General features: G+C 71.7%; 47 protein-coding genes and 2 pseudogenes (2 of these 49 running past the window's edge). 31 read left to right on the top strand and 18 right to left on the bottom strand.

All coding sequences use genetic code 11. From position 1 onward, the window contains the following. Window positions 1-49 carry the 3' end of a hypothetical protein gene (locus tag HEP85_RS17930; protein WP_168528648.1) on the top strand. 563 nt of this gene lie to the left of the window's left edge, so 49 of the gene's 612 nt are visible here — the last part of the coding sequence; the start codon falls outside the window, past its left edge; the stop codon is at window positions 47-49. A gap of 16 nt (window positions 50-65) precedes the next feature. Here HEP85_RS17930 and HEP85_RS17925 read toward each other — a convergent pair whose 3' ends face one another. Genes HEP85_RS17925 through HEP85_RS17915 form a run of 3 tightly spaced genes read right to left on the bottom strand, consistent with a single transcriptional unit; the run spans window position 66 to window position 2,463 of the window. Then, a complete protein-coding gene (locus HEP85_RS17925) occupies window positions 66-845 on the bottom strand; it encodes an enoyl-CoA hydratase/isomerase family protein (protein WP_248001972.1) in 780 nt (259 codons plus the stop codon). Beyond that, window positions 842-1,258, bottom strand: coding sequence for a Zn-ribbon domain-containing OB-fold protein (locus tag HEP85_RS17920; protein WP_168533736.1), 417 nt, complete (start codon window positions 1,256-1,258; stop codon window positions 842-844). The genes HEP85_RS17925 and HEP85_RS17920 overlap by 4 nt, the downstream gene beginning before the upstream one ends. A gap of 44 nt (window positions 1,259-1,302) precedes the next feature. Further along, a complete protein-coding gene (locus tag HEP85_RS17915) occupies window positions 1,303-2,463 on the bottom strand; it encodes a lipid-transfer protein (RefSeq protein ID WP_168528646.1) in 1,161 nt (386 codons plus the stop codon). Window positions 2,464-2,566: 103 nt separating this feature from the next. Between HEP85_RS17915 and HEP85_RS17910 the strand changes: the two genes are divergently transcribed. Then, window positions 2,567-4,165: a FadD3 family acyl-CoA ligase gene (locus HEP85_RS17910; protein ID WP_282189848.1), complete on the top strand. Its 1,599-nt coding sequence runs from the start codon at window positions 2,567-2,569 to the stop codon at window positions 4,163-4,165. 264 nt (window positions 4,166-4,429) lie between these two features. Here the strand turns inward: HEP85_RS17910 and HEP85_RS17905 are convergent, their stop codons facing one another. Next, window positions 4,430-4,600: a hypothetical protein gene (locus HEP85_RS17905; protein WP_168528644.1), complete on the bottom strand. Its 171-nt coding sequence runs from the start codon at window positions 4,598-4,600 to the stop codon at window positions 4,430-4,432. Between the two features lie 268 nt (window positions 4,601-4,868). After that, window positions 4,869-7,829, bottom strand: a complete 2,961-nt coding sequence (locus tag HEP85_RS17900) for a BTAD domain-containing putative transcriptional regulator (RefSeq protein ID WP_168528643.1) — start codon at window positions 7,827-7,829, stop codon at window positions 4,869-4,871. 223 nt (window positions 7,830-8,052) lie between these two features. Here HEP85_RS17900 and HEP85_RS17895 point away from each other — a divergent pair, with 223 nt between their 5' ends. The 9 genes from HEP85_RS17895 (at window position 8,053) to HEP85_RS17855 (ending at window position 18,318) form a co-directional block, all read left to right on the top strand. Continuing rightward, window positions 8,053-9,312 (top strand): amidohydrolase family protein, encoded by a 1,260-nt coding sequence (locus HEP85_RS17895; RefSeq protein ID WP_168533734.1) that lies wholly within the window; start codon window positions 8,053-8,055, stop codon window positions 9,310-9,312. Continuing rightward, window positions 9,309-10,271: an LLM class F420-dependent oxidoreductase gene (locus HEP85_RS17890; RefSeq protein ID WP_248001971.1), complete on the top strand. Its 963-nt coding sequence runs from the start codon at window positions 9,309-9,311 to the stop codon at window positions 10,269-10,271. Before HEP85_RS17895 ends, HEP85_RS17890 begins: the two co-directional genes overlap by 4 nt. 68 nt (window positions 10,272-10,339) lie before the next feature. Then, entirely contained in the window at window positions 10,340-11,125 is a 786-nt protein-coding gene (locus HEP85_RS17885) for an SDR family NAD(P)-dependent oxidoreductase (protein WP_168528642.1), read from the top strand. Window positions 11,126-11,225: 100 nt separating this feature from the next. After that, window positions 11,226-12,344, top strand: coding sequence for an LLM class flavin-dependent oxidoreductase (locus tag HEP85_RS17880; RefSeq protein WP_168528641.1), 1,119 nt, complete (start codon window positions 11,226-11,228; stop codon window positions 12,342-12,344). Between the two features lie 12 nt (window positions 12,345-12,356). Beyond that, complete coding sequence (locus HEP85_RS17875; RefSeq protein ID WP_168528640.1) at window positions 12,357-14,087, top strand: amidohydrolase family protein; 1,731 nt, start codon at window positions 12,357-12,359, stop codon at window positions 14,085-14,087. After that, a complete protein-coding gene (locus HEP85_RS17870) occupies window positions 14,084-15,562 on the top strand; it encodes an aldehyde dehydrogenase family protein (protein ID WP_168528639.1) in 1,479 nt (492 codons plus the stop codon). The genes HEP85_RS17875 and HEP85_RS17870 overlap by 4 nt, the downstream gene beginning before the upstream one ends. Window positions 15,563-15,725: 163 nt before the next feature. Further along, a complete protein-coding gene (locus HEP85_RS17865) occupies window positions 15,726-16,475 on the top strand; it encodes an SDR family oxidoreductase (protein WP_168528638.1) in 750 nt (249 codons plus the stop codon). Window positions 16,476-16,531: 56 nt separating this feature from the next. Further along, window positions 16,532-17,509: an SDR family NAD(P)-dependent oxidoreductase gene (locus HEP85_RS17860; protein ID WP_168528637.1), complete on the top strand. Its 978-nt coding sequence runs from the start codon at window positions 16,532-16,534 to the stop codon at window positions 17,507-17,509. A 20-nt stretch (window positions 17,510-17,529) separates the two neighbouring features. Beyond that, window positions 17,530-18,318, top strand: coding sequence for a TetR/AcrR family transcriptional regulator (locus HEP85_RS17855; RefSeq protein WP_168528636.1), 789 nt, complete (start codon window positions 17,530-17,532; stop codon window positions 18,316-18,318). Between the two features lie 76 nt (window positions 18,319-18,394). Here the strand turns inward: HEP85_RS17855 and HEP85_RS17850 are convergent, their stop codons facing one another. Continuing rightward, window positions 18,395-19,912, bottom strand: coding sequence for a CehA/McbA family metallohydrolase (locus tag HEP85_RS17850; RefSeq protein WP_168528635.1), 1,518 nt, complete (start codon window positions 19,910-19,912; stop codon window positions 18,395-18,397). A 311-nt stretch (window positions 19,913-20,223) separates the two neighbouring features. Between HEP85_RS17850 and HEP85_RS17845 the strand changes: the two genes are divergently transcribed. The 3 genes from HEP85_RS17845 (at window position 20,224) to HEP85_RS17835 (ending at window position 26,446) form a co-directional block, all read left to right on the top strand. Beyond that, window positions 20,224-22,809, top strand: a complete 2,586-nt coding sequence (locus HEP85_RS17845; protein WP_168528634.1) for a bifunctional FO biosynthesis protein CofGH — start codon at window positions 20,224-20,226, stop codon at window positions 22,807-22,809. Between the two features lie 205 nt (window positions 22,810-23,014). Then, window positions 23,015-23,587, top strand: coding sequence for a hypothetical protein (locus HEP85_RS17840; RefSeq protein WP_168528633.1), 573 nt, complete (start codon window positions 23,015-23,017; stop codon window positions 23,585-23,587). Between the two features lie 117 nt (window positions 23,588-23,704). Next, window positions 23,705-26,446 (top strand): tetratricopeptide repeat protein, encoded by a 2,742-nt coding sequence (locus HEP85_RS17835; RefSeq protein WP_369657749.1) that lies wholly within the window; start codon window positions 23,705-23,707, stop codon window positions 26,444-26,446. Here HEP85_RS17835 and HEP85_RS17830 read toward each other — a convergent pair. Beyond that, window positions 26,403-26,504: pseudogene (locus HEP85_RS17830) on the bottom strand (hypothetical protein); the annotation flags it as partial. The gene HEP85_RS17835 and the pseudogene HEP85_RS17830 overlap by 44 nt on opposite strands. Before the next feature lie 94 nt (window positions 26,505-26,598). On the opposite strand from HEP85_RS17830, the gene HEP85_RS17825 reads away from it, so the two are divergent. After that, window positions 26,599-27,714, top strand: a complete 1,116-nt coding sequence (locus tag HEP85_RS17825; RefSeq protein WP_329288441.1) for an ADP-ribosylglycohydrolase family protein — start codon at window positions 26,599-26,601, stop codon at window positions 27,712-27,714. Between the two features lie 80 nt (window positions 27,715-27,794). Here the strand turns inward: HEP85_RS17825 and HEP85_RS17820 are convergent, their stop codons facing one another. Further along, window positions 27,795-29,363, bottom strand: a complete 1,569-nt coding sequence (locus tag HEP85_RS17820) for a sodium:solute symporter family protein (protein ID WP_168528631.1) — start codon at window positions 29,361-29,363, stop codon at window positions 27,795-27,797. Between the two features lie 379 nt (window positions 29,364-29,742). After that, window positions 29,743-30,528: an SDR family oxidoreductase gene (locus HEP85_RS17815; RefSeq protein ID WP_168528630.1), complete on the bottom strand. Its 786-nt coding sequence runs from the start codon at window positions 30,526-30,528 to the stop codon at window positions 29,743-29,745. 147 nt (window positions 30,529-30,675) lie between these two features. On the opposite strand from HEP85_RS17815, the gene HEP85_RS17810 reads away from it, so the two are divergent. Beyond that, on the top strand, window positions 30,676-31,515 hold the full coding sequence (locus HEP85_RS17810) for a hypothetical protein (protein WP_168528629.1): 840 nt from the start codon (window positions 30,676-30,678) through the stop codon (window positions 31,513-31,515). 141 nt (window positions 31,516-31,656) lie between these two features. Here the strand turns inward: HEP85_RS17810 and HEP85_RS17805 are convergent, their stop codons facing one another. The 3 genes from HEP85_RS17805 to HEP85_RS17795 form a co-directional block, all read right to left on the bottom strand. Then, window positions 31,657-31,866 carry a DUF397 domain-containing protein gene (locus HEP85_RS17805; protein ID WP_148008907.1) on the bottom strand — a complete coding sequence of 70 codons (210 nt, stop codon included), beginning with the start codon at window positions 31,864-31,866 and terminating at the stop codon, window positions 31,657-31,659. Between the two features lie 250 nt (window positions 31,867-32,116). Beyond that, window positions 32,117-32,974, bottom strand: a complete 858-nt coding sequence (locus tag HEP85_RS17800; protein WP_148008906.1) for a helix-turn-helix transcriptional regulator — start codon at window positions 32,972-32,974, stop codon at window positions 32,117-32,119. Window positions 32,975-33,378: 404 nt separating this feature from the next. Further along, the gene (locus tag HEP85_RS17795) at window positions 33,379-34,134 is read right to left on the bottom strand and encodes a GPP34 family phosphoprotein (protein WP_168528628.1); all 756 of its coding nucleotides are present in this window, start codon (window positions 34,132-34,134) and stop codon (window positions 33,379-33,381) included. A gap of 231 nt (window positions 34,135-34,365) precedes the next feature. Here HEP85_RS17795 and HEP85_RS17790 point away from each other — a divergent pair, with 231 nt between their 5' ends. Beyond that, complete coding sequence (locus tag HEP85_RS17790) at window positions 34,366-37,083, top strand: D-alanyl-D-alanine carboxypeptidase family protein (RefSeq protein WP_168528627.1); 2,718 nt, start codon at window positions 34,366-34,368, stop codon at window positions 37,081-37,083. Window positions 37,084-37,319: 236 nt separating this feature from the next. Further along, window positions 37,320-39,203 carry an MFS transporter gene (locus tag HEP85_RS17785; protein ID WP_168528626.1) on the top strand — a complete coding sequence of 628 codons (1,884 nt, stop codon included), beginning with the start codon at window positions 37,320-37,322 and terminating at the stop codon, window positions 39,201-39,203. 244 nt (window positions 39,204-39,447) lie between these two features. On the opposite strand, the pseudogene HEP85_RS17780 reads toward HEP85_RS17785, so the two are convergent. The 3 genes and pseudogenes from HEP85_RS17780 to HEP85_RS17770 form a co-directional block, all read right to left on the bottom strand. Then, window positions 39,448-40,309 (bottom strand): annotated as a pseudogene (locus tag HEP85_RS17780) (MerR family transcriptional regulator). A 159-nt stretch (window positions 40,310-40,468) separates the two neighbouring features. Next, window positions 40,469-40,966, bottom strand: coding sequence for a glutathione peroxidase (locus tag HEP85_RS17775; RefSeq protein ID WP_168528624.1), 498 nt, complete (start codon window positions 40,964-40,966; stop codon window positions 40,469-40,471). Between the two features lie 37 nt (window positions 40,967-41,003). Further along, entirely contained in the window at window positions 41,004-41,969 is a 966-nt protein-coding gene (locus tag HEP85_RS17770; RefSeq protein WP_168528623.1) for a winged helix-turn-helix domain-containing protein, read from the bottom strand. A 286-nt stretch (window positions 41,970-42,255) separates the two neighbouring features. Here HEP85_RS17770 and HEP85_RS17765 point away from each other — a divergent pair, with 286 nt between their 5' ends. The 7 genes from HEP85_RS17765 (at window position 42,256) to HEP85_RS17735 (ending at window position 50,619) form a co-directional block, all read left to right on the top strand. Further along, window positions 42,256-43,533, top strand: a complete 1,278-nt coding sequence (locus tag HEP85_RS17765) for an MFS transporter (protein ID WP_248001970.1) — start codon at window positions 42,256-42,258, stop codon at window positions 43,531-43,533. 182 nt (window positions 43,534-43,715) lie between these two features. Then, on the top strand, window positions 43,716-44,453 hold the full coding sequence (locus tag HEP85_RS17760) for a rhomboid family intramembrane serine protease (protein ID WP_369657748.1): 738 nt from the start codon (window positions 43,716-43,718) through the stop codon (window positions 44,451-44,453). Window positions 44,454-44,758: 305 nt separating this feature from the next. After that, window positions 44,759-45,382 carry a DUF6230 family protein gene (locus tag HEP85_RS17755; RefSeq protein WP_168528621.1) on the top strand — a complete coding sequence of 208 codons (624 nt, stop codon included), beginning with the start codon at window positions 44,759-44,761 and terminating at the stop codon, window positions 45,380-45,382. A 116-nt stretch (window positions 45,383-45,498) separates the two neighbouring features. Then, window positions 45,499-45,966 carry a DUF6114 domain-containing protein gene (locus tag HEP85_RS17750; protein WP_369658124.1) on the top strand — a complete coding sequence of 156 codons (468 nt, stop codon included), beginning with the start codon at window positions 45,499-45,501 and terminating at the stop codon, window positions 45,964-45,966. Further along, a complete protein-coding gene (locus HEP85_RS17745; protein ID WP_168528619.1) occupies window positions 45,956-46,687 on the top strand; it encodes a hypothetical protein in 732 nt (243 codons plus the stop codon). The genes HEP85_RS17750 and HEP85_RS17745 overlap by 11 nt, the downstream gene beginning before the upstream one ends. 128 nt (window positions 46,688-46,815) lie before the next feature. Further along, on the top strand, window positions 46,816-49,122 hold the full coding sequence (locus tag HEP85_RS17740; RefSeq protein ID WP_168528618.1) for a hypothetical protein: 2,307 nt from the start codon (window positions 46,816-46,818) through the stop codon (window positions 49,120-49,122). Window positions 49,123-49,320: 198 nt separating this feature from the next. Further along, window positions 49,321-50,619, top strand: a complete 1,299-nt coding sequence (locus tag HEP85_RS17735; RefSeq protein WP_168528617.1) for a lanthionine synthetase LanC family protein — start codon at window positions 49,321-49,323, stop codon at window positions 50,617-50,619. A 120-nt stretch (window positions 50,620-50,739) separates the two neighbouring features. Here the strand turns inward: HEP85_RS17735 and HEP85_RS17730 are convergent, their stop codons facing one another. Continuing rightward, a complete protein-coding gene (locus HEP85_RS17730; protein ID WP_168528616.1) occupies window positions 50,740-51,006 on the bottom strand; it encodes a hypothetical protein in 267 nt (88 codons plus the stop codon). Between the two features lie 24 nt (window positions 51,007-51,030). On the opposite strand from HEP85_RS17730, the gene HEP85_RS17725 reads away from it, so the two are divergent. Both HEP85_RS17725 and HEP85_RS17720 read left to right on the top strand, forming a co-directional pair. Further along, window positions 51,031-51,249, top strand: a complete 219-nt coding sequence (locus HEP85_RS17725; protein ID WP_168528615.1) for a hypothetical protein — start codon at window positions 51,031-51,033, stop codon at window positions 51,247-51,249. A gap of 129 nt (window positions 51,250-51,378) precedes the next feature. Next, window positions 51,379-52,146, top strand: coding sequence for a class I SAM-dependent methyltransferase (locus HEP85_RS17720; protein ID WP_168528614.1), 768 nt, complete (start codon window positions 51,379-51,381; stop codon window positions 52,144-52,146). A 338-nt stretch (window positions 52,147-52,484) separates the two neighbouring features. On the opposite strand, the gene HEP85_RS17715 is transcribed toward HEP85_RS17720, so the two are convergent. Further along, window positions 52,485-52,961 (bottom strand): hypothetical protein, encoded by a 477-nt coding sequence (locus HEP85_RS17715; RefSeq protein WP_168528613.1) that lies wholly within the window; start codon window positions 52,959-52,961, stop codon window positions 52,485-52,487. 369 nt (window positions 52,962-53,330) lie between these two features. Here HEP85_RS17715 and HEP85_RS17710 point away from each other — a divergent pair, with 369 nt between their 5' ends. Further along, window positions 53,331-53,993, top strand: coding sequence for a DUF4328 domain-containing protein (locus tag HEP85_RS17710; RefSeq protein ID WP_168528612.1), 663 nt, complete (start codon window positions 53,331-53,333; stop codon window positions 53,991-53,993). Window positions 53,994-54,886: 893 nt separating this feature from the next. Here HEP85_RS17710 and HEP85_RS17705 read toward each other — a convergent pair. Further along, entirely contained in the window at window positions 54,887-55,648 is a 762-nt protein-coding gene (locus tag HEP85_RS17705) for a GntR family transcriptional regulator (RefSeq protein WP_168528611.1), read from the bottom strand. 197 nt (window positions 55,649-55,845) lie between these two features. Here HEP85_RS17705 and HEP85_RS17700 point away from each other — a divergent pair, with 197 nt between their 5' ends. The 3 genes in view from HEP85_RS17700 to repSA are tightly spaced (at most 26 nt apart) and all read left to right on the top strand, a layout consistent with a single transcriptional unit that may run on beyond the window. Beyond that, complete coding sequence (locus tag HEP85_RS17700; protein WP_168528610.1) at window positions 55,846-56,181, top strand: hypothetical protein; 336 nt, start codon at window positions 55,846-55,848, stop codon at window positions 56,179-56,181. Further along, window positions 56,178-56,387, top strand: a complete 210-nt coding sequence (locus HEP85_RS17695; protein ID WP_168528609.1) for a hypothetical protein — start codon at window positions 56,178-56,180, stop codon at window positions 56,385-56,387. Before HEP85_RS17700 ends, HEP85_RS17695 begins: the two co-directional genes overlap by 4 nt. Before the next feature lie 26 nt (window positions 56,388-56,413). Next, window positions 56,414-57,671: the 5' portion of a replication initiator protein RepSA gene (gene repSA / locus HEP85_RS17690; RefSeq protein ID WP_369657747.1), read on the top strand. It continues 137 nt past the right edge of the window; the window shows 1,258 of its 1,395 coding nt (coding positions 1-1,258); the start codon lies at window positions 56,414-56,416; the stop codon falls past the right edge of the window.

Here is a 57,671-nt window from a genome sequence, read left to right as displayed (position 1 = left end):
CGAGATCGATCACTGCGAGGTCGATCGACGGGCCGTCGCGGTGCGTTGACGGACAGCCCTTGGGTTCACCGCGTCCGGAAACCGCCAGGGCGCCGTGCGGCGAACAGCTCCGCCTGCCGCTCGCCCGGCAGGTTGCCGAGGGAGACGAGCTGCGGGGCGTGTGCGAGGGCTGCCGCGCGGGTCGCCTCCTGGGCCTGCCAGAGCGCCCGCACGGTGCCCTGGACGGCGTCGGACGGGTAGGACGCGATGACGGTCGCGCACGCCACGGCCGCCGCCAACGCTCCGCCCGGGGGCGTGAGTTCGGAAACCAGGCCGACCTCGTACGCCCGCCGGGCGGAGATCCGCTCGGCCGTCCCCATCAGCGCCATCCGGGCCACCTCCCCGAAGGGCATGCGCTGGGCGAGGTAGACCGACTCGTACGCGCTGACCATGCCGTACGTGGTGTGCGGGTCGAAGAAGGCCGCGGTCTCGTCGGCGACGACGAACTCCGCCTCCCCGAGCAGGTAGAAGGCGCCCCCGCAGGCCATGCCGCGCACGGCGGCCACGACCGGCTTCCACAGGTCGTTGGCCTTGGGGCCGATCCGCAGGAGCGGATCGTCCACCATGAAGGGCGAGTCCGGCTGCGGCACCTCGGCCGCACGGTCGAGCCCGGTGCAGAAGGCCCGCTCGCCGGCCCCGGTGACGACGACGGCCCGCACGGCGTCGTCGAACCGGAACGCCTGCCAGGCGGCGGCGAGTTCGCGGGCGGTCGCGACATCGATCGCGTTGAGCCGGGCGGGCCGGTCCAGGGTGAGGACGGCGACCCCGGTGTCCTTGGCGCGCGAGATCCGCAGCCCGCCGCTCACGACCGCTCCAGAACCCACTGCGGCAGCCCCTCGGCACCGAACACGATCCGCACCCGCGCCCCGATGCGGATCCGGTCGGGGGCGAGGGACCCCAGGGGGGCACCGGGTCCTGCGACCAGGTTGCCGACCAGGCGGATGCGCGGGGCGTCCGCGAGTTCGACGACGGCCGCGTTGTACGGCACCCGGGCCGCGTACGCGGGCAGCAGGGGCGGATGCGGGACGACGTACGACCAGACCCGGCCCAGCCCGCTCATCAGGCGCCAGCGGCTGTCGAAGGAATGGCAGTGGGGACAGCAGGGGCGGGGCGGGAAACGCGGTTCGCCGCAGTCGGCGCACGCCTGGATCCGCAGCTCGCCCCGGGCGGCGTACTCCCAGAAGGGCGCGCCGTCCTCGTCCACGACCGGCGAGAGCAGGGGGTGCGTGGTGTCCGGGGCGGGGGTCGTGTCATCTCGGCTCCTCAGGTTCGCAGCAGGACCGCGGAGGTGGGGACCCCTTCCCCGGCCGTGACCAGACAGGTGGCGGCTCCCGGCACCTGCGCGGTGCTCGTCCCGCGCAGCTGCTTCACGCCCTCGTTGATGAGGTTGAAGCCGTGGACGTACGCCTCGCTGAGCCCGCCCCCGCCCGTGTTGAGGGGCAGCCGCCCGCCGATCTCCAGCGCGCCGCCCTCCGTGAAGGCGGCGCCCTCGCCCCGGCCGCAGAAGCCGTAGCCCTCCAGGGAGAGCGGTATGAGGGGCGTGAAGGCGTCGTAGATCTGGGCCACGTCGACGTCGTCCGGGGTGAGGTCGGCGTTCTTCCACAGGTGCCGGGCGGCGGTCCAGGCGGGGCCGGTGAGCGGGTCGTCGTTCCAGTAGTTGACCATGCCGTGGTGCTGGGCGGGCAGGCCCTGGGCGACGGAGTGGACGTACACGGGCCGCCGCCGGCAGTCCCGCGCGCGCTCGGCCGACACCACCACGCATGCCAACGCCCCGTCCGTCTCCAGGCAGTTGTCGTAGAGGCAGAGGGGTTCGCTGATCCACCGCGAGGTCATGTACATCTCGCGGGTGAGCGGACGGTCGTACATCATCGCGGCGGGGTTCTGGTTGGCCCGGTTGCGGCAGGCGAGCGCCACGTTGAAGAGGTGGTCGCGGGTGGCGCCGTACTCGTGCATGTAGCGCCGCGCCAGCATGCCGATCTCGTCGGCGGGTCTGAGCAGCCCGAAGGGGCGGGTCCACTGCGCCGGGGTGGGGAGCTGGGCGACCGTGTTCCGCCAGGGCCGGGGGCCGCTGCCGCGTTTGCGCGACCGCCAGGCGACCCCGACCGTCGCCTGCCCGGTCGTGACGGCGGCGGCGAGATGAGCGATGGTCGCGCACGAACCGCCGCCCCCGTAACCGACCTTGCTGAAGAAGGTGAGGTCGCCGAAGCCGAGGGCCTTGGCGACCTCGACCTCGTCGGTCTCCTCCATCGTGTAAGAGGCCAGCCCGTCGACCTCCGCGGGGGCGATCCCGGCGTCGTCGAGGGCGGCGAGAATCGCACGACAGGCCAAGGTCTTCTCGGACTCGGGGAGTTGCTTGGCGAAGGGGGTCTGACCGATGCCGACGACGGCCGTGGCGTCCTTGATCCCCGCCGTGCTCCGTGCCATGGGCGCGCGCCTCCCTGCGAACCGGGGCTGCTGACAGTGCGTCAGGCTACAGCTAATCTGACGGGTAGTCAGCTAGCTGTCGTCGGTCATGGGGAGGCCCGCTGTGCGCGGTGACTTGGAGTGGGGCAGCGTCCCGGGTCTGGTCCGGTCGGCGGCCCGGCGGTTCGCGGACCGGGAGGCCGTCGTCGAGGGCCGGACGCGCGTCACGTACGCGGAGCTGGGCGCCCGCGTGGAACGCGCCGCGGCGGCCTGCCTGGCCGAGGGCGTGCGCACGGGCGACCGGGTGGCCGTCTGGGCGCCGAACACCCTGGACTGGATCGTCTGCGCGCTCGGCGCGGTCTCGGCGGGCGCCGTGCTGGTCCCGCTCAACACCCGCTTCAAGGGCGCCGAGGCGGCGTACGTGCTGGCCCGGAGCCGGGCGAGACTGCTCTTCGTGACGGGGACGTTCCTGGGCACCTCGTACGTGGCGTCACTGCGCCGGGCGGCCGGCGAGGGGGAGGGTCCCGGCCCGCTGCCCGGACTCCCGCACCTGGAACAGGTGGTGGTGCTGTCGGACGACGCCCCCGCCGACTTCCGCACCTGGAAGGACTTCCTGGCGGACGGGGAGGGCGTCGGGGCGGCGGAGGTACGGGAACGGGCGGCGTCCGTGGCGGGAACCGCCCCGTCCGACATCGTCTTCACGTCGGGGACGACGGGACGGCCCAAGGGCGCGGTGATCACGCACGCGCAGAGCCTGCGGGGCTACGCGATCTGGAGCGAGCTGGCCGGGCTGCGGGCGGGCGACCGCTATCTGATCGTGAACCCGTTCTTCCACACCTTCGGCTACAAGGCGGGGGTGCTGGCCTGTCTGATGCGCGGCGCGACGATGGTCCCGCAGCCCGTGTTCGACGTGGACACGGTGCTGGCGAACGTGGCGGCGGAGCGCATCTCGGTCCTCCCCGGCCCGCCCACGCTCCACCAGTCCCTGCTGGACCACCCGAACCGGGACGCGTACGACCTGTCCGCGCTGAGACTGGTGGTGACGGGGGCGGCCGTGGTTCCCCTGCGACTGGTGGAGCGGCTGAGGTCCGAGCTGAGGATCGGCACCGTACTCACCGCGTACGGGCTCTCCGAGGCGAGCGGGATCGTCACCATGTGCCGCCGGGGCGACGCGCCCGCCGTGATCGCCTCCACGTCGGGCCGCGCGATCCCGGACACGGAGGTCCGGGTGGTGGACGCGCACGGGACGCCCCTCGCCCCCGGCACCCCCGGCGAGGTGCTGGTCCGCGGCTTCCACGTGATGCGGGGCTACTTCGAGGACCCGGCGGCCACGGCGGCGGTGCTGGCCCCGGACGGCTGGCTGCGCACCGGTGACGTGGGCGTCCTAGACGCGGCGGGCAACCTCCGCATCACCGACCGGATCAAGGACATGTTCATCGTCGGTGGCTTCAACGCCTATCCCGCCGAGATAGAGCAGCTCCTCGGCCTCCACCCGGACGTCGCGGACGTGGCGGTGATCGGCGTGCCCGACGGGCGGCTGGGAGAGGTCGGCAGGGCCTACGTCGTACGGCGCCCCGGAGCGGCTCTGACCGGCGACGACCTGATCGCCTGGTCGCGCCGAGAGATGGCCAACTACAAGGTCCCCCGGACGGTCGAGTTCGTGACCGGACTCCCGCGGAACGCGAGCGGGAAGGTGGTGAAGGGGGACCTTCGGCGGCGCTGAGGGCGCCGCGAGCGCCGCGGGCGGTATCGCAGGTCGGCGTGGTGAGCGCGGGGCGCCCCGTGACCGCGTCCGGCCCCGGACACACGTCAGCCGCGGCGGCTCCCCCTCCACGCCGCCGCGGCCGATCCCCGTGTGGTGGAGGACCGCTGATCCCCCGTTGGACCCGTTTCCCCGTGATCCCCCGTTGGACCCGTTTCCCCGTGGGCCCCCCGTTTCCCCCGTTGGTCCCCCGTGGTCCCGCCGGTCCCCCGTGCGATCCCGGTGTTAGGCGGGCTCGTCCGTGGCGTGGACGTTGTCCGTGGTGGCGTCACCGGTCTCGCCCGGGGCGATCGGGTTCTTGCCCTTGAGCGGCTCGGTGGTCGCGTGGACGTTGTCCGTCGTGTTCGTCGGCTCGTCGGTGGCGTGGACGTTGTCGGTGCTGTTGGTGTCACTCATGACTGGCTCCCCTGCAGTTCTTCGATGCGTTAGGCGGAAAGCGCCCGTCCGGCAACTCCCCCGAGGACCGCCGGACGGGCACTTCGTGGCCGGTTCACCCTAGAGGCCCGGCCTGTTGTCATCCCGCCTGCCCCCCGACGCGACGGATCGACTCGTTGAGAGTGACGTGTGGCGATAAACGAATGATGAACGCCCAGGCGCACGGTCACGGGAGACAGGCATGGGTGTGCCGATACGGGGGACGGGCGCGGGCCGGCGCCCCGCGCCCTCAGGCGACGGCGAGCGGCTTGAGAAGCGACTGCACCTCGGCGGCCTCCGGCGCTCCCATCGCCTCGAACAGGTCCAGCGCCTCCCGGTAGCAGACCTGCGCGCGGCCGGACTGCCCGATCGCGCTCAGGCCACGGCCGAGCACGGTCAGGACGTTGCCGCGTCGCCAGTCGCCGCCGATGCCGCGCAGCACGGTCAGCGCCAGCTCGGCGTTGGCCGCGGCCTGCGCGGGCCGCCGGGCGGCGAGGTCGGCCTCGGCCAGCCGGAAGAGGGTCATGCCCTCCCAGAGCCGCTGGCGGCTGTCCCGGAACACCGCGAGGGCTTCCTGGAAGCGGTCCACGGCCTGCGAGAGCTGCCCGCTGTGGGTGAGCGCCAGGCCCAGCGCGTACCGGCCGTTGGCGCCCTTCAGCGCGTGGTCCATGTCGTCGTACATGGCCGTGCCCTGCTGTGCCAGGGCCACCGCGCTCGCGGTCCGTCCGGTGGCGAGGTGGATACGGGACAGGTTGCACAGGGCGCTCGCCTCGCCGGGCCGGTCCTCGCAGGCGCGGAAGTTCTCGATGGCGCGTGTCAGGTGCGCCTCTCCGTCCTCGTGCCGGTTCTGGTAGATCGCGATCACGCCGAGGATGTTCGACGACCAGCAGCTGGTCAGCGGGTCGCCGGAGGCCAGCGCCAGTTTCAGGGCGCGGGTGGCGGCCCGGTCCGCCGGGTCGAAGCGGCCGGTGATGTGGTGCACGAAGGCCAGCGTCGTCAGGGCCCTGCCCTGCGCCCGCGACGCGCCCGCCCCCTGCGCGGCGGCGTCCGCGGCTCCGGCGACGGCCTCGTACTCCTTGGAGTTCGCGCCCGACTCGGCCAGGTCGCAGGCGGCCCACAGCAGGTCGACGGCGCGTGCCAGCGTCCCCGGGCCCATCGACTGCCGTGCGCAGGCGAGTGTGCAGACCGCCTCCGCGTACAGCCAGTCCTGGGCCTGGTGCCGGTCCTCGAACACCAGGCCCGGATACTCCGTGGCCTCCAGGTGCTCCACCAGCCGGTCCCCGGGCCGGTCGATCGCGTACACCCCCGCGGTCGTCGCCAGATAGAAGTCCAGCAGCCGCGACAGCGCCGCGTCCCGCTCGCTCGGCGGCTGTTCGTCGCGTTCGGCGCAGGCGCGCGCGTAGAGGCGGACCAGGTCGTGGTAGCGGTAGCGGCCGGGGGCGGCGGACTCCAGGAGGGAGGTGTCGACGAGGGACTCCAGGAGGTCCTCGGTGTCGTCGACCGGCAGGTCCAGGACGGCGGCAGCGGCGGCCAGCGAGATGTCCGGGCCGTCCGCGAGGCCCAGCAGACGGAAGGCGCGGGCCTGGGCGGGCTCCAGCTGGCCGTAGCCGAGTTCGAAGGTGGCCTTGACGGCGAGGTCGCCGGCCTGGAGTTCGTCGAGGCGGCGCCGCTCGTCGCCGAGCTTCGCCGCCAGCACCGAGACCGTCCAGGTGCGGCGGGCGGCCAGCCGGGAGGCGGCGATGCGGATCGCGAGGGGGAGGAAGCCGCAGGCCGCGACGACGTCCAGGGCCGCCTCGCGCTCGGACGCCACCCGCTCCTGCCCGACGATCTTCGTGAAGAGCTGGAGGGCCTCCTCGGGGGACATCACGTCGAGGTCCACCAGATGGGCGCCGGCCAGGTCCACCATCCGCACCCGGGACGTCACCAGGGCCGCGCAGCCCTCCATGCCGGGGAGCAGGGGGCGCACCTGGGCGGCGTCCCGGGCGTTGTCCAGCAGCACCAGGACCCGGCGGCCGTCGAGGACCGAGCGGTAGAGCGCCGCGCGTTCCTCCAGCGAGTCGGGGATGGAGGAGGCCGGGTGGCCCAGGGCGCGCAGGAACGCGCCGAGCACCGTCTCCGGCTCCGCCGCCCGCTGCCCGGCGCCCTGGAGGTCGACGTAGAGCTGTCCGTCGGGGAAGGCCGCCCGCGCCTGGTGGGCGACGTGCACGGCGAGGGTCGTCTTGCCCACGCCGCCGATGCCGGCGAGCGCCGAGACGGCCATGACCTGTCCCTCGCCCTCGGCGGAGGAGGCGGAGGCCAGGACGTCGCTGAGTTCCTGGACGAAGGAGGCGCGGCCCGTGAAGTCCGTGACGGTGGCCGGGAGCTGGGCCGGGCGGACCGGCGCGGCCGCGGGTTCCGCCGCCGGGGCGGACGGCTCGGCGAGGCCCGGGTCCGCCTGCAGGATGCGCTGCTGGAGTTCCTTCAGGCCCGCGCGCGGGTCGACGCCCAGTTCGTCGGCGAGCAGCCGGCGGGTGTCGGCGTAGACGGCGAGGGCCTCGGCCTGCCGCCCGCTGCGGTACAGCGCCAGCATGAGCAGCTCGCGCAGCCGCTCCCGGAGGGGGTGCGCCGCCGTCAGCGCGGTGAGCTCGGAGACCGCCTCGGCGTGGCAGCCCTGCTCCAGGTCCATGTCGAGCCTGGACTCCAGGAGTTGGAGGCGCCATTCCTCCAGGCGCGCCCGCTGGGTGTCCGCGTACGGTCCCGGCACGCTCGCCAGGGGTTCCCCGTCCCACAGGGCCAGCGCCCGGTTCAGCAGCTCGCGGGCGAGGCACAGGTCTCCTGAGTGCTTCGCCTTCTCCGCGTCGGCGGAGATCTCCTGGGCCTCGGCGAGGTCGAGCGTGCCCGCGCCCTCGGACAGCCGGATCGCGTAGCCGCCCGACTCGCTGATCAGCACGCCGGGGTCGAGGGCCTTGCGGAGCCGGGAGGCGTACGTGCGGACGGCGGCGAGTGCCTGCGAGGGGGGTTCCTCGCCCCACAGGGCGTCGATCAGCTCGCCGGAGGTGGCGGTGCGGCCCTCCCGCAGCAACAGCGCTGCCAGCAGGGCGCGTTGCTGCGGGGACCCGGTGGGAAGCGATTCCTCGCCGCGCCAGGCGCGCACCGGTCCGAGCACGCTGAAGCGCAACGCCGCCGATTCCTCGGGGCGCCGCTGCTCCGGCACTCGCGGTACACCGTCCATCGCTGTCCCCCTGCCGAACCGTCAGTGCAACGAGGCCAGTTTGCCTTGTTCATGGCGGATGCGTCAGCCGTGGGAGACGGCGATCACAGCCGCGCGCACGGGCCGGACGCGGAAGATCACATGTCCTTCACGCCGTCTCCGCACACGTTCGCACAGAGTCGTGGGTTTCCGGGAGCGCTCCAGGGAGCTGACGGGTCGTCAGATCAGCGCTACCGTGGGCCGTATGGAGACCACCCAGACCCCTTCGACCGCCTCCGACTTTCCCAGGATCATCTCGGTGGACGACCACACCGTGGAGCCCCCGGGCGTCTGGCGGGACCGCCTCCCGTCGAGGTACCGGGACACCGGGCCCCGCATAGTCCGCGCGCCGCTGAAGGAGATGACCTTCCTCGGCGGCAGGTTCGCCCCGGTGATGGGCGGGCCGGGCGACGACGGGCCGATCGGGGACTGGTGGGTGTACGAGGACCTCCACCGGCCTCTCACCCGCCTCGACACCGCCGTCGGATACGACAGGGACGAGATACGCCTGGAGGTCATCACGTACGAGCAGATGCGGCCCGGCTCGTACGACGTCCCGCAGCGGCTCGCCGACATGGACGTCAACCACGTCCAGTCCGCGCTGTGCTTCCCCACCTTCCCGCGCTTTTGCGGGCAGACGTTCACCGAGGCCAAGGACCGTGAGCTGGGACTGCTCTCGGTGCGGGCCTACAACGACTGGATGGTGGAGGAGTGGTGCGGTCCGGCGGCCGCCGGCCGTCTCGTCCCGCTCACCCTCATCCCCCTGTGGGACCCCGCGCTCGCGGCGGACGAGGTGCGCCGCAACGCCGCCCGCGGCGTACGCGCGGTCGCCTTCTCCGAGATCCCGCCCCACCTGGGGCTGCCCTCCGTGCACACCGACGACTGGGACCCCTTCCTCGCGGCCTGCGACGAGACCGGCACGGTCATCGCCATGCACATCGGCTCCAGCAGCAGGATGCCGTCGACCTCGGCCGACGCCCCGCCGGCCGTCGGTTCCACCATCACCTTCGCCAACTGCTGCTTCTCGATGGTGGACTGGCTGATGAGCGGCAAGTTCGAGCGCTTCCCGAACCTGCGGGTGATGTACGCCGAGGGCCAGATCGGCTGGATCCCCTACATCCTCGAACGCGCCGACGTGGTCTGGGAGGAGAACCGCGGCTGGGGCGGCGTCGCCGACAAGGTCCACCGCCCGCCGTCCGAGCTCTTCGCCGGCCATGTGTACGGCTGCTTCTTCGACGACGCCTTCGGGCTCAGGAACCTCGACTCCATCGGCGTCGCGAACGTCCTGTACGAGACCGACTACCCGCACTCCGACTCGACCTGGCCGAAGTCCCGCGAGGTCGGCGAGGCCCAGATGGGCCACCTGGACCCGGACGTGGTCGAGCGGATCGTACGGGGCAACGCGATCGAACTGCTGGGGCTGACGGAGGACGGGCTGTGGGCGGGTCCGGGCGGTGCCCGTTGAGCGGGGACGGGCCCGGGGCGCACGGCGCCGCGGACCGGCCGCTGCGCTACGGCATCCAGCTCCCGGTGCAGTCGCAGAGCACCCTCTACGCCGAGGGGTGGGAGGCCGGCGCCGGTCCCGCGGAGCTCGCCGAGATCGCCCGTGCCGCCGACCGCTCCGGCTTCGCGTACGTCGCGTGCTGCGACCACGTCGCCGTCCCGCGCCGGCTCGCGGACGCCATGAGCACCGTCTGGTACGACCCGGTGGCCACGCTCGCCTTCCTGGCGGGCGTGACCGAGCGGGTACGGCTGCTCAGTCATGTCGCGGTCGTCGGGCTGCGGCACCCGCTGATCACGGCCAAGCAGTACGCCACCCTCGACCACCTCAGCGGCGGCCGGCTGATCCTCGGGGTCGGCGCGGGGCACGTGCGCGAGGAGTTCGACGCGGTGGGGGCCGACTTCCGGCACCGGGGCGCCGTGCTGGACGAGTCGATCGACGCGCTGCGGGCGGCGCTGGGGCAGGACGAGTTCCCCGAGCACCACGGGAAGCTGTACGACTTCTCGGGGCTCGGCCAGCGGCCCCGGCCGGCGCAGGCGAGGGTGCCCCTGTGGGTCGGCGGCTCCTCGCCCGCCGCCGTGCGCAGGGCCGCGCTGAAGGCGGACGGCTGGCTGCCGCAGGGCGACCCGCGGGAACGGCTGCCCGGGCAGATCGCCACGCTGAGGCGGCTGCGCGAGGAGGCGGGCGTCCGCGACCCGCTCACCGTCGGCGCCATCACCGAGCCCCTGTACGTGGGCGAGCCCGGCTGGGCGACCGGTCGCCGCACCCTCAGCGGGCCGCCCGAGGCCCTCGCCGAGTCGCTGCGGGCGTACCGCGCGATGGGGGTGGACCAGATCCAGGTGCGGTTCCGGTCGCGCGGGAGCGGTGAACTCGTCGACCAGATGGCCGCGTTCGGCGCCGGCGTGGCGCCCCTTCTCGGCTGAACGGCCGGGGCTGCCCCTCCGGTCGGGCGGGCGGCGCGGATTGTCGGACACGACCCAGGGAGACGGACATGGGCAAACTGGACGGACGCGTCGTCCTCATCACCGGTGCGGCGCGCGGGCAGGGCGAGCAGGAGGCGCGGCTCTTCGCGCGGGAGGGCGCCGCGGTCGTCGTCGCGGACGTGCTCGACGACCAGGGGGAGGCGCTGGCCAAGGAGATCGGCGCGCGCTATGTCCACCTCGACGTGCGCGAGGAGGACGACTGGCGTGCGGCGGTCGCCCGCGCCAAGGAGGCGTACGGGCGGATCGACGGGCTGGTCAACAACGCCGGCATCCTGCGCTTCAACGAGCTGGTCGACACCCCGCTGGAAGAGTTCCAGCAGGTCGTGCAGGTCAACCAGGTGGGGGTCTTCCTCGGGATCAGGACCGTCGCGCCGGAGATCGCGCGCGCGGGCGGCGGCACGATCGTCAACACCGCCTCCTACGCGGGCCTCACCGGGATGGCGTGCGTGGGCGCCTACGCCGCGACCAAGCACGCCATCGTGGGTCTGACGCGGGTGGCCGCCCTGGAGCTGGCGGCCAAGAGGATCCGGGTCAACGCGGTCTGCCCGGGTGCCATCGACACGGCGATGAGCAACCCCGCCCAGCTCGACCCGGACGCCGACCCCGCCGTCAGCGCGGCGACCTCCCGGGCGCTGGACGAGCTGTACCGCAAACTCGTGCCGCTCGGCCGGATCGGGCGGCCGGAGGAGGTGGCCCGCCTCGCCCTCTTCCTCACCGGCGAGGACTCCTCGTACATCACGGGCCAGCCGTTCGTGATCGACGGCGGCTGGCTGGCGGGCGTCAGCATCATCTGACGGGCCGTCAGCTATTGACGCCTCGGGGACCCGGTGCGACAGTCGGCGGACAATAGATCTGACGGAATGTCAGATACGGATGTGGGGACGGTGAACCTCCTTGGAATTCGGGCTCTTCGTACAGGGATACGTGGGCAAGCGCGCCGAGACCGACCCGCTCGCGGAGCACAAGGCGCTGATGGAGGAGACCGAGTACGTCATCCAGGCGGACAAGTCCGGCTTCAAGTACGCCTGGGCGTCCGAGCACCACTTCCTGGAGGAGTACTCGCACCTCTCGGCCAACGACGTCTACCTCGGCTACCTGGCGCACGCCACCGAGCGGATCCACCTCGGGTCGGGCATCTTCAACCCGCTCGCCCAGGTCAACCACCCGGTGAAGGTCGCCGAGAAGGTCGCCATGCTCGACCACCTCACCGGCAACCGCTTCGAGTTCGGCAGCGGCCGGGGCGCCGGGAGCCACGAGATCCTCGGCTTCATCCCCGGCGTCACCGACATGAACTACACCAAGGAGATCTGGGAGGAGACCATCGCCGAGTTCCCGAAGATGTGGCTCCAGGACGAGTACCCCGGATTCCAGGGCAAGCACTGGCAGCTCCCGCCGCGCAAGATCCTGCCCAAGCCGTACGGGAAGTCGCACCCCGCCATGTGGTACGCCGCCGGCTCGCCGCCCTCGTACGCGATGGCCGCCCGCAAGGGGCTCGGCGTGCTCGGCTTCAGCGTGCAGAAGGTCTCCGACATGGAATGGGTCCTGGAGCAGTACAAGACGGCCGTCGTCGAGGCGGAACCCGTCGGGGACTTCGTCAACGACAACGTGATGGTGACGACCACCGCGATCTGCGCGCCGACGCACGACGAGGCCATCCGGATCGCGGTCAGCGGCGGCCTGCACTACCTGCCCTCCCTCGTCTTCCGCTACCACGACACCTTCCCGCGCCCCGAGGGCTTCCCCGTCTGGCCCGAGACCCTCCCCGAGTACAACGAGGAGTTCATCGAGCTGCTCATCGCCGAGGAACTGCTGATCTGCGGCGACCCGGACGAGGTCCTCACCCAGTGCAAGCGGTGGGAGCAGGCGGGCGCCGACCAGCTCTCCTTCGGCCTGCCGGTCGGGGTCTCGCGCGAGTACACGCTCCAGACCATCGAGCTGATCGGCCGGCACGTGATTCCGAAGATCGACACGGACCCGGTGCACCGGACCACCCGGTTCCGCCAGGCTTCCTGAAGGGGGTCGGCCATGCTCGACCACGTCATCAGGGACGCGACCGTCGTGGACGGCACGGGCGCGCCCGGCCGCCGGGCCGACGTCGGCATCCGGGACGGCCGGATCGCCGTGATCGGCACGGTGAGCGAGCCGTCGCGGACGAGCGAGGACGCCACGGGTCTCGTCCTCGCCCCCGGCTTCGTCGACCCGCACACGCACTACGACGCCCAGCTCTTCTGGGACCCGTACGCGACCCCGTCCCTGAACCACGGCGTCACCACGGTCGCGGGCGGCAACTGCGGCTTCACGCTCGCCCCGCTCAACCCCGAACGGCCCGAGGACGCCGACTACACACGGCGGATGATGTCCAGGGTCGAGGGCATGTCCCTGGTCGCCCTGGAGGAGGGCGCGCCCTGGAACTGGCACACCTTCGGCGAGTACCTGGACGCCCTGGAGGGGCGGATCGCCGTCAACGCCGGTTTCATGGTGGGCCACTGCGCGCTGCGCCGGTACGTGATGGGCGCGGACGCGGTGGGCGGGAAGCCGACCGGGGAGCAACTCGCGCGGATGCTCACGCTGTTCCACGAGGCGATGGACGGCGGCGCCTGGGGCCTGTCCACCACCCAGTCCTCCACCCACTCCGACGGCGACGGGCGGCCGGTCGCCTCACGGCACGCGGGACCCGACGAACTGCTGGCGCTCAGCCGGGCGGTGGGGGAGCACGAGGGTACCCAGATCGAGGCGATCGTGGCCGGATGCCTCGACCAGTTCAGCGACGCGGAGATCGACCTCTTCGCCGAGATGAGCGCGGCGGCCGGCCGTCCCCTGAACTGGAACGTGCTGACGATCGACGCCGCCGTGCCGGAACGGGTGCCTAGACAACTGCTGGCGAGCGAACGGGCACGGAAGGCGGGCGGCCGGGTGGTGGCCCTCACCATGCCGATCCTCACCCCCATGAACATGTCGCTGGGCACCTTCTGCGCGCTGAACCTGATCCCCGGCTGGGGACCGGTCCTCGCGCTGCCCGTGCCGGAGCGCATCGCGCGGCTGCGCGACGCGGACGTACGGGCCGAGATGCTGCGCCGGGCCGGCTCGAAGGAGGCCGGTGTCTTCCGGCGGCTCGCGCACTTCGGGCGGTACGTCATCGGCGACACCTACAGCGCGGCCAACGAGGGGCTCACCGGACGGGTGGTCGGGGACATCGCGGCCGAGCGCGGCCAGGAGCCCTTCGAGTGCCTGGTCGAGATCTGCGCCGCCGACGAGCTGCGGACCGTGCTGTGGCCCATGCCCTCCGACAACGATCCCGACTCCTGGTCGCTGCGCGCCGAGACCTGGCAGCACCCGGACGTGCTGCTCGGCGGCTCGGACGCGGGCGCCCATCTGGACCGCATGTGCGGGGCCCCGTACACGACCCGGTTCCTCGGGGACTGTCTGCGCGGGCGGAAGCTGGTGACGCTGGAGCGGGCCGTGCGGATGCTCACGGACGACCCGGCGCGCCTCTTCGGGCTGCGCGGACGCGGGCGGGTCGCGGAGGGCTTCCACGCGGACCTCGTGCTCTTCGACCCCGAGCGGATCGACGCGGGCAAGGCCACCCTGGTGCACGACCTGCCGGGCGACAGCCCGCGGCTGGACTCGAAGGCGATCGGCGTGCGGGCGGTGTGGGTCAACGGGGTCGAGGTGATCCGCGACGACACGGTGACCGGCGCCGTCCCCGGGAAGGTGCTCCGCTCCGGGCGGGACACGAGGACGGTGAGCACACGGTGAGCGGTGCCATCGGCAGCGGTCCGGCGGCCGAGGGGCAGCGGCTGTTCATCGGCGGCTCGTGGGTCGCGCCCGACGACGGGCACTACGCGGTGACCGACCCGGCGACCGAGGGGCTCGTCGGGTGGGCGCCGGAGGCCTCCCGGGACCAGGTGCGGGCGGCGGCGGCCGCCGCCCGCGAGGCCTTCGGGCCCTGGTCCCGGACGCCCCCGCAGGAGCGCGCCGCGGTGCTCGGCCGGGCGGCCGACGTCATCCAGCGCCGTTTCCTCCCGTACGCCGAACTCGCCGCGGCCGAGAGCGGTGCCACGACGGCGACCGCGCGCGGGATGCAGGTGGGAGTGGGCGCCGCCCGCTTCCGGCGCTACGCCCGGGTCGAGCCCGCCGAGCAGCCGCTGCCGCCGCAGATCAACGAGGCGGGGCCGTTCGGGCGGGCGGCCGTGATGGGCGCCCTGGCCGTGCGCCAGCCCGTCGGCGTGGTCACCTGCATCACCTCGTACAACAACCCCTGGGCCAATCCGGCGGGCAAGATCGCCCCCGCGCTCGCCATGGGGAACACGGTGGTCGTGAAGCCCGCCCCGCAGGATCCGCTGTCCGTGTACCGGATGGCGGAGGCGCTGGAGGAGGCGGGCGTGCCACCGGGTGTCCTCAACGTGGTGAGCGGTTCGCGGGCGGAGGCCGGGGAGGCCGCCGTGGACTGCGAGGACGTGGACATGGTCAGTTTCACCGGCTCGACCGCCGTCGGCCGGCGTATCGCCGAGGTGTGCGGACGCGGGATGAAGCGGCAGCTGATGGAACTGGGCGGGAAGGGTGCGGCGGTCGTCTTCGACGACGCCGACCTGGATTCGGCGGTGTCCGGGATCGGCACCACCTACTCGTTCTACAGCGGACAGATCTGTACGGCCCCCACCCGGGTGCTCGCGCAGCGCGGTGTGTACGACCGGCTGGTCGGTGAACTCGCCGCGTTCGCGGGCCGGTTGACGGTCGGGGATCCGCGGGAGCCGGGGACGGTGGTCGGGCCGGTCATCTCGGCGGCCCACCGGGACCGGGTCGAGGCGTACGTCGAACTCGGCCGGAAGGAGGGCGCGCGGGTGGTCGCGGGGGGCGAACGGCCGCCGTGCGACCGGGGTTTCTACGTCGCCCCCACGCTGCTCGCGGACTGCACCGCGGACATGCGGGTGGTGCGCGAGGAGATCTTCGGGCCCGTCGTCGTGGTCGTGCCCTTCGACGACGAGGAGGAGGGGATCGCGCTCGCCAACGACAGCGACTACGGGCTGATCGACTACGTCTGGTCGGGCGACGTGGCCCGCGCCTTCCGGGTCGCCCGGCGGCTCAGGGCGGGCGGGGTCGGGATCAACACCGTCGGCCGCAACATGGAGGCGCCCTTCGGCGGGTTCAAGAAGAGCGGTGTCGGGCGGGACGTGGGCTCCTACGCCCTGCACGCCTACAGCGAGGTGCAGGCCCTCGTGTGGCCTGGGTGACCCTCGTGCGGCGGAGGTGGCGGCCGGGCTCCGTGACCCCGCTCCGTAACCCTGCTCCGTAACGCCGCTACCCCGGAAAGGTAGCGTTGCTATCGAATAAGTGTTAGCGTTGCTCTCGTCGGGTTGCGAACACCGCCACCCCCGAAGGTCGAGGAGCAACGTCATGACCGAACGGACCGGCACCTCCCCGCGCGTCGCGGTCGTCACCGGCGGATCGCGTGGGATCGGCCGCGAGACCGCCGAACGGCTGGCCGCCGACGGATACACCGTCGTGGTCAACTACGCGGGCAACGAGGCGGAGGCCGGCAAGGCTGTCGCCGCGATCACCGACGCGGGCGGCGAGGCCCTCGCCCTGCGCGCGGACGTCGCCGACGAGACCGCGATGGCGGCCCTCTTCGACGCGGTGGAGGCACGCTTCGGCGGTGTCGACGTCGTCGTCCACGCCGCCGGGATCATGACCCTGGCCCCGCTGGCCGACCTCGACCTCGACGACCTGGACCGGATGCACCGCACCAACGTCCGCGGCACGTTCGTCGTCGGACAGCAGGCGGTGCGCCGGCTGCGTACGGGCGGCGCCCTCATCAACTTCTCCAGCTCCGTGCTGGCGCTGGCCATCCCCGGGTACAGCGGTTACGCCGCCACCAAGGGCGCCGTCGAGGCCATGACCCTGATCGTCGCCCGCGAGATGCGCGGCCGGGACGTCACCGTCAACGTGGTGGCCCCCGGCCCCACCGCCACCGCGCTGTACCTGGACGGCAAGGACGAGGAGACCATCGCTCGGGCGGCCGCCCAGCCCCCGCTGGAGCGCCTCGGCACCCCCCAGGACATCGCCGGGGTCGTGTCCTTCCTCGCGGGCCCGGACGGCCGCTGGGTCAACGGACAGGTGCTCCGCGCCAACGGCGGCATCATCTGATCCCCCTCGGCCCACCCCGTCCGACCCACCCCCCTCGACTTCGAAGGAGTTGCGCCATGGACGCCGATCCGCGTTCCGTCCCCGCCCCCCGCAGGACGATCCTCATCACCGGCGCCGGTTCGGGCTTCGGCGCACTGTCCGCCCGCGCCCTCGCCCGCGCCGGTCACACGGTGTACGCGGCGATGCGCGACACCGCCGGCCGCAACGCCGTGCGGGTCGCCGTCGCCGAGGAGTACGCCGCCGCGCACGGGGTGGACCTCCGTACGGTCGAACTCGACGTCCTCTCCCAGGAGTCGGCCGACGCGGCGATCGCCGAGGTGCTGGCGCGGACCGGCACCCTGGACGTGCTGGTGCACAACGCCGGGCACATGGTGACCGGACCGGCGGAGGCCTTCACGCCCGAAGAACTGGCGGCGGTCTACGACACGAACGTGCTCGGCACCCAGCGGGTCAACCGGGCCGCGCTGCCGCACCTGCGCGCCCAGGGGCACGGCCTGCTGGTGTGGGTCGGCTCGACCTCCTCGCGCGGCGGCACCCCGCCCTACCTGGCGCCGTACTTCGCCGCCAAGGCCGCGATGGACGCGCTCGCCGTGTCGTACGCCGCCGAACTGGCCCGCTTCGGCATCGAGACCAGCATCGTGGTGCCGGGCGCCTTCACCTCCGGCACCGACCACTTCGCGAACGGCGGCCATCCGGCCGGGGCCACGGTGATCCGGGCGTACGAGGAGCACTACGCGGGTCTGACGGACCAGGTCGCCCGGCGCCTCGCGGCCCTCGCGCCCGCCGGCGCGGACGCGTCCCTCGTCGCCGACGCCGTCGTCGAGGTCGTCGGCGCCCCGGACGGCAAGCGGCCCTTCCGGGTGCACGTGGACCCCGCCGACGACGGCTCGGAGGAGGTCAGCCGGGTCGCGGACCGCGTCCGGGCCGAGTTCCTGACCCGGATCGGCCTGGAGGACCTGCTGACGCCGCGCCCGGTCCCGCGTCCGGCCACGGGCCCGGCCCCGCGTCCGGCCCTGCGCGAGGTGGCCGCGTGACCTCCGCTACCGTCGGCCCCGTGAGTACGAAGGCGCGGATCCTCGAGGTGGCGGCCGCCCTGGTCGCCCAGTCCCCGGACGGTGACGTCTCGACCCGGGCGGTGTGCGAGGCCGCCGGGGTCGGCGCCCCGGCGCTCTACCGCCACTTCGGGGACAAGGAGGGACTGCTGTCGGCCGTCGTCGACCACGGCTTCGACCAGTACCTGGCGGCCAAGCGCGAGCGCACCCCCGGCACGGACCCGGTGCGGGACCTGCGCGACGGCTGGGACACCCACACGGACTTCGCCCTGCGCAACCCCAACCTCTACCGGCTCATGAACTCACCGGCGATGCGCACCCCGCCCGCCGCGGCCCTGGAGTCCCACCGCATCCTCACCGAGGACCTCCGGCGGGCGGCCGAGCAGGGGAAACTGCGCCTGGCCCCCGAACTGGCCGCACAGATGATCATGTCCGCCAACGTGGGTGTCTGCCTGATGCTGGTCTCCCGCCCGGCCACCTTCGACGACAGGACCCTGTCGCGCCGGGTACGGGACGCCGTGCACACCGCGGTCTTCGTACCGGAGGTGATGGCGGACACCGCCCCCGGCACCGGGACGGCAGGCAGCGGGAGTGCCGGTACCGCGACGTCCGGCGCCGCGACGTCCGGCAAGTCGACGGCCGGTACCGGCGAGGCACCGGTCCCCGCCACCGCCACCCGCCTCGGCGCGCTCCTCCGGCAGACCCCCAGCCCGGCCTTCACCCCCGCCGAGTCCGCCCTGCTGGGGGAGTGGCTCGACCGGCTCTCCAACACGGCGCCGGAACAGCGGTAGCGACGCTGCTCAGAGCCCGGGGCCGGCGGTCCTCCTGGTCGTCCGGCGGCCCTGGGCCAGGTGTGAGGCGCGCTGGTCAGGTGCCCAGGAAGATGGGGTTGGTGAACGCGGCCAACGCGCCCGGGACCGGACCCGCCGCCGTCTCGTGCCGCAGTTCGGCCCGTACGTAGGCCGCGTACTGCGCGGTCGTCCGCCACTCCACCGTGCCCGAGCCGGAGACCGGCAGGACGTCACTGGTGAACAGGACCCCCTCGTCGGTGACGAAGCGGGCCGTGCAGCGCGGGGCGCCGGTGACCTCCAGGCGGACCGTGACCGGAGCGTCCGCCGCCGCCTTCAACCGGCCGCCGATACCCGCGTGTTCACCGCTCGGGCCGGACACGGTGAACGCCAGCACCACCGACTTGGACTCCGCCACGTACGAGCGGCCCGCGCGGATGCCCTCCTGGACGGCCTCCCGGGTCAGGTCGTCGGCGAGGACGACCGTCTGGGGTGTGCCGACCGCGTCCGGGTCGCGATGGGCGTCGCTGTTGCCCATCGCCGGGAGCCAGGCCCGCGACTCCGAACGGACGGACGCGACCAGCGTGTTGTCCCATTCCGCGAGGGCCACCTCGTCGTCCGGCGTGTACGGGCCGTTCCACACCTCGACCGCGTCCGCCTCCCCGAACCCGAACTTCCAGCCGCAGCCGATGCAGGTGGCGTGCGGATGCGCCGGGACGACCAGGCCGCCCGCGCGGCGGATCCGGCGCGCGAAACGGCCGAACCGGTTGTCGCGGGCGCGGTAGCGCCAGTCGACGAACGTGCCCGGGTCCGTGCCGAGCGCCACCACATGGCCGTTGCGCGTGGTGACCTCCTCACCGAGCATGATCAGCAGGTCGTCGCCCGCCTGGTCCGCCCAGTGCGGATGCGAGGAGTGCGTGTTGTGGTCCGAGCTGTTGATGAAGTCCAGGCCCGCCGCCCGGGCCAGTGCCGCGATCTCCGCCGGGGTGCGGCGGCCGTCCGAGTACCAGGAGTGCAGATGACAGTCGCCCCGGTACCAGGCACGCCCGCGGCCCTTCGCACGTGACGGGGGGTACACCGGGGCCGGCGTCGCGGCCTGCTCCCCGTACGTGAGCGTGAGGGTGACCTCGTACGACAGGCCCTGCGGTGCCACCGTGTACGGGCCGAGCGCGAGGTGCCAGGTGCCGGGGCGGATCCGGCCGGGGACGTATCCCGGGGTCGCGTCGTCCGCCCGGACGAAGAACTCCGTACGCGCCCCGCCCGACCAGCCGCGGAAGCCCTCGCCGCCCAGTTCCGTACCGCGCTCGTCGAAGAGGCCGATGTCGAGCGCGTTGCCCGCCGTGCCCGCCGGGACCGACGGCCTCTCATAGGCGTACGCGACATGGATCTCCCGCACCCCGGGCGGGATCTCGACCGGGAGGTACACGAAGTCCGGCGCACCGACGGGCAGGGTGCCCGACACCGTCCGGGTCTCGGTACGGCCGGCCGCTCCGGCCCCGCTCGCGAAGGTCACGCCTCCCAACGTAAGCGCCGCGGCCGCTCCCGTCACGAACAGCGCGCGCCTGGCCATGCCGTTGTCCCGCTCGTCCTCGCACATGCTGCCGCTCCCAGGGTGTCGTCGCTGACATGGGTGGTGCAGGGGTGGTGCGGGCGTATCCCGTACAACCCTCGTAGTCGGCAGTGAACGGTGGTGCAAGGGAAGGGGATCGACAGCTTTCGGCGAAGCGGCGCGCGAACCGGGAACCCGACAGGCGGCGGTGAACCGCGAACCGGGAACCGTCCGGTGGCCGGGAACCGCGGACCGGGAACCGTCCGGTGGCCGGTGGCCGCCCCCGTACCGGCCCGCCCGGCCGGAGGAATCCGCCCGCGCCCTCCAGTGCCTGATCACGGCGATCGTATGCTCGAAGGATGACGACTTCCGCGACTCCCGGGACCGGGCCGACGGCGAACTCCATGCGGCGGGCGCTCAGGCGCGCGCGGGACGGCGTCGCGCTCGACGTCACCGAGGCGGCCGTACTGCTCCAGGCGCGCGGCGAGGATCTCGACGACCTCGCCGCGTCCGCCGCGCGGGTGCGTGACGCGGGCCTCGACGCCGCGGGCCGCCCCGGCGTCATCACGTACTCCAAGAGCGTGTTCGTCCCGCTCACCCGGCTGTGCCGGGACAAGTGCCACTACTGCACCTTCGTGACCGTCCCGGGCAAGCTGCGCCGGGCCGGGCACGGGATGTTCATGTCCCCGGACGAGGTCCTCGACATCGCCCGGCGCGGTGCCGAACTCGGCTGCAAGGAAGCCCTCATCACCCTCGGCGACAAGCCCGAGGACCGCTGGCCCGAGGCGCGGGAGTGGCTGGACGCGCACGGGTACGACGACACGATCGCCTATGTGCGGGCCATCTCCATCCGCATCCTGGAGGAGACGGGACTGCTCCCGCACCTCAACCCGGGCGTCATGTCCTGGACCGACTTCCAGCGGCTCAAGCCCGTCGCACCCAGCATGGGCATGATGCTGGAGACGACGGCCACCCGGCTGTGGAGCGAGCCCGGCGGACCTCACCACGGCTCCCCGGACAAGGAACCCGCCGTACGGCTGCGGGTCCTGGAGGACGCGGGCCGCTCCTCGGTCCCCTTCACCAGCGGGCTGCTGATCGGCATCGGCGAGACGTACGAGGAGCGCGCCGATTCCCTCTTCGCGCTCCGCCGCGTCTCCCGCGCCTACCACGGCATCCAGGAACTCATCATCCAGAACTTCCGCGCCAAGCCGGACACCGCGATGCGCGGGATGCCGGACGCGGAACTGGACGAGCTGGTCGCCACGGTCGCCGTGGCCCGGCACATCATGGGACCGGCGGCCTGCCTCCAGGCACCGCCCAACCTGGTGGACTCCGAGTACGGGCGGCTGATCGGCGCGGGGATCGACGACTGGGGCGGGGTGTCCCCGCTGACCATCGACCACGTCAACCCCGAGCGGCCGTGGCCGCGGATCGACCAGCTGGCCGAGCAGTCCCGCGCGGCCGGCTTCGAACTGCGCGAACGGCTCTGCGTCTACCCGGAGTTCGTGCAGCGCGGCGAGCCCTGGCTGGACCCGCGGCTGCTGCCGCACGTACGGGCCCTGGCGGACCCTCGGACGGGCCTGGCCCTGCCGGACGCCGTCGTCGAGGGGCACCCCTGGCAGGAGCCCGAGGAGGCGTTCACGGCGTCGGGGCGTACGGACCTGCACGCGTCGATCGACACCGAGGGCCGCACCGGCGACCGCCGCGAGGACTTCGACCTCGTCTACGGCGACTGGGAGGCGCTGCGGGAGGCGGCGGCCCCCGGCATGGTGCCGTCCCGCATCGACACCGACGTCCGGGCCGCGCTGGCGACGGCCGCCGACGACCCGACGCGGCTGACGGACGACGAGGCGCTCGCGCTGCTGCACGCGGACGGGCCGGCGCTGGACGCCCTGTGCCGCATCGCCGACGACGTCCGCAGGTCCGCCGTCGGCGACGACGTCACGTACATCGTCACCAGGAACATCAACTTCACCAACGTCTGCTACACCGGCTGCCGCTTCTGCGCCTTCGCCCAGCGCCGTACGGACGCCGACGCCTACACCCTGTCCCTGGACCAGGTGGCCGACCGCGCCGCCCAGGCCTGGGACGTCGGGGCGGTCGAGGTCTGCATGCAGGGCGGCATCCATCCCGACCTGCCCGGCACCGCGTACTTCGACATCGCGAAGGCGGTCAAGGAGCGGGTCCCCGGCATGCATGTGCACGCCTTCTCGCCCATGGAGGTGGTGAACGGCGCGACCCGCACCGGGATGTCGGTGCGCGAATGGCTGACCGCGGCCAAGGAGGCGGGCCTCGACACCATCCCCGGCACCGCCGCGGAGATCCTGGACGACGAGGTCCGCTGGATCCTGACCAAGGGGAAGCTGCCCGCGGCGACCTGGATCGAGGTCGTCACGACCGCGCACGAGCTGGGCATCCGCTCGTCCTCGACGATGATGTACGGCCATGTGGACCAGCCCCGGCACTGGCTCGGCCACTTCCGCACCCTGTCCCGCATCCAGCAGCGGACCGGCGGCTTCACGGAGTTCGTGACGCTCCCCTTCATCCACACCAACGCGCCGGTGTACCTGGCGGGCATCTCCCGGCCGGGCCCGACCGTCCGCGACAACCGCGCGGTGACCGCCATGGCCCGCCTCCTGCTCCACCCGCACATCCCCAACATCCAGACCAGCTGGGTGAAGCTGGGCGCCGAGGGCGCGGCGGAGATGCTCCGCTCCGGCGCCAACGACCTGGGCGGCACGCTGATGGAGGAGACCATCTCCCGGATGGCGGGCTCCTCGTACGGCTCCTACAAGTCCGTCAAGGACCTCGTCGCGGTCGCGGAGGCGGCGGGGCGCCCGGCGAAGCCGCGGACGACCCTGTACGGCGAGGTGCCCGAGGAGCGGCAGCGCGCGGCGGCGGCGTCGGACGGCCACCTGCCGGAACTGCTTCCCGTGCTGGAGTGAGGGACCCGGCGGTGGCGGTGAGCGGCCCCCGGGACCGGTGTACCGGGGTCGGGCCTCCGGGGGCCGGGACTTCCGGGGGCCGGGGCTTCCGGGGTCGGCGTCCGGGGTCGGCGTTCGAGGTCCACGTCTCGCAGTACGATGATCCGACCCTCGGCCGAGGGTCGGAAGCTTCGTCAGCCGGAAGCTTCATGAGCTGAGGAGTTGCGTGTCCGTGCCTGCCCGACGGCTTCCCTCCTGGGTCTGGGTCACCGGTCTGACCGCGGCGGCGCTCGTCGGCGTCACGGCCCTGGCCGCGCAGGCCGACCAGGGGGCACACCCGCTCGCCGCCGCGCGGAAGGCGAAGCCCTCGGCGTCGGCGAGCCCGCACCCCTCCGCCTCGCCCAGGAAGAGCGCACCGGTCGCGGTCCCCGACGGCTCGGGCACCGGACGCCGCATCGTCTACTCCCTCGGCCTGCGCCGGGTATGGCTCGTCGACGCGGCCGGCGCCGCCCGCCGCAGCTTCACGGTGTGGCCGGGCACGGTGAGCCCCGCGCCGGGCCGGTACGCGGTGTCGTCCACCGTCGCCTCGACCACGGGCACCGACGGGACGAAGGTCGAGAACATCGTCTACTTCACCGTGCGGTCGGGCGTCTTCATCGCGTTCTCCAACGCCCAGGACGGCTCCTCGCCCAAGCCCTCGGCCGGGGCACGGACCGGGGCGATCCGGATGCACAGCGCCGACGGCGACGCGGTCTGGCAGTTCGGCACCAAGGGGACGGCCGTCTCGGTGGTCGAGTGACGGCGTCGCCCGTCAAGGCCGGACCCACGTCGATCCCGACGGCTTGCGCCAGACTGGAGCCCGGTCCGAGCGGGCGGTGACGGGGGGAACGGGCGGATGGTGCGGGGGCGGCCGTCGATGCAGGAGCTGATCCGGCAGCGCAGACGGCAGGGGTTCGTGGGGCGCGGTGCCGAACGGGCCGCGTTCCGGGAGAACCTCGAGCTGTCGCCGGAGGACGAGCGGCACCGGTTCCTGTTCCATGTGCACGGGAACGCCGGGGTCGGGAAGACCTTTCTGGTCCGGGAGCTGGAACAGCTCGCCCGGGAACGCGGGGCGCTGACCGCGTACGTCGACGAGGGCGCGGGCAGCGTGCCCGAGGCGATGGCGGCGGTCAGCGAGCGCTTCGCCCGGCAGGGGCACCGGTTCAAGGACCTCGACCGGCTGCTGGCCACCCATCGGGAGCGCCGTCTGGAAGCCGAGGCGGCAGCGCTGGAGACGCCCGAACCCCCGGCGTCCCCGCCGTCGCCCGCGAGTCTGGCCGCCGCCCGCGCGAGCCTCGTCGGGCTCGGCCTGCTGCCCGGTGTCGGCGCCTTCGCGGGAGCCCTCGACCCGAACCAACTCGCCCACGGAGCGGACTGGTTGAGGGCCGGGATCGGCGCCCGGCTGCGCAACCAGGAGGACGTACGGCTGGTCCAGTCACCGGAGCGGGTCCTCACCCCGGTCCTGCTCGACGAGCTGGCGTCCGTCGCGGCCGACGCCCCCTGGCTCGTCCTGCTCTTCGACACCTACGAGCGGACCGCGCCCTTCCTCGACGGCTGGCTGCACGAGGTGATGACGACCGACCGGCACGGCGCCCTGCCGGCGAACGTCGTGGTCGTCACCGCCGGACAGCGCCCCTTCGACACCGCCCGCTGGGGCGGCTTCGCCGACTTCGTGGCCGACGTACCGCTGGGGCCCTTCACGGAGGCCGAGGCGCGGTCCCTGCTCGCGGACAGGGGAGTGGTGGCCGAACCGGTCGTCGAGGAGGTGCTGCGGCTCACCGGCGGACTGCCGGTGCTGGTGTCCACCCTGGCCGCCGGACGGCCCACCGGGCCCGACGACGTGGGCGACCCCAGCGCGACGGCCGTGGAGCGCTTCCTGAAGTGGGAACAGGACCCCGTCCGCCGCGCCGCAGCCCTGGCCTGCGCCCTGCCGAGGAGGCTGGACGCCGATGTCTTCCGGGCCGCCGCGCACTGCCCCGAGGACGAGGCCGACGCGCTGTTCGGCTGGCTGCGCGGCCTCCCCTTCGTCAGCGACCGCGGGGACCGCGTCCAGTACCACGACGTCGTACGGGCCCCGATGCTGCGCCTGCAACGGCTGCGCTCGCCACGAGGGTGGGCGCGGCGGCACGCCCTGCTCGCGGAGACCTTCGGCCGGTGGCGGGCCGAGGCCGAGGCCGAGGACGACCGGGGCACCGGGGAGCTGTGGGCGGACGAGGGCTGGCGCGAGCTGCGGCTCGCGGAGACCTACCACCTGCTGTGCGCGAACGCCCGGACCGCGCTGCCCGCCGCGCTGCGGGACTTCGTGGACGCCTGCGACGGCGGTGACGTCTCCGCCAGGCGCTGGGCACGCGTCCTGGCGGAGGCGGGCGAGGACGCGGACGCGGAGCCCGTACGGACGTGGGGGCGGGCCCTGTCGGAGGCGTTCGCCGACGGCGGGGTGCCCGCCGCGCTCGGGGTGCTGCTGGACCGCGGCGGACTGGACGAACGCCGGCAGGCGCTCGCCCGGGTGGTCCGGGGCAGCGCGCTGCGGCACGACGGCGCGTACGAGGAGGCGCTGGCCGAGTACGACCGGGCCATCGCCCTCGATCCCGGTCTCGCGCGCGCCTATCGCGGCAGAGCCCTCGGCCGCAACGGCCTGGGCGACCACGAGAACGGCATCACCGACCTGGACCGGGCCGCCGCGCTCGCCCCGGACGACGCCGAGACCATCTCCGTACGCGGTGAGTACCACCGCATCCTCGGCCACGACGCCGACGCGATCGGTGATCTGGACCGGGCGATCGCACTCGACCCCTCGTACCACTTCGCCTGGGCGTCGAGGGGAGCGACCCGGCAGCGGCTCGGACAGCTCGCCGAGGCCCTCGCGGATCTGAACCGCGCGCTGGAACTCAAGCCCGACTACCCCTGGGCGCTGGGGCGCAGGGCCCGGGTGTGGCGGGGGCTGGGCGAGCCGGCCCGGCAACTGGCCGACCTCGACCGGGGCCTGCGCCTGCTGCCCGACTGGGGCTGGGGGCTGTGCGAGCGCGGCGACGCGCTCCGCTCGGCGGGCCGGCACGAGGAGGCGCTGGCCGACTACGACCGGGCCATCGACATCGACGGCGCGTACGCGTCGGCGTACGCGAGCCGGGGCGTCTGTCACGCCGGCCTCGGCCGGCCGGCCGAGGCACTCGCGGACCTGGACCGGGCCATCGCCCTGGTGCCGGAGTACCCCTGGGCACTGCGCCACCGGGCGGAGCTCCGTCTCGGGCTGGGCGATCTTGCCGCGGCCCTGTCCGACGCCGACCGGGCGAAGGCGCTGCGGCCCGACGAGGTACCGGTGCTGCTGTGCCGCGCCCGCGCCCTGATCGCCCTGCGACGCCACGACGAGGCCCGCCTCGACCTGGACCACGCGCTCGGGCCCCACGCCGGGGGCCCGCCGAACGGACCGGACCTCGACGACCTGTCCCGCGTGCTGGACGACCTGCTGCACGCGCCCGGCGCCGACCGTGACCGCCTCGCTCCGCTCGTCGAACGCGTCACCGCGGCGCGGGCGGCCGGGTCCGCCCCGCGCCCCGAAGGACCGCGCCCCGAAGGACCGCGCCCCGAAGGACCGCGCCCCGAAGGACCACGCCCCGAATGATCCGGGAGAAGCCGACCGAACGGTGTTCATAAGCGATCACTTGGCTTTCTCGGGTCACACTTCACATACCGTTCCGCGCCCTGAACGGACCGTTCACCGTCGATTACAGTGCTGAGCTGTCGGACGTGCGGACGGTGCCTGGGGAGGTCTCGGTGGGTGCGACAGCCGGTGCCGTCTGGGGCCGTGCCGAACAGCAGGACTTCCGCAGCCGGGTCCGTGGAACCCTGCTGGGCACGGCTGTCGGCGACGCCCTGGGCACACCGCTCGACGGGCTCACCCTGGAGGAGATCCGTCAGGAGTACGGCGCGGAGGGGCTGAACGACCTCGCCGTCGGCCACGACCGCCGCGGCACCGTCACCCACCTCACTCAGCTCACGCTCTTCACCCTCGACGGCCTCGTCCGCGCGCAGGTGCGCCGCGACACCGGCGCCTGGCATCCGCCCACCGACCTGCACCGCGCGTACCGCCGCTGGGCGGCGACCCAGAGCGACTGGGGTCCGGACGAGCGCCGCAAGGACGACGGCTGGCTGGCCCGCGAGGAGTGGCTGTACGCCCGGCGAGACCCCACCAGGGCCTGTCTGACCGGCTTCGGCGACGAGACCATGGGCACGCTGGACGCACCGAAGAACCCCGGCGAGCTGGGTCCCGAGGCCGCCGCGCGCTCCGCGCCCTTCGGACTGCTCGTCGGCTGGGAGCCGCAGTTGGTGGTGCAGCTCGCCGTCGAGTGCGCCGCGCAGACGCACGGGCACCCCACGGCGTATCTCGCGGCCGGCGCGTACGCGGTCATCGTGCACGCGCTGGCACGCGGCGAGAGCCTCGACGGCGCCGTGCAGCGGGCGCTCGCCATCCTGGCCGCGCGGCCGGGGCAGGAGCCCGTCAGTGACGCCCTGCAGCACGCGCTGGGGGCCGTACGGCAGGGGATGCCGTCGCCGGCCCGGGTGGAGGAGCTGGCGGGGGAGGGCACGGCGGAGCGGCTGCTCGCGGTCGCCGTGTACTGCGCACTGGTGGGGGAGGACATCCGGCACGGGCTGTGTCTGGCGGTGAACCACGGCGGGCGCTCCGCGGTGGCGGGGGCCCTGACCGGGGGTCTGCTGGGCGCTCTGCACGGCGAGACGGCCCTCCCGCCGGCCTGGCTGGCCGAGCTGGAGGGCCGTCCCACGATGCTGGTCCTCGCGGACGACTTCGCGATGGAGATGACGCAGGGGCCCGCGCTGCACGGGCCCGGAGCGTCGTCCCCCGGGTGGCTCGCCCGCTATCCGCGGGCCTGAGGGCCGTCCCCGGGGCCGTACTGGAACGCCGTCCCCGGGGTCGGTCATCGAGTAGCGCGCGGGCGCCGGACGGGGTGTCCTCAGACGCCCGACGGGCTGGTCGACGCCCCGTCCGTCTGGGCCGGGATCGCCACCGCGGCGGCCCCGTCCCCGTCGTCGTCCGTGTTGATCTTCTCGATGATCGCGTCACGCTCCGGTGTGTCCTCGGGCTTGATCAGGCCGATGAGGATGTACAGGACGAGGGAGACGACCATCGGGAGGGAGACCTGGTACTCCAGTTTCACGTCCGTGCGCTGGGAGAAGTCCAGGTGGTAGTTGACGAAGAAGAACGCGAGCAGACCGCAGGCCCAGCTGGTGAGGGCCGCCGTCGGCCCGGACTTCCGGAACGGCCGCAGCAGTCCCAGGATGAACGGGATCGCGATCGGACCCATCAGACCGGCCACCCACTTGATGACCACCGTGATGATGTCCTTGAAGGTGGGCGAGTTGACCTGCGTGGCCACCGCCATCGACAGGCCGAGGAACGCGACGGTCGTGACGCGTCCGGCGATCAGCCCGGCCCGGGTGTCCCAGGCCCGCGCGGCCTTGGAGAGGACGGGCGCGACGTCCCGGGTGAACACGGCGGCGATGGCGTTGGCGTCCGAGGAGCACATGGCCATCGTGTGCGAGAAGAAGCCGACGACCACCAGACCCAACAGCCCGTGCGGGAGCAGCTGTTCGGTCATCAGACCGTACGCGTCGGAGCCGTCCGGCTTCTTCGCCGTGACGAGCAGCGGCGACAGCCACATGGGGATGAAGAGGATCACCGGCCAGACGAACCACAGTCCCGCGGAGAGGAAGGCCGACTTCGTGGCCTGCTTCGCGCTGCCCGTCGCCATGTAGCGCTGGGCCTGGTTCCACATGCCGCCGTTGTACTCGAAGAGCTTGATGAAGAGGTACGCGATGAAGAAGACGGTCAGGTAGGGACCCGCGAAGCCGTTGGCGTGGCCGTGCAGCTTGGGCGAGTCCAGCGCCTTGGACAGACCCCCCTGGTCGGAGATCTTGTTCAGCGCGATGACCAGCATCGAGATCCCGGCCAGCAACTGGATGATGAACTGGCCGAGTTCGGTGAGGGCGTCGGCCCACAGTCCGCCGATCGTGCAGTACACGGCCGTGATGCCGCCGGTGATCAGGATGCCCTGGGTGAGCGTGACCCCGGTGAAGACGCTCAGCAGGGTGGCGATGGCCGCCCACTTCGCGCCGACGTCCACGATCTTCAGCAGGATGCCGGACCAGGCGAGTGCCTGCTGGGTCGAGATGTTGTAGCGGTCCTTGAGATATTCGAGCGGTGAGGCCACGTGCAGCCGGGACCGCAGGCGGTTCAGCCGGGGCGCGAAGAGTTTGGCGCCGAGCAGCACGCCGATGGCGATGGGCAGGGCCCAGGTGACGTAGGACGTGATGCCGTACGTGTACGCGATGCCGGCGTACCCGGTGAACATCACCGCGCTGTAGCCCGACATGTGGTGCGAGATGCCGGACAGCCACCACGGCATCTTGCCGCCCGCGGTGAAGAAGTCGCTGACGTCGTCCACGCGTTTGTGGGACCAGAAGCCGATCGCGGTCATGACGCCGAAGTACGCGACCAGGACGGCCCAGTCGAGACCGTTCATGTGCCCCCTCCAGGGGTCCGCCTTGTGAACCTGCAGATACCGGACGGCACTTCGCCAGTACGCATGGGGTCCCCCCTGCTCTGGCGGAGCCGAGAGCCTGGGGAAGGGCGGCGCCCCCGTGCGGGTGCGGGGACTTCGGGGATTGAACCGCCGTTCGGAGGGAGCGGTCAAGACCCTTCGCGGTCACGCATATGAACGCAGATCAGAAAGCAGAACGATTTTGCCTCTACTTTACCCCCCGGGCTGTTGTCGTGTCCGTGACGGGGACCACACCATGAGCGGGCACTTCGCCAGCACATCGACAGGACGACCTAGGTGACGACGGGCGTACGGGATGCGGGTCCCGTACGGCTGGGAAGGGACGGCGGGACTGGTACGGCTAACGCATGATCTCGCCGGCGTTCACGAGCAGGGACTGCCCGGTGATCGCCCGCGCCCGGTCGGAGGCCAGGAACACCGCGGCGTCCGCGACGTCCCCGTCCGTGGCCAGCTCGGGCAGGGCCATCCGTTCGGTGAGCCGCTGAAGGACGTCCGCCTCCGGTACGCCCTCGGTGTACGCGGTGAACTGGACGTACGCCTCCACCGGCGGCCCCCACATCCAGCCCGGCAGCACGGTGTTGACCCGGATCCGGTGCGGGCCGAGCTCCCGCGCCATGGAGTACATCGCGCTCGTCAGCGCGCCCTTCGAGGCCGCGTACGCCGCCTGCCGCACCTGTGACGGGGCGGCCACCGACGACTGCGTCCCGATGATGACGACCGAGCCGCCGCACACCTTCAGCGCGGGCAGACAGGCGCGGGTCATCCGCAGGGTGCCCAGCAGGTTCACGTCGATGACCGACTGCCAGGTGGTGAAATCCGCGTCCTGGAGGCCGCCGAAGTAGCTGTCCCAGGCGGCGACATGGACGATCGCGTCGATCCGCCCGAACCGCTCCGTCGCCAGCGCGGCCAGCGCCTCGCACTGCGCCTCGTCCGTGATGTCCGTCGCCCGGTACGCGGTGTGCGCGCCGTCCGGGTCGAGGTCGGCCGCGGACTTGGCCAGATTGGCCTCCGTGCGCGCTCCCAGCACGGCGTTCCCCCCGTCGCGCACGACAGCCGCCGCGACCTGATGGCCGAGCCCGGCGCCGACCCCCGAAACGACCACGGTCTTGCCCGCGAGCTGTGACATCGCAGTCTTCCCCTCCCGCTTGCGGCTCGGTCCGCCCCGGGCCGGCGCGTCCCTTCGGCTCGTTCGCCGTGGGCGCCGCGGCTCTGGCGCTTTGTCTGACGGGGCGTCAGAGTATGGGCGACCGGCGGAGGAAGGAAGGGGAACGACGTGAGTGAGGACACCCGCAGCGAGGTGTACGCGGAACTGGCCGCCCTCGGCCCGTACGGAGTGCGCCCGGGCCACGCGCTGATCACCATGGTCGAGCCGCACCCGGGTCACGAGTACGCGTACAACCGCTGGTACGAGGACGACCACTACTACGCCGGGGCGATGGCCATGCCCTGGATGTACGCGGGCCGCCGCTGGGTCGCCCCCCGCGACCTCCAACTCCTGCGCGTGCCGGAGAAGTCGGCGGTCGCCCAGCCCGTCACCGCCGGCTGCTACCTGTCGACGTACTGGGTCACCGAGAGCCGCTACGACGACCACATGAAGTGGACCGTCGGGATCAACAAACGGCTGAACCGCGACGGCCGGGTGTACCAGGACCGGACGCACGTCTTCACGGCCTTCCAGGACCACGAGGCGACGGTGTACCGGGACGGCGCCGCGGGCCCCCGCGACTTCCACGCCCTCGACCACCCCTACGCCGGGCTGGTCCTGGAGGTCATCGACTCCGAAGGGCCGCGGCAGCGGGCCGAGTTGCTGGAGTGGCTGCGCTCCCGCCACCTCCCCCGGCGGCTCGCGCACTCCCCGGCCGCCATGGTCACGGTCTTCCGCCCCACCCCGCTCCCCGGCGACCGCATGACGTATGTGAAACAGGTCGAGGGCGTCGACACCCGGCTGACCCTGCTGTGGTTCCTGGAGGCGGATCCACGGGAGTGCTGGGAGGGGCACTTCGCCGGTCGCGAGACGGCGGTGGCCGAAGCGGGCCTGGGGAAGGTCGAGTTGGTGGCGCCCTTCATTCCCACGGTGCCGGGGACGGACCGGTACGTGGACCTCCTGCGCTGAACGGGGATCACCCGCGGGGGAGTCCCCGGAAAAGGGCCGAGCCCCCTCGGCCGGGACGGCGGGCCAGTCGAGAGGGCTCTGTCTGTGGTGCGTATGCGGTTGGTCGGTGCAGTTGTGGGTGTCGGCGAAGATGTCGATGCATCAGGCGAGGTCGAAAGCCCCCCGGCTCACCTCTGCCACGAAGGCGTTCCACGAGTTCGCGGGGAACGCCAGCGTGGGGCCCTCGGGGACCTTGGAGTCCCGGACGGCCATCGCCGCGAGAACCGGGGACTTGACCTCGACACATGCGCCGTTGCCGGTCGAGTACGAGGATTTGGTCCACGTGTCCGTGGCGCCTTGCTGGATTGCCATGATCGCTCCGATAGCCAGTCGTCGAGTTGCTGTCACCGCGCCGCGGATCCGCTACGGAACGCGCGGTGCGGTTTACGCCAACGTTGTTGCTTGATGGCGTGATCGACGCTACTCGCCAACATCCGCGGGCGAAGCGACTATTAACTCGACCGGGTGGCATATTCCAGTGGGGTCTTCCGTTCTGGCGTAGGGGGAGTGTACGATGCCCCGCTTCTCCATCAGGGGTGTGTCCGGAGCACAGGAACCCGCCTCAGCGCGCGTACTCCTTGGCGATGTCCGCGATGAGCTGTCGCGACTGCTCCACGTTCAGCGCCTGCGCCCGCAGGTGCTCGTACATCACGCTGTACTTCTGGACGTCGTTCGCCTTCTCCAGGTAGAGGTCGCTGGTGACACCCTCGATGTAGACGACGCTGGAGTCGGCCGCGTCGGGGAACTCCAGGATCGCGTACTGGCCGTTGAGGCCCGGGTGCGCGCCCATGTCGAACGGGATCACCTGCACCGTGACGTGCGGGAACTGGGACTGCTCCACCAGGTGCTCCAGCTGGTCGCGCATGAGGGAGCGGTTCCCCACCACCCGGCGCAGCGCGGACTCGTCGAGGACGGTCCACAGGCGCAGCGGGTTGTCCGGGGCGGAGATCCGTTCCTGCCGGCGCAGACGTACCTGGACGCGCTTGTCGATGTCGGCGGGCGCGGTCTCGGGCAGCGCGCCCGCGATCAGCGCCTCGGCGTACGGCCGGGTCTGGAGCAGGCCAGGGACGACCTGGGGGTCGTACACCCGCAGGCTCGCCGCGTCGGTCTCCAGACCGATGTAGACGCTGTACGGGATGTCGCCGAAGGAGTGCCACCAGCCCTGCTGGCGCGAGTCCTTGGCCATCTGCATCAGCGAGTCGACGATCCGGTGGTCCTCGACCTCGTAGACCCCGCACAGGTCGCGGACGTCACGCTGGCTGATGCTGCGCCGCCCGTTCTCCAGCCGGCTGATCTTCGACTGCGAGACCAGCAGGCGCTCGGCGACCTCTTCGGCCGTCATGCCCTTGAGCTCGCGGAGCCGGCGCAGCTCCTGGCCCAGCCGGCGCCGCCGGACGGTGGGATTGACACTTGACGCCACGGGACGTGCACCTCCGGCTGCGGGCCTCTACTTTGCGTATCTGCTGTTGAGCAGATTGCCACCAAGGTGCTTTCTACCGCTGGGAAACAGCGGATATGCGCTGGGTACGGGCCAGTTCGGGGATCCGGCGTGTACCGGGGCGCCTCTCACGCGCCCGCGCGTCCCGTCGGCGCATACCGCACGCATATGCCCTCCCACCCGTAAAATGCGGCCGCGCGGGGCGGCGGAGCCGTGTCGTCGTCCGGACGTACGGCTCACCGCCCCGCGCGAGCCAGCGGCTCCCGAACCGGATCCTGGGGACTGCGGTGCGGCGCTGGGTGATGCTGGGATGGTGCTGGCGGTGCTGGGTACTGCGTGTGGTGCGTAACGACGGTGCCTGCCGGCGCGTGCCGTGGGACTGCGGCTCAGTGGACCACGGCGCGCGCCATGGAACCGTGGCGCGGTTGCATCGGAACACCGCGGGCGGGTTCCGGTGCGGACCTGACTCCGGCGGTGGCCGGACGGCCTGCCGGTGCCGGGCTGCGGCGCGGTTGTGCGACCGCACCGTTCTGAACGTCCATGACCGCGTGGGCCACGAGGCCGCCCATGGGGTCGTGTCTGATCAGGTCCCGCAGCCGGGAGCGGGACGAGCGTCCCTCATTACCCGGATACAGGTGCTTGCCGAGACCGACCGCATGGGCCAGCGCGGCGAGCGCCGCGGTCCGCGGGTCCGGCGGTACGCCGGTGCGGATCGCGCTGTCCAGCCGGGATCTGATCTCCCGGCTGATCTCCGTGTCCGTCGCTTGGTAGCGAGTCGTCGGAAGCACCCCGCACATCTGGCCGGCCACGGCATGGACCATGCCGCACCTCTCCAGATGCGAGAGGTAGGTCTGGCGAAGTCCCAGTCGGGGCCCGCCAATCCAGTTGACCGCGCGTACGGGTGCTCCGCGCCGGCGAAGCAGTTCCAACGCACAGTCCAGTGTTGGATCTCCAGTCGGCCGTGGTGCCACCACGGCGATACGATCCCCGTCTGGGGCTATCCGTCCGGCCAGCGCCAGCTCTACTAGCTGTGCTCCGGCCAGACCGAGGTCGAGCGACTGCGGCTGTGCGGTGGTACCCGTGGTCGGGTCCAACGCCAGCAGCAGAAGCTCCTCCGGAAGTGTTCTGCGGCTCCTGCCCATCCATGCCTCCCCGCGTGGATGAATGACAGGGTGACCCCTCTCACAATGGTCTGTCGAGAGTGCGTGACCGGTTCGTAGTGGAACCGGCAGGTATGTCGTTCTCGTCTACCGCAGGGGTTAAGCCCGCACACAGGACACTGGTACATGGTTCGGACAGCGATGTCCGGGCAGCGGGTCAAGGGTTTCATGGTTCGTTGGGCGCCCGGTGGGTGGCGCACGGAGGAGGCATCGGTGGCGGGCGAGTCCCCCGACAGGTCGAAGCAGCACGAGTCGTCGGCGTCGTCGGCAGAAGCGACGTCGGGGACCCCCGCCGCGGTTCCGGGGCCGGTGCGGTCCGCCGCGGCCGCGTCGGCGGACCCCCGTCTGGCGGTGGCCCGTGAGCGGGCCGCCACGGTGCGGGTGGACCAGGCCACGGCGGTGTTCTCGACACGGGCCCTGGCGGAAGGTTCCGCCGGATCCGCGGAGAAGGTTCCCGCGGGCGGCGGGGAGAAGGTCTCCGACGGTTCCGGGGAGAAGACTCCCGGTGGGTCCGGCGAGAAGACCCCGGGTGGGTCCGGCGAGAAGGGTTCCGGCGGGGACGCCCGGCTGCGGGCCGCGGTGGCCGCGTGGGTGTCGGGCGCGGACGAGGAGGAGTCCAAGGTTCCGCAGGAGGCCGGGAGCGGGGCTGCGGGCGCCGAGGAGGCGGAGGAGTCCGCCTCGGCGGCGAAGGGCGCGGAGACGGCCGCGGAGGACTCGGGGACGGCCGACGAGGACGCGCGGGCGGAGGCCGGAGCCGGGGACCGGGCCGACGGGGGTGCCCGGGACGCCGGGGATGCCGGGGATGCCAAGGACGCGGCTGACGGAGCGTCGGCTGAGGAATCCGCGGACGACAACGATGCCGGGGCCGATGCCGATGCCGATGCCGAGGCGGAGGCCGGTGACGACGGCGAGGCCGCCGCCGAGGCTGATCACGCGGTCGCGGACGACGCCGGGGCGGACACGGATGTGGACGCCGACGCCGAGTCGAAGAAGGACGCCGAACCCTCGGACGCCGAACCTTCGGACGCCGAGCCCGTGGCCGCCGGCGAGGTGAAGGCCGCGGCCGGGACGAAGGCCGCCGAGTCCGGGTCCGACTCCGGGTCCGACTCGGACTCCGGGTCCGACGCCGAGTCCGGTGAGGAATCCGGGTCCGGTGACGACCCGGTCGAGGACGTGAAGCCCGGCTCGAAGTCCGACGTCGAGGGATCGGCGACCCCCGCGACCTCGAAGCCCCCCGTGGACCAGCCCACCGCCGTCTTCAAGGCGCCGCGGCGCCCGGTCGTGGACCAGCCCACCACCATGCTCAAACTGGGCGACGCGAAGCCGGACGCGAAGCCGTCCACGGACAAGCCCGCCTCCGAGCCCGCCGCGAGATCCACCGGAACACCGACGGACAAGCCCGGATCGAAGCCGGGACCGAAGCCTGAGCCGAAGACCGGGGCGAAGCCGGAGGACGAGCCGAAGCCGAAGGCCGCGGCGGAGCCGAAGGCCGAGGCCGCGGCCGAACGCACCAGCAAATTCGTCGCCCTCAGGTCCCTGGACGGACAGGCACCGGCGAAGCCGCGGGTGACCCCCGCCGACGCCACCAGGGCGATGCCCCAGGTCGGCCCCGAGCGCACCACCCAGCAGCCGCTTCCGCCGAAGCCGCCGCTGGACCTGCTCGCCGAGCTGACGAACACGCCGCCGCCTCCGCAGACCCCGGTACGGACACTCGCGCGCCGCGTGAAGATCTGGACGCCGCTGGTCCTGCTGCTCGTGGTGATCTTCGCGATCGCGCAGGCCGTACGGCCGCTGCCGAGCGCGGCTCTCGGGCTCAGCGCCGACGCCACGTACACCTTCGAGGGCGGCACCCTCGATCTGCCCTGGCCGGGCCATGGACAGTCGGCCATAGAGGTCGAGGGCGTCGGCAGCCTCGGCACGGACGGCAAGCAGGCACCCGCCCCCATCGCGAGCGTCGCCAAGATCATGACGGCGTACGTGATCCTCCAGGAGCACCCTCTGAAGGGGAGCGAGGGAGGCGAGAAGATCACCGTCGACCAGCAGGCCGAGGACGAGTCGAAACTGCCGGACGAGTCGACGGCCGCCATGTCGAAGGGGCAGCAGTTCACGGAGCGCGAGATGCTCCAGATGCTGATGATCCCGTCCGGCAACAACGCGGCGCGGCTGCTCGCCCGTTGGGACTCCGACAGCAAGTCCTTCGTCGCCAAGATGAACGCCGCCGCCAAGAAGCTCGGCATGACGAACTCGACGTACACGGACCCGAGCGGTCTGCAGAAGACGACGGTGAGCACCGCGACCGACCAGCTCAAGCTGGCCAAGCAGGTCATGCAGAACGACGTGTTCCGCGGCATCGTCGGGATGGCCAGCGCCCAGATCCCCGGCCTCGACAGCAAGATCTACAACAACAACGACCTGCTGGTGAAGCAGGTCGGTGTGATCGGTCTGAAGACCGGCTCGTCGACCCCCGCCGGCGGCAACCTGGTGTGGGCCGCCACCAAGACGGTGAACGGCAAGCAGCAGACGATCTACGGCGCGGTCCTCGGCCAGAACGCCGGGACCGGCAAGGTCTGGGACAGCCTCCAGCTCGCCCTCACCAACAGCCAGAAGCTGATCGACAAGGTCCAACGGAGCCTGATCTCCGCCACGGTGGTGAAGAAGGGCGACGTCGTCGGGTACGTGGACGACCAGCTCGGCGGCCGCACGCCGGTCGTCGCCACCAAGAACATGACGGCGGTCGGCTGGCCCGGTCTGAAGACGAAGCTGTCGATCGGCGAGGACGGCCAGGCGGTCCCGCACACGGGCAAGGCGGGCGAGACCGTCGGTGTGCTGACGGTCGGCGACGGTTCCAGTCACGCCGTCAAGATCCCCGTCGCGCTCCAGAAGGATCTCGCCGAGCCGGGCTTCGGCGCCAAGCTGACCCGCGTGAGCTGAGGGGACGTCCAGGTGAGCGATCGAGCGGACGCGCTTGTGGCGGCGTACGCCGTGAGCGCCCCGAAACACCACGCGAACGCGCGGTGAGCACAGCGCGAACGTGCCGCACCCCGTCGGGGGCGCCCCACCCGGGCGCTCCCCGGCGGGGTGCGTGCTAGCGTCGCGAGATCGGGGCAGGTCGCGGGCCGCCGGCCCCGGGGCGAGCGCGAGGAAACGGGACACAGGAGTGCCTTGTAGTGGCGACAGCGGAGCCGACACACGCCGACGACGCCGATCCGGGCCCCAGGGCGGGCTCGCGAATACGGCTACCCGCACGTTCCGCCGAGGCCGCCGGACCGAACGGCGCAGACGGATCTGACGGCGCTCACGGACCTGACGGCGCCGACGAGGAGCCCGGCACCCGTGCCGCCCGGCTGAAGGGCTTCGTGCACCGGCACCCCGTCGCGGTCGTCACGGCGCTGGCCGGGCTGCTCCACCTCGCATGGTTCTTCTCGTTCGCGAACAGTGGCGGGGATCTCGCGGCGCAGGACGCCTGGGCCGAGTTCGTGGGACGGCACCCGGACTCCGCGTACAACCTCGCCTGGTACGGCGGTATGCACCCGGTGTCGTACAGCGTGGTGTCGCCGTATCTGATGTCCGTGCTCGGCGTCCGGACCACGATGATGATCGCGGGGACGCTCTCCGCCGGGCTGCTGACGATGATCCTGATCCGCAGCCGTGCGGTGCGCGAGCCGATGTGGCCCGCGCTCGCGGGAGTCTTCGCGCTGCTGTGCAACGCGGCGTCGGGCCGCGTCACGTACGGCCTGGGCATGGTGTTCGCGCTCGCCGCGGCGGCCGTCGTCTTCTGCTGGCCCTACCGCTGGCGCCACAAACGCTGGGCGAAGGCGCTGTGCGCGGCGCCGCTCGCCGCCCTCGCCACCGCCGCGTCGCCGGTGGCCGGGCTGTTCGTCGGCCTGGTCGCGGCCGCCCTCTTCCTCCAGAAGCGGCGCCCCGGGGCGTACGCGCTCGGGATCGCGCCGACACTCGTCGTGGCCGCCTCGGCGTGGCTGTTCCCCTTCTCCGGGACCCAGCCGATGTCCATCGGCTCGGCCTCGCTGCCGCTGATCTACTCCGTGCTGGTCTTCGCGCTCGTGCCCAAGGAGTGGAAGACGGTACGGATCACGGCGGCGGTGTACGGCCTCGGTGTCCTCCTCGTCTGGCTGATCAGCTCGCAGATCGGCTCCAACATCACGCGGCTGGCGATGCTGTTCGCCGGGGTGGCGCTGCTGGCGGCCCTTCCCTTCACCGTGCCGAAGACGCGCAAGTGGTACGTGATCATCGTCGCCTTCGCCGGATTCACCGGGTGGATCGGTTTCAAGTCCGTCGACGACATCGTGCACACGACACCGGCGGCGTCCTGGGCGCGGGAGCTCGCCCCGCTCGTGAACCAGCTCCAGGTCGTCGGTGCCGAGAAGGGCCGCGTCGAGGTCGTCCCGGCCCGCTCCCACCGGGAGGCGTCCGCGCTCGCGCCGTACGTGAACCTCGCCCGCGGCTGGAACCGGCAGGCCGACATGGAGCGCAACCCGCTCTTCTACGACGACACGCTCAACTCCGCGAACTACCACGAGTGGCTCCAGCGCTGGGCCGTCCACTACGTGGTGCTGCCCAAGGGGGAGCCGGACGGCAACGGTGGTGAACGCGAACGTCAGCTGGTCCAGCGCGGCATGCCGTATCTCCGGCAGATCTGGGGCGACGCGAACTGGCAGCTCTTCGCGGTGACCGACCCGACGCAGCTCGCCGACCCGCCGGCCGTCGTCGACCGTGCCGAGCAGGGCGAGCTGACCATCGAGGTGAAGAAGGCCGGCCGCGTTCTCATCCGCGTTCCGTACTCGCCGTGGCTGGGCCTCGTCGACGCCGAGGGCAAGAGTGTGAAGCCGCCGCAGGAGACGGAGAAGTCCAAGCACCGGGCCGAGGGCGCCCCGAAGACGTACGACAACCTCAACGGCTGCCTGATGGAGACCCAGGAGAACGCCTCCGGCGACAAGTGGACGGAGCTCCTGGCGCCGGCCCCCGGTACGTATCGCCTGGCGGCGCCTTACCAGCTTCCCCGGGGTACCCCGTGCCCCGAGGAACTCCGCTGACCCCTGGGGGCTCCGCCCCCAGACCCCCGGTCGGCCTTGAGGGCCTTGTCCTCAATCGCCGGACGGGCTGATGGTGCCGGCCGGGGCCCGCATCCAGCCCGTCCGGCGTTTGAGGACGAGCCCTTCGGGCGATGCGGGGGTCCAGGGGGCGCAGCGCCCCTGGCGGGGTCTGGGGCGGAGCCCCAGGAACGGTATGGGACGGGTAGGGGCGGCGGGGGCGGGAATCCCGACCGCCCCGCAGGGCTCACGTCACCGGAAACGCCACGTCACACACCGCGTCCTCCGGCCCCGCCGCGTCCCAGTCCCCGAAGTACACCTCCCGACAGGGCCCGTCGACCGAGAGCCCCCGCTCCCGAACCCACGCCTCCACAGCCTCGAACGCCGCGACGATCTGCGGATGAGCCACCTGCGCCTTGGTGATCCGCGCATATGCCAACCGCCGCGCTAAGCTCGACCCGCACCCCCACCCCCGACCCCCACCGCTCGGCCCAGCCCCGCGCGGCCTCCCCGTCGGCGACGGGCACACACGACTCGGCAGGCCCGTCGCTCTCCATGCTGACCTCGGCGTAGTAGACGACGAAGGGCGCCCCGGTCGTGCCCCCGCACTCCCGCGCCCCCTCCTCCAGCCGGCCGAGCGAGGCGGGAATCCACACCGGCAGCTCATCCGCGAGCGTGTGCCGCGTCTCCGTCAGCACCACCCGCTCCGGCACGTCCACGGTCTCGACCACGAACTTCCCGTACATCTCGGAACTCCTTCCCGACAGCCGTCCACGGAGGTACTCGGCCAGCGTCCGCTGCGAGGCGAACCGCGTCTCGGCGTCCGCCCAGTAGGCGGCGAGCCGAGCGGCACCGGTGGTCCCGTCGGCCTCCACCACGTCCGCGATCCGCGCGAGCGGCATGTCGAGCCGGCGCAGGAGCGCGACCATGCGGGCGCGTTCGACCTGGTCGGCGCGGTAGTAGCGGTAGCCGCTGACCTCGTCGACGTATGCCGGAGCGAGCAGTCCGAGCCGGTCGTACAGCCGAAGTGCCTTCGGCGAGAGCCGCGCGCGGGCGGCGAACGCGCCGATCGTGAGCAGTTCCTGATGCACGAGTCCATCCTCCGTCACCGGGCGCGGTCCGCCCGGTGACGGAGAACACTGGTCCTTGCCCCAGGGGCAAGGTCAAACCCCGCAGAACCGGACCCGGAACCGGACCCGGAACCGGACCCGGAACCTGAGCCGGAACCGAACCCGGAACCGCATTCGAGACCTGACCCGGACCGCGAACTACGCGAGCGACTTCTCCACCGCCGCCACGACCTCCACCGAGTCCGGCTCGACCTGCGGCGAGAACCGCGCCACGACATCCCCGGCCGGCCCGACCAGGAACTTCTCGAAGTTCCAGCGGATGTCACCGGTGTGACCCTCACCGTCGGCGGTGTCCACCAGCCGCTGGTACAGCTCGTGCCGCGCGTCCCCGTTCACCTCGACCTTCTCGGTCATCGGGAAGGTCACCCCGTACGTCGCGGAGCAGAACTCGGCGATCTCCTCGGAGGTGCCGGGCTCCTGTCCCATGAACTGGTTGCAGGGCACACCGAGCACGGTGAAGCCCTGGGCGGCGTACCGCTCGTGCAGCCGCTCAAGACCCGCGTACTGCGGGGTCAGCCCGCACTTGGAGGCCACGTTCACGACGAGCACGGTCTTGCCGCGGTACTGCCCGAGATCCGCGGAGCCGCCCTGCAGAGAATCGATCCGGACGTCGAACACAGAGTTGTCAGTAGTCATGAACGGATGCTAACTCCGCCCGGTTCGGCCACCCGCGTCAGCCGCCCTGAGCCTTCACGAGCACCTCGCCGGCGGCCGTACGGGAGTACAGCACCGACCGCCCGGCCCGCCGCCGCTGGATCAGCCGGGCGTCCAGCAGCACCTTCAGATGCCGGCCGACGGAGCCCAGCCCCTGCCCGGTCAGCGCCACCAGCTGGGTCGTGCTCAGCGGAGAGCCGAGGTGGACGAGGACACCGGCGCGGGCGGGACCGAGCAGCGCGCCCAGGCTCTCCGGCACGGCCTCGGGCCCGGAGTGGGCGAGCGCCCCGACGCACGGGTAGACCACCGCGTACCGGTGCGGTTCCTCCCATGAGACCCAGCCGTGGCTCTGCGGTGTGACCGGTACGAAGTACAGCTCGGCACCCGAGATCTCGCGCGGCGGATACTCGTGCGGGTTGACCTGCAACCGGTTGTCGCCGAGCCAGCGTGTCCCGGGCCGCAGCGCGTCCAGGGCGGCCGCCCAGCCACCCTGGCTGAGCTGTGCGCTGCGGGCGACGACGTCGGCCTCCAGGACGCGCCGACGCCGGGCCCAGTAGGGGCGTACGGTCTCGGTCCAGACGTCGGTGAGGAGACCGGCGGCCCGCTCCGGCAGGTCGTCGCGGTGCAGGGCGGCGGGGAGGGGCCCGCGCAGAGCGACGGCGAGGTGGGCGCGGGCGTCCGCGGCCGGCACCTCCCTGACCCGTGCGACCTCCTCCTCGAAGCCGGCCTCGCCGCGTGGCGTGGGTGTCAGGAAGTCCGCGATCCACTCCCGGCCGAGACCGGACCGGATGAGCAGCGCGGTGACCGGATCCTCGGCCAGCCGACGGCGGTACGCGGGCAGATGGGCGTCGAGCCAGGCACGTTCGCCGGGGTGCGCGGCCGTGCCCGACTGCAGCACCTTGAGACTGGCGAAGGTCTCGGCGAGCGGTGAGAGCACGAAGCGGCTGCGGGCGAGGGTGTCGGCATTGACCTGCCACCACCCCATGTCCGCACCCTGTCCCTTCCGTCACACCCGCCCCGGCATCCGCTCCGGCCGCCGGGCCCTTCCTGTCCCCGGGGCGGGTTCCCGCCCCGGACCTGTCCCTCCGGGCCTGCTCCTGCCCACGTGACCGCCCCCGCACCCCTCCGGCCCGGCATTCCTGCTGGTCCCGGGACGTCTCAGCGGCCCGTCCCCACCTTGGCCCCCTCGTCGGGCCGTCCCGGACCCCCGTTGCTTTCGCCACCCCGCGAAACAATGTCGACCGCCACGTACGCCGCCCGAGACTGCACCCATGCGCAGCTACTCCGACCTCTTCCGCACCCCGGAGTTCACTCCGCTCTTCCTGACGTCCGCGCTCCAGGGAGCGGCCTCGACGGTGGGCGGCCTGGCCCTGGGCACCCTGGTCTACCGGGCGACGGACTCGCCCCTGCTCTCCGCCCTGAGCATGTTCGGCCCGTCCCTCGCCCAAGTGCTGGGCGCGACCACGCTCCTGTCCGCGGCGGACCGGCTGCCGCCGCGTGCGACGACGACGGGCATCGCCCTCGCCTTCGCGTTCGGTACGGCGGCGGTGGCGCTGCCCGGCCTCCCGGTGGCCGCGATCTTCGGCATCCTCTTCGCGCTCGGGCTGGTCGCCTCCCTGAGCGGCGGGGTCCGCTGGGGCCTGCTGAACGAGATCCTTCCCAGGGACGGCTATCTGCTGGGCCGTTCCGTCTTCAACATGATGAGCGGGATCACCCAGGTCACGGGGTACGCGGCGGGCGGCTTCCTGGTGGCCGCGGTGTCCCCCCGCGTCGGACTCCTGACGGCGGCGGCGCTGTACCTGGCGGCGGCGGCCGGCACCCGCCTCGGCCTCACGCGCCGCGCGCCCCGGGCCTCCGGCCGCCCGTCGGTCGCCCGGACGTGGCGCACGAACGCCCTCCTGTGGTCGTACGGTCCCCGCCGCACCGTCTTTCTGCTCCTGTGGATCCCCAACGGTCTGATCGTCGGCTGCGAATCCCTCTTCGTCTCGTACGCCCCCGAGCACGCGGGTGTCCTCTTCGCCTCCGCGGCCTTCGGCATGCTGGTGGGCGACGTGACCACCGGCCGTCTCCTCGCACCGCGCGTCCGGGCACGGCTGGGCGCCCCGTTCCTCCTGCTCCTGGCCACGCCGTACCTCCTCTTCGCCCTCCACCCGGGCATCGCGGTGTCCGCGGCCTGCGCGGCGGTCGCCTCCGTCGGCTTCGGGTCGAGCCTGATCCAGCAGGAACGGCTGATGGCGCTGACACCCGAGGAACTCGGCGGCCACGCCCTCGGGCTGCACTCCGCCGGGATGCTGACCCTGCAGGGCGTGAGCGCGGCCCTGGCGGGCTCGGTCGCCCAACTGACCTCGCCCGGCGCGGCGATGACGGTGATGGCGACGGCGTCGATCGCCGTGACGGCGGCGCTCACGCTGTCGGGGAGGGGGCGTGGGAAGGGGCGCGGGAAGGGGATGGGGCCGGGGACGAGGTCGGGGACGAGGTCGGGTGGCCGGGGGAGCGTCGCCGGAACCACACCGGAGCCGACGTCGGGCCGGGCGAAGCCCCTTCCGTAGGAGCGGGTACGGGGATCAGCCCCGTACCCGCACCTCGTCGGCCCCGTACACCGCCGGTCCCGTACTCCGCACTCCAGGTCACGGCCCGCGAGTGCCGTGCGCCTCCCTCTGGGCGGTCCGGCCCGGACTTCATAGAGTTCTCGGTGACGCGGATACGGATCCGCCGGGGAGGGGATCGTGCCATGGGCGGCGGACCGGATCAGGAACGGGTGGGCAGGGGGCCGGTCGACCCCGAGCGGATGATCGCGGAGGCGCGGAAGGCGTTCTTCGTGATGTTCGGGTTCCTGGTGATCGTCTGGCTGGTGCAGCTGGCCAACTCGGCGGACCACTACGCCCTTTCGCGGGACTACGGGGTGGTCCCAGGCGACCTCGGGACGTTGCCGGACGTCATCAGCGCGCCCTTCCTGCACTGGAGTTGGGCACACATCGAGAGCAACTCCGGGCCGCTGTTCGTGTTCGGATTCCTCGCGGCGTACCGAGGTGTCGTCCGCTTCCTCGGACTGAGTCTGCTCGTGGCGGTGACCAGCGGACTCCTGGTGTGGTTCTTCGAACGGGGCGGCGTCGACACGGTGGGCGCCAGCGGTCTGATCTTCGGGTACTTCGGCTATGTCGTGGTCCGCGGGATCTTCGACCGGCACCTGATCGACACACTGATCGGCATCGTCATGGCGGCCTCCTTCGCCTACCTGCTCACCGTTGCCGTGCCCGGGACACCGGGGGTGAGCTGGCTCGGCCACCTCGGAGGTCTGATCGGCGGTCTGCTCGGCGCCTGGCTCTTCCGGGACCGGCGCCCGCGGTCCCTGCCGACCGCCCACTCCGGCGGCGACACCGGGGCGACCGCCCGCCGCACCCCGCGGACGGGCGCCGGCAACCCCCGCGCGGACCTGCACAAGGAACTCGACGACCTCGGCCTCCTCTAGGGCGTGTTGACCCGCGGGCTTCCCGTCCGACCGCACCGACCGCACCGACCGCACTGCTCGCACCGCTCGCACCGACGAGCCGCGGCGTCGCCCCATCCGCGACGGTCGGCGGATCGGGAACGCCGGCGGCGTCACCGCACCGCCTGTCGTCCGGATGGCGCAACGGAAACCGACTCACCCGTCCGGCCGACCTGGCGTGCCGTCGGCTGCCGCGCAGGGAAGCCTAGGATCCGCCACTAGAGAGAGACGTCGCCTACCCCTGTCTGGCATCGGCGAGCCCACGTCATGACCGGAGGAGAGACGGGATGCTGCACCGCGCCGGCAGGACCTCCTGGAAGCGCTTCGCCCGCGTTCTCGTCCCGAGTGTCGTGGCCGCCGCGGCCCTCGGCGTCGGCATGGCCCAAGGAGTACTGGCCGCGTCGTTCCTCATCTCCGGCCAGAAGTTCCAGGTGGCCCTGGACACGCTGGACGCCCATGGTCTGAGCATCTACGGAACGGTGGACGTGACCAGGCAGGGCACCCTCGTGCCGGTCGTGGTCACCGGGGCCCGCCGCGCGGAGATCAGCGGGCTGTGCCAGTCCGTCGTGGTCCCGATCCCGGTCCTGGGCCCGTACACGCTGAGGGTCACCGGCGGCCAACGCAGCCGGATCGAGGCGAGGAACCTGTTCCTCGACGCGACCTCCGTGTCGAGCGGACAGGCGAATTTCGACGACCTCGACATCGGTGTGGCGGCCGGGGCGGTCAGCAAGGGCCCGATCAGCCCGCAGGACAGGAACTCCCGGTTCTTCGACCCCAACGGCTTCGCCCAGCAGGCGGATTCGGCCCTCCTGAGAGACGTGCGCTTCACCACGGTCGCGGTCTCGGCCACCACCTTCAACGTCCCCGGCCTCGATGTGCGACTCAGGCAAGGCCACCACGAGTGCTTCTGATCCGCCGGCACGAAACACGCACCCTCCGCGCCCGCTCGCCACGTACTCCCGCACGTAGGTCCGCACGTAGTCCCGCCCGCCGAACCCCACGGAGAGCTCACGTGTTCCTCCAACGAATCGGCAGGCGCGAGAACCTGCGCGCCGCCGCCGCCGGCGCCCGACGGGGATTCAGGACCTGGCGGGGCGAACGCCCCTTCTGGGCAGGCCTGTTCACTCTCGCGGCGGGCTTCCCCATCCTCTACTTCCCGTACGCGCACCTGAACTTCGGCGCCATTCCCCTGGCGCTGTCGACCTCGGCGGGCGCGGGGTCGCTGATCATCGGGGTTCTGCTCGTGGTCCTCGCCCTTTCCCTCTGGTTCCAGCAGCAGACGCGCGTATTCGCGGGGATCACGGTCATTCTGCTCGCGCTCGTCTCGTTTCCCGTCGCCAACTTCGGGGGCCTCCTCATCGGGCTGGTCTCCGGTCTGATCGGCGGCTCCCTGGCCTGTGCCTGGGTGCCTCCGACAGGCGACCCCGAGGCGCAGCCCGCGGTGAACCGTGCGTCGACCCCCGTCCCCGTGGGCGAGGACCACGGTGAGAGGTGACGTCCTGACCGGCGGTGCGGCAGGCGGGCCGGAGTCCGGCCCCTGCCATCCGGGCGGTGCGGCGAAGAACCGCTCGGGCGGCCGACTGCTGCGGCCCCTCGCCTGCGCGCTGGCAGTGGCCGGCCTGTCCCTGGTCCTCCAACTCGCCACACCAGCGGCCTCGAAGGCGTGGCTCGCCCCTGGCGGTATCCGTACGTCCGGGCCACCAGCGGATGCCCGCACACCCGCCGTCCGACCGCCGGTCGCCCGGCTGCCGGCCCCCGCGACGAACGTCCCCTGGGTGCTGCGTGCCGACAGACTCGTGCTCCACGACGGTGCCTTCCGCGGCGTGGTCGTCGTCAGGACCACGGCCGGATCCAAGCGGGTGTTGAAGTTCACCGCACGGTCGCTGGACTTCGGCGACCTCGATCTGACGGCGGGCCGCGGGCGCGCCGCGATGCGTCTGCGGACCAGGCCCGCGACCACATCCACGCTCAAGGGCAAGGACGTGGTGACCCTGTACGCCCAGAAGCTGTACGGCACGCTCGTCGGACTGGGCGGCGCTCCGCTCCCCGCGGACCGCAGTGTCACCGTCACGCCCGACGCGCTGCCCCCGTGGCTCTCCCACCCCACCGCGCCCAGCCGCACCATCACCTTCGAGAACGTGACCGTTTCACAGGTCACCCGGCTCAGCGGCGACATGTCCATCGCCGGGCCGGCCCTCAGCGTCGCGACCCGGTGACGAGGGGCACGGCAGTGATCACGGCGAACGGCCGGGCTCGCCCCGAGCGCGCCGACCGGTGGCCGGGACCCGATCCTCCCCGTGCTATTTTGCGCTCCTTGATCGTGAAGGTTATGTGGGGGCCTTTCATGAAGCTGGCGCGATACACACCGCCAACCGCCGCAGCGCTGCTCCTGGGGCTGACGACTGTCATCGGTCCCGGCGCGGTCGACTCCTACGCGGCGTCGGGCGTACCGCTGCCGATCGCGCACTTCGCGCACATCGTCGTGGACGCTCCGCACGGACACCTGTTCATCAGCGGCGGCGCCGGCACCGACGGCATTCTCGTCACCGACCTCGACGGCGGGAACCCGACGACGATCAGTGGTGAGCCGGGTGCCACCGGTCTCGCCCTCTCCGACGACGGATCCGCGCTGTACGCGGCTCTCCCCGGCCAGGACGCGATCGCGGCGATCAGCACGAACAACCTGACCGAGTCGGCTCGTTACGGCACGGGCGCGGGCACCCGTCCGGACTCGCTGGCCGTCGCCGGGGGCACCCTCTGGTTTGGTTACGGCACGGCGGGCGCCGGCGGCATCGGATCCCTCGACGCGGCCGGCACGGTCACTTTGCGGCAGGATCCGGGCAGTTGGCCGGCGCCGCCGATGCTGGCGACGACCCCGACCCCCTCCGGCGTACTCGCCGCCGCCGCGCAGACGGGCGACACCTCCGCCGTGGTCACGTACCGGGCCGAGGGCGACGCGCTGAGCCGGCAGGCCGCGAAGGCGCTGCCCGTCCCCGACCTGAGCGACTTCGCGGTCACGGCGGACGGCCGGCACCTGGCGGTACCGTCCGGGGCGCATCCGAGCGCCGACCGGTATCGCACCTCGGATCTGGCGGTGGACGGGCGATTCGCCGAGTCCATGGCCTCAAGGGCTGTCGCCGTGGCCCCGGACGGCGCCATGGCCGGCTGCGGCTGCACGTACGCGGTCCAGGCGTTTCCGGAAACGGTCGAGGGCTTCTACAACGAGTACGACTACGAGTCTCCGCTGAGATTGCCGGCCCACGGCCTCGCCTGGTCACCGGACGGGAGCCGCCTCTACATCGTGGGCGTGGACGCCTCCGGGGGAACACCTACGCTCCGCATAGCCCGTAACCCGGAAACCGCGTGGGTCCGTCTCGACGGAGGTTCGACCACCACTCCGCTCGCCCCCGGCGAGGCCTATGCGTTCCGGACGGGCTTCCAATCGCCGCTCGACCTCGGTGCCGGGGAATCCCTGATGCCGGGCACCGTACGGATCACGCGCTACGACGCCGCGGATCCGGACGGCGTGCTCATCCCGGACCCGACCACCACTCGGGCCAACGTGGCCGACTTCTTCGGCTCCTACCACGTGGCCGGCACGGCTCCCCTCAGTGGCCCGCTGAGCTTCCACGTCGACTACTCCGGAAGCGGCCACTACGGTCCGGCCGGCCAGACCTTCGACGTCCCCGTCGCGAAGTACGCGCCCACCATGGCGCTGACAGCTCCGTCCACCGCCGGCCGAGCCGCGCCGACGACCGTCACCGGGCGTCTGACCTGGCCGCACGCGCATGTGACGACCGGCGCGGTGCACGTCGTCAAGACCGACCCGGCACACACCTCCGGCTCCTCGCTGGGCACCATGCCCGTCGCCGCCGACGGCGGCTTCGCCTTCCACGACACCCCGCAGGTCGGCGGCGTGAACAGCTACGCGTTCACCTACGACGGCGGCACCTCCTACCTCCCGGTCACGGCGTCGGCGAAGGTGCAGGTGTCCCGCGCCACTCCGAGCCTGAGCGTGACGACCGACGCGAAGTCGTACCACTCCGGCGCGACCGTCAAGGTCACCGCGCATCTGGGAACCACGTACAACTCCCGGTCCGTGACGCTGTACGACCAGCCCGTGGGCAAGTCCCGGACCCAGCTCAAGAGCGGCAAGGTCGACGCGCACGGGAACCTCGTCGCCTCCTACAAGGTCACCCGCAACACCGTCTTCAGCGCGGCCTTCACGGGCGACTACCGTTACGCGCCGCGTACGGTGACCACCGGAACGACCCTCACGCCGACGGTCCGGACGGCGATGCAGCGGCCGCTCACGACCACCCGCGTCGGATCCACCACCTACCAGGTCTTCTACAAGTCCGAAGTCAACATGGGCTTCAACCTCCAGGTCACTCCGCGTCAGACCGGCGGCTGCACCACGGTGTACCTCGAGCACTACTACTCGGGGGCCTGGCATCAGACCACCTCACAGACCTGCGTGCCCCTGTACTCCGACGGCTGGTACGGCTACGCCCGGAGCTTGAAGCTCTACACGAGCAACGACCACTACCGCATCCGCGGCCACTACACGCCACCGGCCAAGGACGCACAGACCACCGGCGTGTGGAGCCAGTGGACCTACCTCACGGTCCGCCCCGGCAGCCCCTCCTGAGACCGGAGCCCGCCCTCTCGTTCGTGCGGCGGCTCCTCGACGTGGACCGGTATCAGGGCATCGAACCCGAAGCCCTGGAGCCCCTGGACCCAAAGGACTTGGAGGAACTGGTCGCCGCCGGAGAGATCGGCCCCGTCCAGCCGGGCTTCGAACCGCTCTGGACGACGCGGCTCCACAAGGTCGTGCGAGAGTGGGTCCATGACGGCACCAGAAGCCACGGTCGTGGTGGTCGACGAGGTCGAGGGACTCGCGGTGGACGGCCTGCGGTGGCTGACCGGGGCGGCGCGAGAAACCGCCGGGGGAGGCCTCGCCTGGACGACCAGGCCCTCGGACGACGAGCCCGACCCGATGCTCTACAGCGGTACGGCCGGGAACGTCCCCGTGCTCCTGGAGGCGTGGCGGCACTTCGGTGACGACTCCTACGCCGACGCCGCCCTGCGCGCGGCCCGCGGCATCGCGGACTCCATCGACGGCATCGACGACGACTCCCTCTACTTCGGCCGCACCGGAATGGCACTCGTCCTGCGGGCCCTTCACGAAGAACTCGGCGACACGGCCGCCGGCGCCGCCGCCGACCGCGCGCTGACACTCGTGCGGTCACGCTTCGACGGGACCCGCTGGGGCGAGCTGTTCGAGCTGATGGGCGGCAACGCGGGGATCGGCCTCGGAGCGCTCCTGGCCGGCGATGCCGAACTGGCCGTCCTCGCCATGGAGCCGTATCTGCGGACGGCGGAGCGGACCGCGGCGGGGGTCCACTGGGCCCACCGCACCGGTATCGAGTCCCGTCTGCATCACCTCTCGCACGGCACGCTCGGCATCGTGCTGTCGCTTGCCCGGGTCGGCGTGGCCACCGGCCGTGCGGACATGGTCGAGCTGGCGCTGGCCGGTGCCGCGGACGTCGTGGCCCGCGACGAAGCGGGGCCCGAGGGGTTCCTGGTCCCGCACTCCACCCCGCAGTACCGACCGGATGTGATCGAGCCCATCAGCTACGGCTGGTGCCATGGCCCGGCCGGCGACGCCCAGGTCTTCCGGCTGCTGCGGGACACCACGGCCGACCCCGGCTGGGCCGCCCTCGCCGACCGCTGCTGGCACACGGTCACCCGCTCCGGCCTGCCCCGGCACCTGCGCCCCGGCTTCTGGGACAACAACGGCCGCTGCTGCGGGACCGCGGGCGTCCTCGCCCTGGCCTGCGACCGGATCGCCGAACAGCAGGACCCGTACGACTTCGCCCACGTCCTCGTCGCGGACCTCGCCGACCGCGCGATCCGGGACGGCGACGGCGCCCGCTGGTCGAACGTCGAGCATCGGGCCACCCCGAGCGACCTGGAACCGCGCACCGGCTGGGCGATGGGCAACGCGGGCATCGTCCGCGAACTCCTGCGCTTCGTACGGCTGAGCCGAGGGGGCGACCCTCGCTACGCGTTCGCCTGGCCGGACCAGCCCCCGGTACCCGCTCAGGCCACGACCCGCCGCCGGGGTACCGACGCCGTGCGGTGACGGGCCGGGTGCGCGCACCTTGCCACGTGGCCGGGCGGTGCGACGCGGTGGGTTCCCGGTCTGGCCTCGACGTCCGCGAACGGAGACGGCAGCCCCGTCGCCCACCGCGGCTCCCGCGGTTCAGCGCGGTCTTTCACCTGGGTGGTCGACCACGCCGGAGACCTTGCGGGCGAAGACGAAGGTGAAGTCCTTGGCTCCGTGCCACTGCTGCCTGTAGCCGAGGTAGGCGTAGGTCTTCGGGTCCAGGACCAGGGTTCTACGTATGGGGAATCTGGTGCCGCTGGTGATCTGGACACCCAGTCCGTGCCGGTGGAGCGCGTCTTCCGTCCCGGCGATGTACCGCACACCCGGAACGAGCTTCAGGGCTCGGAACAAGGAGGCGTTCACCTGGGGAGGAAGGACCGGAGCGGCTTGCATGAGACTGAAGATCGCGCCTGCCTCGTCGTCGAGGGTGGGCGTCGCGTTGGGCCGTACGCCCTCGAAGCGGGACCGGACGCCGGTGGTGACCGGGCGTTCGTCCTCACCGGAAGTCTGGGCTACTTCTTCGTGCTGCCCAAGCGCGGTGCCGCTTCCTCCGAAGACCTGGACAGGGCACGCGCATTGTTCGTGCAGCACCTTCGGCGCATCTGAGGGGGTCGCGGGGCGTGGGGCCCTCGCCGAGGGAACGCCAGTGACCACCGGAGTTGCTCGGGTCGAGGACCCCGGCCCGTGGTCCGTCCGGGGCCTTGCGCTGGGAGTTACGCACAGTAGCCTCGGGTCATGCCTGAGACCTCGGTGGCACATTTCTATGACGAGCTGGCCGATGACTACCACCTGATCTACGCAGACTGGGACGCAAGCATTCGTCGGCAGGGAGACGCCCTGGACGGCCTGATGGGCCAGGACAACGCGACGGTGCTCGACTGCTCCTGTGGCATCGGCACGCAGGCCATCGGCCTGGCGCTGCACGGGCACCGCGTCACCGGCACGGACCTCAGCGCCCGCGCCGCCGCCCGCGCCGTCCGTGAGGCCGCCCACCGCAACGTGACGGTGCGCACGGGCGTCGCCGACATGCGACGCCTGCCGTTTCCTGACGGCCGGTTCGACACCGTCGTCTGCGCCGACAACTCCCTGCCCCATCTGCTGACGGAGCAGGACGTCCACGCCGCCCTGGCGGAGATGCGCCGCGTGCTGCGTCCCGCCGGCCTGCTGTTGCTCAGCACCCGCCCCTACGATGACCTGCTGCGCGACCGCCCCGCTTCGGCGTCTCCACAGGTCCACCAGTCCGCGGACGGGGGAGAACGGACCGTCACCTTCCAGCTCTGGCACTGGCACGAGGACGGCGAGCACTACGACATGGAGCACTTCCAACTGCTGCCGAACGGCGGAGAATGGCGCGTCAAGGTCCGTCGGACCGTCTACTGGGCGCTCGGCCGGGACCGGCTGGCCGGCCTCGTGACCGACGCGGGGTTCGCGGACCCCGAGTGGCGGATGCCGCACGAGACGGGTTTCTTCCAGCCGCTGCTCATGGCGCGCGCCGGCAAGTAGGTGATTCCACCGCCTTGCGGACCGTTTGCCACGACGCTCAGGGCGCATCCCGGTCGTCAGCGACCGCCGCCCCGTTGATATCGATACTGGATGTCAAAGACCCCGGACCATGATCGGTCCGGGGTCTTTCCCGTGGTGCCCCCGGCAGGATTCGAACCTGCGACACCCGCTTTAGGAGCGAGGTGGGGCGACCCTGCGGCTGGCCTGCAAAAGAAGCACTCTGGCTGACGTGGGGCACGCGCCCACTGGTGCCCGCTGTTCGCCGTGAGTCCCCGCTCGTTCTGGCACGATTGTGGCACGGAGAACGTCTGATCCGGTGGTCGAAGCCCTGGTAGGGGTTAGTGCTGCGGCGCTTCCGTGGCAGCAATCTCGAATCCGGAGGATTCATCCCACGGAACCGCCTTCCACAGGCTCACCACAGCGGCCCAGATTTGATGCACGAGAGCCCAGTCGGGGTTGTCCCCGCTGAGGGTGATGGTGGCAAGCAGGTCGCATCCCCAGATGCCCCACTCGTCATTGGGCGATGCAGCGATCACGGACTCTGCGATCTCGGCCACGCCCACGTGAAGTTCCAGTGTCAGCAAGTCCGCGACCGGCCCGTCGCTGTCCCTACTGCGAGTACCGAGTCTGAACGCGGCCACCGGATCTTCGAACGGACCCAACCACTCGCCTACCAAACCGTCGCCGCTCTCCAACAAGTAGTCCAGCAGGCGATCAAGCGCTTCGTCGCCGCTCTCTTCCCCGGAGCGGCAGAAGAAGCTGAGTTGGTAGGCCACGATTCCCCTGTCGTCCGCGCTGATCGGGAGCTGATGCACTGCGCCATCATGCATGCCACGCCTGCGATCGCGGTCGGTGGAGTCTCAAGGACCGAGTCCACTGTGAGGAGCGCCGGCCGACGGGGGGCGGCGCCATACGAGGCCAAGGCTTTGAGGTCTGGCCTCATCCTTATCAGGTCAAATACAAGGACTTCATTACCCTCGTCTTCTCCTGGCGGTCGCAGGATGAGCGGTCATAAAGATCCGGCATTGCCCGCCAACGTTTGCGCATGTTGGTGTCAGCCGCTGATGTCAGCTCCTTACAGCGGTCTTGAGCTGCACAGACGCTGTTGCATCCGCTTCCCAGAGGGTTAAGATCCGCTGCCGACCTGCGGGAAGTCCGAACGGGCGGTCTCCAGGAGGTGTGACGTGGCCGGATCGATCAGGGTGCCGCGCGGGCAGGCCCGGTTCGCCTCCGGCGCCCTCGCCGTGTTCGCGCTGGTGACCCTCGCGGCCGGGCTGGCAGCGTGGCACAAGTACCAACTGCTGGCCGGACCGCCCGCGTCAGGACCGTACGTGGACAATCCGTTCGTTGAGGTCGACACGTATTTCAGGAATCTGACGGGCTGGCGCACCGCTCTGCTCGTCATGGCCCTGCTCCAGTTCAGCATCTGGCTCGCCAACATGCGCGACGTCGCGGATGTCCTCTGGCGCCAGGGACAGCGCCGGCGCAGGGCGTGGCTGGTATTCGGGTGGGTGGTACCAGTGGCGCAGCTCTTCGTACCCAAGATGTTCGTCAACGATCTGTGGGCTGCCGGCCGACCGGAACCGCAGCGTCGTCGGGGACACCCCCTGCTCACGGCATGGTGGCTGTCCGTCCTCATCGCGGCCAACGCGTACAGCGGTGCCTCCGCGGATCTGAAGAAGGCTGTCAACGCGGCCCAGGCTCGGCATGCCCTGCGGCAGATCATGTTCAGCGACGGTCTGGACATCTGCGCCGCAGGGCTGTCGATCGTCGTCGTCTGGCAGCTCATTCGTAGGCTGGAGCGGGCCGCTGTGATAGCGACCGCTGAGGTCTGGACGGCGTGTTAAACGGCATCCAGAGGGCTCTGAGCACACGCAGGCCCCGCGGTCCGTTGAGTCTCAATGGGCGAGTCAACCTCTTGAACGGTCTTGAAAACCGTCGTGGCGCGAGTCACCGTGGGTTCAAATCCCACACCCACCGCCAGCAGAAACGGACCCTGACCAGGTAAATCGGTCAGGGTCCGTTCTCGTGGCCAGTGTCCACAGTGCCCGTGACTCCCCGCTGTTTCCCGACCGAACGGGCACGAGAGGGGCACGTCGACTGGCGCCCTCTAGGCGTAGGCGGCCAGCAGCGCGGCAAGCAGCCCAGCCCCCACAGCTGTGAAGACCCGTGGCTTCCTCCAACCCGGTCCCGAAGCCTGGCGGTTCAGCTCCCACATGAGCACTAGACCGGCACCAAGGCCCAGCGCGTCGCGCAGCAGGAAAATGGTGGTGTGCACGGGGAGCCTCCAGGGGCCTCGATCGGACTGGAAGGCTACCTCTAGTCGGGGTCCGCATAAATGGTCGGGGATCGTATACGGGCAGGTGAGGACACTTACCACCTGTGTCCGCCGGCCTGCGGTCGACGACGTCGAGAGGTTGGCTCCGAGACTTTGGGCGGGAGCTGCCATGGGGCGAGTGATCATGGCCCCTTAAGCTTCCGGCGAGTCGGGCAGTCTGTGGACCTGCCCGTTAAAGCACGACGTTGGGGCCATGATCTTCGAGGCTCGCCCCATGGTGGCTGCCTAAAGCCTCGGAGCCAACCGGCCCATCGGCGTGGTTATCGTCCTCGACTCGGGCCCGCACTCGCTGCGGCCCAGGGCTTGGCCCCGGCGCCGAAGGCGCAGAGGGGCCAAAGCCCAAGGGCCAGCCCGCGCTCGCGCGGGCACTTGATGAGGTAGAGAAACCTGTAACTGTGCTGGTCAGCTCAAAGGCGGCACGGGGACGTGATAGGTCAGCGTGTAGCGGTCGGCCGCGACGATGATGTCGGCAGTCTCGACCGGGCGATCGGTGACGTAGTACGTCCGGGTAATCGCCATCACGGGCACGCCGGGGCCGATTTGAAGGGCCTCGCTCTCGTACGGTCGTGGCGCACGGGCGTTCACGTCCTCGGTGACGTGCGTGATGTGAAGGCCCAACGAGTCCATGCGAGGAACCACGCCCGTGATGGTTCCGCCTTCCGGCTGCTCTACCGGCGTCCCCTCTGTGATCTCAAGGGGCTCGTGCGACGTCGACAGCATGATGGGTTCGTCATCAGCGAAGAAGCGGTACGTCGTTCGCGTAACGGGAGCTCCAGGCTCTAGGGCCAACCGATCAGCAATCGCCTTCGTCGCCGTGGTCCGGCGGCTCTGGTACTCCCACTCTGAACGGCGGCCTTCGGACTCCGTAGCGCGCTTCATCGGTGAGCCTGTTGGCCGCTTGCCGTAGAGATCGCCAAGTACCCGCCGGCGCAGCGGTCGCTGCTCGCGCACGAAGGTGCCGCGCCCTTGCTGCTTGATGACCAAGCCTTCGTTCTGCACGACTTCCATGGCGTTGCGGATCACGATGCGCGAGACACCGTAGTCCTCCATGAGCTCAGCCTCAGAGGGGATCCGGTCTCCCGCCTGGAGTGCGCCATCCGTGATCTGTTGCCGGATGTCGTCGGCAACCTGCACGTACGCCGGTCGTCCCTGGTAGCTGGCCATGGCTGTCTACTCTCTCCGTCAACTCGATAGAACAAGTAGACCATGCCTCTTTGAGCCGGGTGAAGTCTGGCCGTCGAATCTCCTTGTCGAGTCGTCATACTCGTTATAACCTTTCGATTAGGACGAAAAGCAGGGAGCGACGCCCTACCGCCAAGCAGATACGTCGCTCCCCTGATCCCACGAAGGGAAGCTCCATCATGCCTGCTTCTCCCCTGACGGTGCAGATTCCTCTTCAGCGTGGCTGCCCGGCCTGCATGGGTGCTCGGTGCGCCAATCCGGCTGAGTGCCTGTTCTTCCTGACCTCCCGCCCGTGGGCCGACTGCGTCAGGTGCGAGGGCTCCGGCTGGGCCGGTGAGGACTGCGACCCGTTGGAGATCTTCTGCGGCTACTGCGACGGCTCCGGCCTCAACGAGTACGCGCCCGGTCAGATCACGGACGACGAGATCAGCGACGGCGCCAAGCAGCGGCTCGCCGCGCACGTCGCCCGTCTCACCGCGCTCGTGCCCGCGCCGGTGCTGGAGGTGGCGGCATGAGCGTGCTCGCCTCCTGCGCCGACCTGCTCGACGCATTACCCGCCCGGTCCTCGCGCTGCCCCGCCTGCGGCACCCACGCCCCGGCCTGGGTCCGCGTCGACATCGACGGCCTGTCCATCGTCACCCACGACGGTGACCTGATCTGCCCGCGCGACCGCTCCTTCGGCTACACCCCCGCCCCGGCCCCGCTGGCGGTGGCCGCGTGACGGACTTCCCCGTCGCCTCTGAGGCCGTGGCTGGCGCTGCGGCCTCCATGGGCACCGACCCTCTGACCCTCGCCGATCTGCTACGGGTGGCCAACTCGCCGGGCTTCGACCGCTGGCAGGAACAGGTCCGCCGTACCGGCGGCTGCGCCAACCCGATCCGCCTCCAGGGGCAGACCGTGACCCGCGACCGCGCGACCGGGGATGTCCTGTACTCCTACAGCACCGAGCACGAGCCGGGCGGCATGCTCCGCGTCGCGTGCGGCAACCGCCGGGCCTCCCGCTGCCCCTCCTGCGCCTGGACGTATGCCGGGGACGTCTACCACCTGATCCGTGCCGGGATCACCGGGGACAGCCGGATGGGCATCTCCGGCCGGATCCGCCAGCACCCCGGCGTGTTCGCCACCCTCACCGCGCCCTCGTTCGGCCCCGTCCACAACCGGCCCGCCTCCGGCCGCTGCCGCTGCGGGAGCTCCCATGCGGAGGACGATCCGGCGCTCGGCACAGCCCTCGACCCGGCGCGCTACGACTACGCGGGCGCGGTGCTGTTCAACAACCACGCCGGGGACCTGTGGCGCCGCTTCACCATCTACCTGCGCCGGGAGGTCGCCGCGCACGCGGGCCTGACCCAAGCGGCCATGAAAGAGGTCTGCCGGGTCTCCTTCGGCAAGGTCGCCGAGTTCCAGAAACGGGGCGCCGTGCACTTCCACGCCGTGGTGCGCATGGACGGTCCGGACGGACCCGACAGCCCCCCGCCGGCGTGGGCCACCGTCGCTCTCCTGGACAGCGCCATCAAGGCGGCTGCCGCTCGCGTCTGCGTGCCCGTCCCCGCGGGCGGTGACTTCCCGGCCCGCACCCTGCGCTGGGGAACGCAGGTCGACGTGCAGCCGATCGGCAGTCTCGCCGGTGTTGAGCTGACCGATGGGGCAGTGGCCTCCTACGTCGCGAAGTACGCCACGAAGGCGGCTGAGGCGACCGAGACGGTGGACCGCCGGATCGGGGAGCTCTCGGAACTCGACAAGCTTCCGCTGCCCGCGCACACGCGACGGCTGATCGAAGCGTGTTCGGACCTGGACGACTCCTACCCCGACCGGATGCTGTGGCGGTGGGCTCACATGCTCGGCTTCCGGGGCCACTTCATGACCAAATCGCGGGCCTACTCCACCACCCTCAGCGAGCGTCGACAGGTCCGCGCCGACTACCGAGCCCGCCAGGAACGCCGCGAACGCGGGCTCTCCGAAGACCTCGACGACTCGGAGGGCTCCACGCTCGTGCTCGCCCACTGGA

Source organism: Streptomyces sp. RPA4-2, assembly GCF_012273515.2.
GTDB lineage: Bacteria > Actinomycetota > Actinomycetes > Streptomycetales > Streptomycetaceae > Streptomyces > Streptomyces kaempferi.
Note: the sequence above shows the minus strand (reverse complement) of the source record. Positions and strands in the feature narration are given on the sequence as shown.

Excerpts from the sequence above, each read along its gene's own strand:
- HEP85_RS17915 (WP_168528646.1), bottom strand. The coding sequence starts at position 2,463 with ATGGCACGGAGCACGGCGGGGATCAAGGACGCCACGGCCGTCGTCGGC.
- HEP85_RS17905 (WP_168528644.1), bottom strand. The coding sequence starts at position 4,600 with ATGAGTGACACCAACAGCACCGACAACGTCCACGCCACCGACGAGCCG.
- HEP85_RS17900 (WP_168528643.1), bottom strand. The coding sequence starts at position 7,829 with ATGGACGGTGTACCGCGAGTGCCGGAGCAGCGGCGCCCCGAGGAATCG.
- HEP85_RS17895 (WP_168533734.1), top strand. The coding sequence starts at position 8,053 with ATGGAGACCACCCAGACCCCTTCGACCGCCTCCGACTTTCCCAGGATC.
- HEP85_RS17885 (WP_168528642.1), top strand. The coding sequence starts at position 10,340 with ATGGGCAAACTGGACGGACGCGTCGTCCTCATCACCGGTGCGGCGCGC.
- HEP85_RS17875 (WP_168528640.1), top strand. The coding sequence starts at position 12,357 with ATGCTCGACCACGTCATCAGGGACGCGACCGTCGTGGACGGCACGGGC.
- HEP85_RS17865 (WP_168528638.1), top strand. The coding sequence starts at position 15,726 with ATGACCGAACGGACCGGCACCTCCCCGCGCGTCGCGGTCGTCACCGGC.
- HEP85_RS17860 (WP_168528637.1), top strand. The coding sequence starts at position 16,532 with ATGGACGCCGATCCGCGTTCCGTCCCCGCCCCCCGCAGGACGATCCTC.
- HEP85_RS17850 (WP_168528635.1), bottom strand. The coding sequence starts at position 19,912 with ATGTGCGAGGACGAGCGGGACAACGGCATGGCCAGGCGCGCGCTGTTC.
- HEP85_RS17845 (WP_168528634.1), top strand. The coding sequence starts at position 20,224 with ATGACGACTTCCGCGACTCCCGGGACCGGGCCGACGGCGAACTCCATG.
- HEP85_RS17835 (WP_369657749.1), top strand. The coding sequence starts at position 23,705 with ATGCAGGAGCTGATCCGGCAGCGCAGACGGCAGGGGTTCGTGGGGCGC.
- HEP85_RS17820 (WP_168528631.1), bottom strand. The coding sequence starts at position 29,363 with ATGAACGGTCTCGACTGGGCCGTCCTGGTCGCGTACTTCGGCGTCATG.
- HEP85_RS17815 (WP_168528630.1), bottom strand. The coding sequence starts at position 30,528 with ATGTCACAGCTCGCGGGCAAGACCGTGGTCGTTTCGGGGGTCGGCGCC.
- HEP85_RS17805 (WP_148008907.1), bottom strand. The coding sequence starts at position 31,866 with ATGGCAATCCAGCAAGGCGCCACGGACACGTGGACCAAATCCTCGTAC.
- HEP85_RS17795 (WP_168528628.1), bottom strand. The coding sequence starts at position 34,134 with ATGGGCAGGAGCCGCAGAACACTTCCGGAGGAGCTTCTGCTGCTGGCG.
- HEP85_RS17775 (WP_168528624.1), bottom strand. The coding sequence starts at position 40,966 with ATGACTACTGACAACTCTGTGTTCGACGTCCGGATCGATTCTCTGCAG.
- HEP85_RS17770 (WP_168528623.1), bottom strand. The coding sequence starts at position 41,969 with ATGGGGTGGTGGCAGGTCAATGCCGACACCCTCGCCCGCAGCCGCTTC.
- HEP85_RS17765 (WP_248001970.1), top strand. The coding sequence starts at position 42,256 with ATGCGCAGCTACTCCGACCTCTTCCGCACCCCGGAGTTCACTCCGCTC.
- HEP85_RS17760 (WP_369657748.1), top strand. The coding sequence starts at position 43,716 with ATGGGCGGCGGACCGGATCAGGAACGGGTGGGCAGGGGGCCGGTCGAC.
- HEP85_RS17755 (WP_168528621.1), top strand. The coding sequence starts at position 44,759 with ATGCTGCACCGCGCCGGCAGGACCTCCTGGAAGCGCTTCGCCCGCGTT.
- HEP85_RS17740 (WP_168528618.1), top strand. The coding sequence starts at position 46,816 with ATGAAGCTGGCGCGATACACACCGCCAACCGCCGCAGCGCTGCTCCTG.
- HEP85_RS17735 (WP_168528617.1), top strand. The coding sequence starts at position 49,321 with ATGACGGCACCAGAAGCCACGGTCGTGGTGGTCGACGAGGTCGAGGGA.
- HEP85_RS17720 (WP_168528614.1), top strand. The coding sequence starts at position 51,379 with ATGCCTGAGACCTCGGTGGCACATTTCTATGACGAGCTGGCCGATGAC.
- HEP85_RS17705 (WP_168528611.1), bottom strand. The coding sequence starts at position 55,648 with ATGGCCAGCTACCAGGGACGACCGGCGTACGTGCAGGTTGCCGACGAC.
- HEP85_RS17700 (WP_168528610.1), top strand. The coding sequence starts at position 55,846 with ATGCCTGCTTCTCCCCTGACGGTGCAGATTCCTCTTCAGCGTGGCTGC.
- HEP85_RS17695 (WP_168528609.1), top strand. The coding sequence starts at position 56,178 with ATGAGCGTGCTCGCCTCCTGCGCCGACCTGCTCGACGCATTACCCGCC.